This window comes from Alicycliphilus sp. T452 (assembly GCF_054512775.1).
Window position 1 is genome coordinate 276924 of the sequence record NZ_JBTNEH010000001.1, and the last position, 45821, is coordinate 322744.

A 45821-nucleotide genomic window follows, 5' to 3' on the forward strand; every position below is an offset into this window, starting at 1 on the left:
GCGTGGCGCCGTCGAGCGCAGGGGCTGTGCCTTCGTCGGGCAAGCCCGGTTCCGCGCCGCTGCCGCCCGCGGCCATCATGGCGGGGCCGGCGCTGCCGGAGGCCTGCATCATCATCGCGGGATTGCCCTGCATGGCCATGGCGGGCGCGCTGCTGCGCTGCCCGCCCAGGCGCTCGACGAGCTTTTGTTCCAGGCCGCCCGTGGAGGCCGTGGACAACTGGGCCAGCACGCCCGTGTCCAGACCCAGCGCGATGGCGCCCACACCCGCCAGCATGGCCGCGCCCAGGCCGCGCCGCACCCATTCGCCAGCACCCAGCGAGCGCTTGAGGGCGGCGAACACCTTGCCGCCCAGCAGCAGGGCTGCTGCGATGGAGGTGGCGGCGCCAGCGGCATAGGCCAGCAGCAGCAGGCTGGAGGTGGTGTTGGCGCCCTGCAGCGCCGCCCCCGTGAGGATCAGGCCCAGGATCGGGCCCGCGCAAGGCGCCCACAGCAGGCCCGTGGCCACGCCCAGCAGCAGCGAGGCGCCGGTGCGCGGGCCGCCGCCTGCCTCGCCGTTGCCCTGGGCATGTTCGGAGAGGCGCGAGCCGGCAGCCACCAGGGGCCTGCTCAGGCGTTCGGACAGGCCCGGCCACAGCAGCGTCAGCGCGAACAGCGCCATCAGGGCCAGTGCCAGCCAGCGGCCGTATTCGTTGGCGGCCACCACCCAGCCGCCGCCCACGGCTGCCAGCGAGGCGACCAGCGCAAAGGTCAGCGCCATGCCGGCCAGCAACGGCAACCCGCTTCTGGCAAAGGGCTGGTCGGCGCGGGCCAGGACAAAGGGCAGCACGGGCAGGATGCAGGGGCTGACGATGGTCAGGGCGCCGCCCAGGTAGGCAAGGACGATCAGCAGCATGGCAAGGCTCCCTCCGCGTTCAGGCGGGCTGCGCGGCGAAGGCCAGCGACAGGCCGTTCATGCAATAGCGCAGGCCCGTGGGCGGGGGGCCATCGTTGAAGACATGGCCCAGGTGGCCGCCGCAGCGGCGGCAGTGCACCTCGGTGCGCAGCATGCCGAGGGCCCGGTCCTGGCGCGTGGCGACGGCGTTGTCCAGCGGCTTCCAGAAACTGGGCCAGCCGGTGCCGCTGTCGAACTTGGTCTTGGAGGAAAACAGCGGCAGGGAACACCCTGCGCAGGCGAAGATGCCCGCGCGCTTTTCCTTGTCGAGCGGGCTGCTGTAGGGGCGCTCGGTGCCTTCCTGGCGCAGCACGGCGTATTGCTGGGGCGTGAGCCGGGCGCGCCATTCGGCGTCGCTATAGCGCACTTCGAAGACCTCGCTGGCCGCGGCGGCCGGCGCGCGGCGTGGAAACAGGCTGGCCGCCAGCGCGGCGGCGGTGCCGGCGCCCGTGGTCCACAGGAGATGGCGTCTGGTGGTCATGGTGCGTTCCTCTTTGGGTTGGAGTGGATGTTAGGGACCGGGCCTCCCGAAGTCCTCACGCAAACCTCAAAAAATCGTGATATCTCCCGTCCCGGCAAAGGCCGGGAAGATCAACCAGGGTTAGCGAACCTCGCCTTGCGGTGCTTCGGTCGTCCAGCCCCAGCGCGAGAAGATCGCCGCACCGTCGGACGACTTCAGGAAATCGACGAACTGCTGCGATGCCGGGTTTTCGGTGCCTCGTTTGGTCACGGCCACGCCCGTGTCCCGATAAATCGCGTAGCGCGGCTCAATCGGCACTACCTGGGCCAGCGATGGATTCGATACCTGCCAGATGTTCCAGATGAGCCATACGTCTATGTCCTGCCGCTCGATCCAGGTCTGGCGCGCGGCCGCGCTGTTGCCTGCGTAGCCCACGATGTTCTTGCGCATCGCGGCCACCGTGCGGATGTCGCCAAGCCGTCCCGCGACATCTTCCCAGGCACCGTTCTGTCCCGCCCCATTCACCACGAGCACCTTCACGCCGGGCTTGAGCACGTCGGCGATCCCTTGGATATGCTTGGGGTTGCCGGGGCGCACGAGGATCGACATCGGACGCAGATAGAGCGGCTCTGGCGCCTCGGGTGTCAGCTGGCCGCCCATCGCGGCGACGAAATCCGACATCATCGTCTCCGAGCCGCTGTAGACGAGGTCGGCGTCGGCGCGCGCGCGCTCGAGCCAGGAGGGCGTCGGACCAGCGGTCACGTCGACATGGACCCCTGTCTTCTTCTCGAACGCAACGGCGGCCTCCTTCATGGCCGGTGCCGGGCCGCCCGGCCCGTAGACATGCAGGACAGTCGCTTGCGCTGCGGCATAACCGCACGCGAGCGACAGGCAAAGCGCGTTGACTGTGCGCAGGACGGATTTCATGGTGACTCTTCCTCGAAGTTGAAATTGATCGGCGGCCGCAGTGGATGGATGTGCCTCGTTGGGCACGGATCTCATCGGCCTGTGAAATAGCGCCCGTCCCCTGCAGTCGCCGCTGACAAAGATTCAGCCGGATCGGCAAGGTGCATGGCATCGCGTGTCCTTGCGAGAGGGCCTGCAATGGCCGCCAGAAGCACGATCGCGACATCCGTGCCTGCGATCCGGAGGCAATCGAAGCCCGCCGTCATGGCTTATCCGTCAAGGGGTTGGTGGCGCATGAGCCTCAGCTTAGGACGTCGATTTCCCGGAGTCCTCACGCAAATTTAAATAATTCGTGATAACTCCTCCTCGGAGGATTCCGGACAATCGGCAGTCCGGGTGCCATGGGCGCCTTCCAGCTGCATCACAGGCTTTCAAGATGACCGCAACACGCCGCGTGCTTCTCGTCGAGGACGACGCCCATATCGCCGACCTGCTCGCGCTGCACCTGCGCGACGAGGGGCTGGAGGTCGTGCACTGCGCGCGCGGCGACGACGGGCTGCGGCAACTGGAGCAGGGTGGCTGGGATGCGCTGGTGCTCGACATCATGCTGCCCGGCGTGGACGGGCTGGAGATTTGCCGCCGCGCGCGCGCCATGGCACGCTACACACCCATCATCATCGTCAGCGCGCGCTCCAGCGAGGTGCACCGCATCCTGGGGCTGGAGATCGGCGCGGATGACTACCTGGCCAAGCCGTTCTCGGTACTGGAGCTGATCGCGCGCGTCAAGGCGCTGCTGCGGCGCGTCGAGGCGCTGGCGCAGAACGCGCGCCTGGAGGCAGGCAGCGTGTCCATCGCGGGCCTGTCCATGGATCCGGTGGCGCGCGATGCGCGGCTCGACGGCGCGAGGCTGGACCTGACGCCGCGCGAGTTCGATCTGCTGTACTTCTTCGCGCGCCAGCCCGGCAAGGTGTTCTCGCGCATGGACCTGCTCAATGCCGTCTGGGGCTACCAGCATGAAGGCTATGAGCACACGGTCAACACCCACATCAACCGCCTGCGCGCCAAGATCGAGGCCGATCCGGCCCAACCCATGCGCATCCTCACCGTCTGGGGGCGCGGCTACAAGTTCGCCGAGCCGGGAGGCGCCGCATGAGACTGCGCCTGACGCTGACCCAGCGCCTGTCGCTGGTGTTCGCCGTGCTGCTGCTGGTGTGCAGCGGCACTTCGGCCTGGCTGCAGCTGCGCGCCAACCGCATGCACGAGCTGGAGGTCGTGCAGGGCCTGTCGCGCGACGTGGCCGAGAGCATCGCCCGCAATGCCCAGCTCACCGATGCCAACGGGCTCATGCCCGGCGCCGTGCGCAACCTCTTCAACCAGATGATGATGGTCAACCCCAGCGTGGAGGTCTATCTGCTGGAGCCCGATGGCCGCATTGCCGGCCATGCCGCGCCCGAGGGGCGCCTGCGCCGCGACCGCGTGGACCTGGCGCCCGTGCACCGGCTGCTCGGTGGCGGCGCGCTGCCCATCCTGGGGGACGACCCGCGCAGCATGGATGGGCGCAAGGTCTTCAGCGCGGCGCCGCTGCGCGTCGATGGCCGCGACGTCGGCTACATCTACGTGGTGCTGCTGGGCGAGGCGCATGACCGGCTCGTGGCCCAGGGCTCGGCCAGCAGTGTGCTGCGTACGGCGCTGTGGTCCATCGGCCTGGTAGCCCTGTTGTGCCTGGCGGCGGGCCTGGTGGCCTTCGCGCTGATCACGCGGCCGCTGCGCCGGTTGACCGACGAAGTAGGGCGCTTCGACATTCATGGCGTGCCGCCGGAGCTGCCCGAGCCTCCGGCCCACGCCGCGCAGGACAGCCGTGACGAGATCGCCGTGCTCGACGGCGCCTACCGGCAGATGGTGGCCCGCATAGGCCAGCAGTGGAAGGCCTTGACGCGCCAGGACCAAGAGCGCCGCGAGCTGATCGCCAATGTTTCGCACGACCTGCGCACGCCGCTTTCCTCGCTGCACGGCTACCTCGAGACGCTGCTGCTCAAGGATGCCGTGCTCGAAGCGCCCGAGCGCCGTCGCTACCTGGGCATCGCCCTCGACCAGAGCCGCAAGGTGGGCGAACTGGTGCAGAGCCTGTTCGAGCTGGCCCGGCTTGAATATGGGTTCGTGCAGCCCGAGCGCGAGTCGTTTTCCCTGATCGACCTGGTGCAGGACGTGTTCCAGAAATTCGAGCTGCGGGCAGAGGCCCGGCGCGTTGCGCTCCAAGCGGTCTTTCCGCCCCAGTTGCCCCCGGTCCATGCGGACCTGGGCATGATCGAGCGCGTGCTGGGCAATCTGCTGGACAACGCCCTGCGCCATGTGCCCGAGGGCGGTTCCGTGCGGATTGCGCTCGCGCCATCGGTATCCGGCGCAGAGGTGGAGGTCACGGTCAGCGACACCGGGCCCGGCATTGCGGCCGAACTGCGCGAAGGGCTGTTCCAGCGCCCCTTCACCGTGGGCGGCGCGCGCCGCGATGGCGGCCTGGGCCTGCGCATCGTGCACCGCATCCTGGAACTGCACGGCCGCTCGATTGCGCTGGTCGATGTGCAGGGCCAGGGAGCAAGTTTCCGGTTCGGGCTGGCGGTTGCGGAACAGCGCGAAAACGCGCGGCAGCAATAGCTCCAGGCATGTCGCTTGGAATAAACGCCATGCCCGCTCAGGCGCACGGAATACCGGGCTCCACACCTGGGCGCATGGCCACCCCTACGGCGCACGCGGGACGGCGATGCCAGGCCGCGCTGAAGGCCCGCGAAATCGCCAAGGCTGCGAAGGCAAGGGCGTGCGCCCGCAGGCCGCTCGCGGATCGAGCGCCTAGCAGGACCCACGCCGGCCTGGGTCACTTCGGTGCGAGCCGGATGGCGCCGTCCAGGCGGATCACCTCGCCGTTGAGCATGTCGTTCTCGAAGATGTGGCGCACGAGCCTGGCGTAGTCCTGCGGGGTACCCAGGCGGCTGGGGAAGGGCACGCCGGCGGCGAGCGCGTCCTGCACCTCCTGGGGCATGCCGAACAGCATGGGCGTGCCGAAGATGCCGGGGGCGATGGTCATGTTGCGGATGCCGCTGCGGGCCAGGTCGCGGGCGATGGGCAGCGTCATGCCGACCACGCCGCCCTTGGAGGCAGAGTAGGCGGCCTGGCCGATCTGGCCGTCGTAGGCCGCCACGCTGGCCGTGGAGACCAGCACGCCGCGCTCGCCCGTGGATTCGGGCTCGTTCTTGCTCATGGCCTCGGCGGCGAGCCGGATCATGTTGAAGGTGCCGATCAGGTTCACCGTGATGGTCTTGCTGAACGTGGCCAGCGCATGCGCGCCGTTCTTGCCCACCGTTTTCTCCGCGGGGGCGATGCCCGCGCAGTTCACCAGGCCCATGAGCTTGCCCAGGGACACGGCCTTGGCCACCGCGGCCTGGCCGTCGGCCTCGCTGCTCACGTCGCAGCGCACGAAGGCGCCGCCGATCTCGCGCGCCACGGCCTCGCCCTTGTCGGCCTGCATGTCGGCGATCACCACCCGCCCGCCGGCGTCCGCCAGCATGCGCGCCGTGCCTTCGCCCAGGCCCGAGGCGCCGCCCGTGACGATGAATACCTTGCCCTTGATGTCCATGGTGTCTCCAAGAATGACGTTGACGTAAACGTCAATTATGAACGAGCGCGGGCCGGTGGCCGCAAAAGAAAAAAGCCCGGCGGGGGGCCGGGCTCGTTGCAGGTGGCCGCGCTGGATCAGCGGAAGCCGACGCGGTCCAGCATCTGCTGCACCTTGACCGTATTGGCGCCCACGGCGCTGATCGGGATGGTCTCGCTCTTGAACGGCTTGCCGTCGGTCATGGCCTTGAGGGCGGGGTTGCCGGGGTCCACGCCCTTGGCAGCGGGCCACTCGTTGTTGCCGTTGGCGAAATAGTTCTGTGCCTCGGGGCTCGCCAGGTATTCCAGGAACTTGATCGCATTCGCCTGGTGCTTGGTGTGGCGTGCCACGGCGCCGCCGGCGATGTTCATGTGCGTGCCCCAGGACTGCTGGTTGGGGAACACCACCGAGACCTTCTCGACGACGGCCTTGTCCTCGGGCTTTTCCGAGCGCATCAGGCGGGCCAGGTAGTAGCTGTTGGTCACGGCGATGTCGCACTCGCCTGCGGCCACGGCCTTGATCTGGTCGGTGTCGCCCCCCTTGGGCGCGCGCGCGAGGTTGTTCACCATGCCCTTGAGCCAGGCCTCGGCCTTCTGCTCGCCCATGTGCTCGGTGACCGCGCCGAAGAGGCTCAGGTTGTAGGGGTGCGAGCCCGAGCGTATGCACAGCTTGCCCTTGTTCTTGGGGTCGCCCAGTTCCTCGTAGGTGTCCACGTCGTCCTGGTTCACCTTGGCCTTGTTGTAGACGATGACGCGGGCGCGGGTGGACAGGCCGAACCAGGCAATGCCGCCATCGGCGGCGGGCGTGGCGCGCAGGTTGGCGGGAATGGCGTCCTCCAGCACCTTGGAGCGCACGGGTAGGAACAGCCCATCGACTTCCCCCCGGTACAGGCGCGCGGCATCCACCAGCAGGATCACGTCGGCGGGCGAGGCCGTGCCTTCGGCCTTCAGGCGGGCCATGATGCCGGCATCGTCGGAGTCCACGCGGTTGACCTTGATGCCCGTGGCCTTGGTGAAACCGCTGTAGAGGGCCTCGTCCGTGGTGTAGTGACGCGCCGAATACAGGTTGACGACCTGCTCCTGGGCGCAGGCGGCGCCTGCTGCCGCCAGAACACAGATGGCCAGCAGGGATTTCATGGGCTTGTACATGGGAATCGGTCTTTCTCGGGAATGGATGTGCGGATCATAAAACAAACGAGAATCGTTCTTAAATGATCCAGATCACCGCAGGGGAAATCCTTCGCCATGGAGCGGGCAAAAAAAAAGCCCAGTCAGAGACTGGGCTGGAAGGGATCCATGAAACGCGAGGCTTCGAAAGGATCCAAGGAGACAACTGGTGGACCTTGCTATCTTCGATGACAAGGCCGTTGTCGGAATTATAGGTGAAAACCCTGGACTGCACTTCTGCGAAGTGCAGCCGGGCTATCAGCGCTTGCGTGCGGCGACTTCGACCGTCTTGGCGGCGTTGGCAGCGGAGCTGGCCACGGCGTTGAAGTTGGCTTCGGCCACGTCGCTGGCCTGCTTCACGGCCTTTTGCACGGACTCGAAGGCGTTGTTGGCGGCGGAAACGGCGCTCTTGAACACGGCCACGGTGGTTTCGGAACCGGCGGGGGCGTTCTTGGCGGCGGAGTCCACCAGGCTGCTGAAGCTGCGCTGTGCTTCGGCGGTCTGGGCTTCGAAGGCCTTGCCGAACTCGGCGCCGGTGCCGGAGGCGATTTCGTACACGTGGCGGCTGTAGGCGGCAGCCTTTTCGGCCATGGGCTGGAACAGACCGGCCTGCAGGGCCAGCAGTTCCTGCGCGTCCTTGACGGACAGCACGGCTTGAGCGTGGGTGGCGGCTTCGGTCAGAGCGGCGCGCGAAGCGGCAACGTTCAGTTGAACGAGCTTTTCCACGCCTTCGAAGGCCTTGTTGGTCAGGCCGAACAGGGTTTCGACGTTGGCCTTGTGGGAAGCGAGGAATTGCTCAGGGGTCAGCGACATGTCATTTCTCCAAATGAAAAGCCCTTGGGGGGCGAGTTAAGAGGACTGCCCTGACTGACTTCCATGTCATGTTGCAGTGCAGCATGGAGCGAATTTTAGGGATCCTGGCCCGAGATGCAAGTGTTTTTGTTGCAATGCAACATTTTTAGGGTCGTTACCCCAATGTTCCGTTTGTTACGGGAGGGCGGAACGTGCGTCCGGCGCCCGATCTCCCGGGGCGGGGCGCCTGGCCTCGCTGGCACAATCAGCGTCCCATGAATGCGCCCCACGCTCCGCCATCCACCGCCGCCGCTTTCGCGCCACCGCGTCCGCGGCCGCAGCCCCGCGATGCCTATCGCGCCTTTCGCAGCATAGGCACGCGCTGGATGGACAACGACATCTACGGCCATGTGAACAACGTCGTGTACTACAGCTGGTTCGACACGGCCGTGAACGCCTACCTGATCGAGCAGGGCGCCCTGGACATCCACCAGGGCGACACCATCGGGCTGGTCATCGAGACGCAGTGCAACTACTTTGCGCCGCTGGCCTTTCCCCAGGCCATCGATGCCGGCATGCGCGTGGCCCGGCTGGGCGAGAGCAGCGTGCGCTACGAGGTGGGCCTGTTCGCGCAGGGCGAGGCGATGAGCGCGGCCTGCGGCCATTTCGTGCACGTGTACGTGGGCCGCGGCGACCGCCGGCCGCGGCCGTTGCCGCAGCGGCTGCGGCAGGTGCTGCAGCCGCTGTGCATCTGAGCGTGGGGTTGTCCGCGCAGTGGCGGCGGGCGGCGCCTGGTTGATGCCAGAATCGTGGGCCAGAGATCCCATGTCCCTCCTCCCGGGCGCCGGCCCGGGGCCCACCGCCGGCGGGGCACGGAACCGCGCGCATATCCATGATCATCACCAGCCTGCTCGACACCGACCTGTACAAGTTCACCATGATGCAGGTGGTGCTGCACCAGTTTCCGGGCGCGCAGGTCGAGTACCGCTTCAAGTGCCGCAACCCGGGCGTGGAGCTTGCTCCCTTCGCGAGCGAGATCCGCGACGAGATCCGCGCGCTGTGCACCCTGCAGTTCCAGGATGCCGAACTGGCCTACCTGCGCTCGCTGCGCTTCATCAAGAGCGATTTCGTCGATTTCCTGGGCCTGTTCAGGCTCAACGAGAAATACATCCACGTGAGTGCGCTGCCCACGGGGGAGATCGACATCACGATCACCGGCCCCTGGCTGCACACCATCCTGTTCGAGATCCCGGTGCTGGCCATCGTCAACGAGGTGTACTTCCGCAACACGCAGAAGGTGCCCGATTTCCCCGAGGGGCGCCGGCGGCTCGATGCCAAGATCGCACGGATGCAGGCCAGCGGGCTGGAGAGGCTGAAGATCGCCGACTACGGCACGCGCCGGCGCTTCTCCCGCGCCTGGCATGAGGAGGTCCTGCGCGTGCTGTGCGCGCGCCTGGGGACGGACGACCGCGGCAACGGCGACGCCGGGCAGTTCGCGGGCACCAGCAACGTGCTGTATGCGATGAAGCTGGGGGTGACGCCGCTGGGCACCATGGCCCATGAATATCTGCAGGCCTGCCAGTCGCTGGGCCCGCGGCTGCGCGACACCCAGGTGTTCGGCTTCGAGATGTGGGCCAAGGAATACCGCGGCGACTTAGGGATAGCGCTGTCGGACGTCTACGGCATGAATGCCTTCCTGCGCGACTTCGACCTGTATTTCTGCAAGCTGTTCGACGGCGCGCGCCATGACAGCGGCGACCCCTTCGCCTGGGGCGAGCGCCTGCTGCAGCACTACCGCGACAACCGCGTCGATCCGCTGACCAAGACGCTGATCTTCAGCGATGCGCTCACCGTGCCGCGCATCATCGAGCTGTTCCAGCGCTTCCACGGGCGCTGCCAGCTGGCCTTCGGCATAGGCACGAACCTGACCAACGACCTGGGCTGCGAGCCGCTGCAGATCGTCATCAAGATGACGCGCTGCAACGGCCAGCCCGTGGCCAAGCTCTCGGACGCGCCCGGCAAGAACATGTGCGAAGACGAAAAATACCTGGCCTACCTGCGCCAGGTGTTCGACATTCCCAGCCCCGCATGAGCGGGCGGGCTCCCAGAACGAAGAAGAGAGGAGACGGATTCATGAAGGCTTTCCGTATGCTGGCGCTGGCCCTGGCATGCATGGCCCCGCCGCTGGCCATGGCGGCGGACATCGACGGCAGCCGGCTGTCGGTGCTGTGGGGCGTGCCCTTTGCCGGCATCCTGCTGTCGATCGCGCTGCTGCCGCTGCTGGCGCCGTTGTTCTGGCACCACCATTTCGGCAAGGTGGCCGCCGCCTGGGCTCTGGCCTTTCTGGTGCCGTTCGCCTTCGTGCACGGGCCGGGCGCGGCGGCGGCGGGCTTCGTGCATGCGCTGGTGGCCGAGTACATCCCGTTCGTGATCCTGCTCGCGGCGCTGTTCACGGTGGCGGGCGGCATCTACATACGCGGCAACCTGCACGGCAGCCCGGCGCTCAATACGGGACTGCTGGCCGTGGGCGCGGTGCTGGCGAGCTTCATGGGCACGACGGGCGCGTCGATGCTGCTCATCCGCCCCTTGATACGCGCCAACGACGACCGCAAGCACGTGGCGCACGTCGTGGTGTTCTTCATCTTCATCGTCTCCAATGCCGGCGGCTCGCTCACGCCGCTGGGCGATCCGCCGCTGTTCCTGGGCTTTCTCAAGGGCGTGGACTTCTTCTGGACCATGCGGCACATCTTCCCGGAGACGCTGTTCCTCGTCGGCGTGCTGCTGGCGCTGTTCTATGCGCTCGACAGCTGGTACTACCGGCAGGCGGGCGAGGCCGGCCGCAGCGACCCCACGCCCGACTCTGCGCCCCAGGCGCTGGGCTTCGACGGCAAGATCAACTTCGCGCTGCTGCTGGCGGTGGTGGGGCTGGTGCTGATGAGCGGCGTGTGGAAGTCGGACGTGCAGTGGATCATCGCCGGCACGCCCGTGGGCCTGCCCGGGCTGGTGCGCGACGCAGGGCTGATCGCGGTCACGCTGGCTTCGCTCGCGCTCACGCCGCGCCAGGTGCACGAGGCCAACCAGTTCGGCTGGGGCCCGATGCAGGAGGTGGCCAAGCTGTTCGCGGGCATCTTCCTGACCATCATCCCCGTGATCGCCATGCTCAAGGCGGGCGTGCACGGCCCGTTCGGCGCGATCGTCTCGGCCGTCACGCGCGCGGATGGCTCGCCCGATCCGGCCATGTACTTCTGGGCCTCGGGGCTGCTCTCGTCCTTTCTCGACAACGCGCCCACCTACCTGGTGTTCTTCAACACGGCCGGGGGCGATCCGGCCACGCTCATGGCCGCGCATGCGGCCACGCTGGCGGCCATCTCGGCGGGCTCGGTGTTCATGGGCGCCAACACCTACATCGGCAACGCGCCCAACCTCATGGTCAAGGCCATCGCCGAGGACCGCGGCGTGAAGATGCCGAGCTTCTTCGGCTACATGCTGTGGTCCGGCGCCATCCTGGTGCCGCTGTTCGTCGCCATGACCTTCGTCTTCTTCTGAACAAAGGACAAGCCCCCATGCCCAAGCCCCGCATCCTGGTCACGCGCCGGATCTTTCCCGAGGTGATCGAACGCCTTTCGCGGCATTTCGAGGTCGAGTCCAACCCGGACGACGTGCTGTGGACGCAGGCCGATCTGGCCCGGCGCATGGCCGACAAGGACGGCGCCTTCACCACCGGCAGCCACCGCATCGACAAGGCGCTGCTTGCGGCCAGCCCGCTTCTCAAGATCGTGGCCAACATGGCCGTGGGCTACAACAACTTCGACGTGGAGGCGATGACCGCCGCCGGCGTGCAGGCCACCAACACGCCCGACGTGCTGACCGAGACCACGGCCGACTTCGGCTTCGCGCTGCTCATGGCCACCGCGCGGCGCATCACCGAGAGCGAGCATTACCTGCGCGCCGGCCAGTGGACACGCTGGAGCTACGACATGTTCGCGGGCGGCGAGGTGCACGGCAGCACGCTGGGCATCCTGGGCATGGGCCGCATCGGCCAGGGCATCGCCCGGCGCGGCGCGCACGGCTTCGGCATGGACGTGATCTACCACAACCGCTCGCGCCTCTCGCCCGGGCTGGAGGCCGAGTGCAAGGCGCGCTACGTGGGCAAGGACGAGCTGCTCGCGCAGGCCGACCATCTCGTGCTGGTGCTGCCCTACACGCCCGAGTCGCACCACGCCATCGGCGCGGCCGAGATCGCGCGCATGAAGCCCACGGCCACGCTCATCAACATCGCGCGCGGCGGCATCGTCGATGACGCGGCGCTGGCCGAGGCGCTCAAGGACAGGCGCATCGCCGCCGCGGGCCTGGACGTGTTCGAGGGCGAGCCCAGCGTGCACCCCGGCCTGCTGGAGGTGCCCAACGTGGTGCTCACGCCGCACATCGCCAGCGCCACCGTGGCCACGCGGCTGGCCATGGCCAACCTCGCGGCCGACAACCTGATCGCCTTCTTCGAGAAGGGCGCGCCGCTCACGCCCGTGAACCGCATCGCGTCCAGGTGAAATACAAACCAAAAAGGCCTGCGGCGCTTGTCTGGAAAGCGCTGGCAGCTATTGAATCAATAGTAGAACAATCTTGAGCATCGAACTCCTGGCCGTGCTGGCCGCCATTCTGTCGATCGTCCTGGCCCTGGGGCTGGGCCTGCTGTGGGGCGCGGCGCGTGCGCGGCGCGAGGCCGAGGCCGGGCGCGGGCAGGCCCTGGCGGCGGCGCGCGCCGAGGCCCAGGCCGAGGCGCTCGCGCGCATCGCGGCGGCGCAGGAGCGCGTGCGCGGGCTGGAGAGCGAGCGCGCCGGCCTGCAGGCCGAATGGCAGCAGCTCAAGGCCCAGGCATCGGCCTGGCGCGAGGCGCTGGACACGGCGCGCGACGAGCGCGCCCAGATGGCCGAGCGCGCCGCGCGCGTGCCCGCGCTGGAGGCGCAGCTGCAGGAGCAGGGCCAGCTCGCCCAGGCGCTGCGCCAGCAGCTGGCCGCGCTGCAGGCGCAGGCCGCGGCCCAGGCCGCGCAGGCCGATGCCGAGCGCCGCGCGGCGCAGGAAAAACTGGCGCTGCTCACCGAGGCGCGCGAGGCGCTCACGCACCAGTTCAAGAGCCTGGCCAACGACATCCTCGAAGAGAAGGGCAGGCGCTTCGCCGAGCAGAACCAGCAGAGCCTGGGCCAGCTGCTGGACCCGCTGCGCACGCGCCTGGCCGAGTTCCAGGGCAAGGTCGAGCAGTTCTACGACGCGGAAGGGCGGCAGCGCTCGGCCCTCACGCAGCAGGTGCACCAGCTCATGGGCCTGAACCAGACGCTGAGCGAGGACGCGAAGAACCTCACGCAGGCGCTCAAGGGATCGACGAAGGCGCAGGGCAACTGGGGCGAGCTGATCCTGGAGCGCGTGCTCGAATCGGCCGGGCTGCGCAAGGGCTTCGAGTACGACGTGCAGGAGAACCACCTGCGCGACGACGGCTCGCGCGCCCAGCCCGACGTGGTCATCCACCTGCCCGAGGACCGGCACCTCGTGGTGGACGCCAAGGTCTCGCTGCTCGCCTACGAGGAGTGGGCGACCGGCGACGACGAAACGCTGCGCGCCGCCGCGCAGCGCCGCCACCTCGACTCGGTGCGCCAGCACATCAAGGGCCTGGCCGAGCGCAACTACCAGCAGCTCTACGGCCTGCAGTCGCTCGACTTCGTGCTGATGTTCGTGCCCATCGAGCCCGCGTTCATGCTCGCCGTGAGCGGCGACGGCCAGCTCTACGGCGACGCGTGGAACAGGAACGTGCTGCTCGTGAGCCCCTCCACGCTGCTGTTCGTGGTGCGCACCGTGGCCCACCTGTGGCGCCAGGAGGCGCAGACCCGCAACGCGCAGGAGATCGCCAGGCGCGGCGCCGAGCTGTACGACCACCTCACGGCCTTCGTCGAGGAGCTGGAGAAGGTGGGCAAGGGCCTCGCGCAGGCGTCCGACGCGTACCACCGCGCCTTCAACAAGCTCAGCAAGAGCCGCGGCAACGTGATCCGCCGCGCCGAGATGCTCAAGGAGCTGGGCATCAAGCCCGCCAAGGCGCTGCCGCCCGCGCTGGTGGAGGCAGCCCGGGAAGGCGATTTAGAAGAAAATACCGCTGCAGCGCTTGTCCAGCCTGCACCGGATGCTTCTGAAGATGTAGCAAAAGAAGAGCCGGGCGGAAAGGGCGCCGCGTGAACTGGGCCCTGGCGCGCCTGATCGCCGGACAGATATGCATCCACGCCTGCATGGCCGGAATGCGCATGGCCGCGCCGCTGCTGGCGCTGCGCCAGGGCTACAGCGCCGCGGCCGTGGGCGTGCTGCTGGCGCTGTTCGCGCTCACCCAGGTGTTCCTGGCGCTGCCGGCGGGGCGCTATGCCGACCGCCACGGCCTCAAGCGCCCGGTGCGCCACGCGGTGGCGGCGGCCGTGCTGGGGGCGGGCGGCGCGTTCGCGTGGCCCGTGTTCCCCATGCTGTGCGTGGCGGCCCTGCTCACGGGCGGGGCCACGGGCGCGGCCACGATCGCGCTGCAGCGCCACGTGGGCCGCGCCGCGCACGACGCCACGCAGCTCAAGCAGGTGTTCAGCTGGCTGGCCATAGGGCCGGCGGTGTCGAACTTCCTGGGGCCGTTCTGCGCCGGCCTGCTCATCGACCATGCGGGCGCGCAGGCCGGCGGCACCGGGGGCTTTCGCGCGGCGTTCGCGCTCATGGCCGTGCTGCCGCTGGCCACCTGGTTCTGGGTGCGCACCGCGCAGGAGCTGCCCAGCGTGATCGCCGCGGCCGGCGGGCCGCGCCAGCGCGCCTGGGACCTGATGGCCGAGCCGCGCTTTCGCCTCCTGCTCATCGTCAACTGGCTGCTGTCGTCCTGCTGGGACGTGCACACCTTCGTCGTGCCGCTGCTGGGCTACGAGCGCGGGCTGTCGGCCTCGGTCATCGGCTCCATCCTGGGCGCGTTCGCCATCGCGGCGGCGCTGATCCGCGTGCTCATGCCGCTGGTGGCCGAGCGCCTGCGCGAGGCCACCGTGGTGACCTGGGCCATGGGGATGACGGCCGTGCTGTTCGCCGTCTACCCGCTGCTGCCCACGGCCCTGGCGCTGGGGGCGTGCTCGGTGCTGCTGGGGTTCGCGCTCGGCTCGGTGCAGCCCATGGTCATGAGCCTGCTGCACCAGATCACGCCGGCCCACCGCCATGGCGAGGCGCTGGGGCTGCGGCTCATGGCCATCAACGGCTCCAGCGTGCTCATGCCGCTGCTGTTCGGCTCGGCCAGCGCGCTGATCGGCGTGAGCGGCCTGTTCTGGGTGGTGGGCGCCACGGTGGGCCTGGGCTCGCGCGTGGCCTGGCGGCTGGGCAAAGGTCAAAGTTCGTAGAAGGCACGGATGATGCCCCAGGCCTCGGCCGGGTCGTCCGTGTAGTGGAACAGCTTGAGGTCGTCGGGCGAGACCGTGCCCTGCTCCACCAGGGCCTCGAAGTTGATGAGCCGCTTCCAGAACGCGGTGCCGAACAGCACGATGGGCGCGGGCTTGGCCTTGCCGGTCTGCACCAGGGTCAGCACCTCGAACAGCTCGTCGAGCGTGCCGAAGCCGCCGGGGAACAGCACCAGGGCCTTGGCGCGCATCATGAAGTGCATCTTGCGCAGCGCGAAGTAGTGGAACTTGAACGACAGCGCGGGCGTGATGTAGCGGTTGCCGCTTTGTTCGTGCGGCAGCGTGATGTTCAGGCCGATGGTGGGCGCGCCGGCCTCGTAGGCGCCGCGGTTGGCGGCCTCCATGATGCCTGGGCCGCCGCCCGTGCAGATGTACAGGCGCTCGGCGGGCGGGCGGTCCTGGCTGTAGTCGGCCACGTGGCGCGCGAACTGGCGCGCCAGGTCGTAGTACTGCGCGTTCTTCACGGCGCGCTCGGCGCGCGCGATGCGTTCGCCGTCGCCGCTGGCCTGCGCGTCGGCGAGCTGCTGGGCCGCGGCCTCGGGCGAAACGAAGCGCGCGCTGCCGTACACCACCACGGTGTGCTCTATGCCCTGCGCGGCCTGCTCCAGGTCGGGCTTGAGCAGCTCCAACTGAAAGCGTATGCCGCGTGTTTCGCGGCGCAGCATGAACTCGGGGTCGGCGAAGGCCAGGCGGTACGAGTCGGGGTTCAGCGGGTTGCCTGCCACGGCGTAGTTGTGCAGCTCGGCCCAGGCGTTGGCCAGGCGGCTGTCTTGGAGGTCGGTGTTGGCTTGCATGGTTGTCGGTGTCGGAGAAAGGGACCCGGCCATGGCCGCCATGGAAGGCGTTGGCGGCGGCGCGGGCGGATGGCGGAAATTTTAGTCGGATTGGCCCGAAGCGCTTGTGTATCAAGCGCTGGCAGCTACTCAAATGATAGTTTTCAGGTGGGGCAGAAGCAGGGGCAGGCTGCGCAGCCCGGCCCAGGTGAGGCACAGCGAGCCCGCCACGTGCACGGCGCACACGCCCAGGGCCAGCGCCAGGCGCTGCTCCAGCAGCAGGGTGACGACCTCGGCCGAGAAGGTGGAGAAGGTGGTCAGGCCCCCCAGGAAGCCGGTGATGAGCAGCATGCGCCATGCCGGATCGAGCTGTGGCAGGGCCTGGAACAGCGCCAGGCACAGGCCGATGAGATAGCCGCCGATGAGGTTGGCCGCCAGCGTGCCCCAGGGCAGCAGCGAGCCCTGGGTGTTGAGCCACAGGCCCAGCCGCCAGCGCGCCAGCGCGCCGACGCCGGCGCCTGTGAAGATGGCGAGAGCGTGCAACATCGGCGGCATTGTAGGCAGGCGGGTCAGTGCGGGGCGATGCGCTGCCACGCCTGCGCGGCCGCCAGCGCGGCGTGCATCTGCACGGTGTGCGCGAAGCGGAAGGCGTCGCCGCATACGGTCTCGTCCGGAAACTCGGTGACCAGCGTCACCGGCGCGTCGTGCGCGGTCTGCGTCTGCATGCAGGCGATTCCGTGCAGCACCTCGAAGGGCAGCGGGCCCGCGTGGCGCTCGTAGAGCGCGCGCTGGCGGGCATTGAACGCGGCCAGGCCCGGCACCTGCGCGAGCTGCGCGCACACGGCCTCGAGCAGCGCGCGGGCCGGCTGCTGCCAGCCGGCGTGGTGGCGCAGGATGAGGAAGAAGCCCTTGGGGCACATCCATTGCTCGAAGCCGCGCGGCACGTAGCCCGACAGCGGCCGCGTCCACTCATGGGCGGGGTAGCCGTGCAGGTTCACGTGCAGCTGCGCGCCGGACAGGGCCAGCGCGGCCTGGCGCGCCTCGCGTTCGAGCAGCGGCGCTGTCTCGCGGTACTCCACGTCGTCGCCCAGCGCCGTGTAGCGCGCCGCGTGGTGCATGTGGCCGGCGTGCAGGGCGCACAGCTCGGCGTGCAGGGCGTAGCCGTCGGGGTTCTCCAGCGCGATGAGCGCGAAGTGCGCGCCGTCCTGCCGGCGCAGCGCCTCGGCGGCGCGCAGCGCGCCGACCACGCCCGAGGTCTCGTTGGCGTGCTGGCCGCCGCTGATGAACACGGGGCGCTGCGTGCCGGGGTGGTAGAGCCCCCACACGGTGCGGCCCTGGCGCGTGGGGGCGCTGAAGCGCCGGCCCGGCCAGGCCTGCAGGACCTGCGCGATGCGCTCGGGCGCGGGCGCCTTGTCGAGCGATTCCAGCGGCTGGCCGGCCGCGGCGCGCAGTCCGTCCCGGGCCGTGAGCGCATCCTGGGCCGCGGCGTCGAAGGGCTGCAGGCTGACGTGCACGCGCGGCGCGGCGGCGCCCGTGCGCACGTCGGGCACGATCTGGCCGGGCTGCAGCCGCCGGTCGCCCAGGGGGCGGCCGCTGTGCTGCTGGAAGAACTCCAGCAGCGAGAAGTACAGGTCCTCGTGCAGCGCCTCGGCGGTGCTGATGGTCTCGCCGGCCCAGGCGATGGGCTGCTCGAACCCGGGCAGGTCGATGCGCAGCAGCAGGCGCTCGAAATACGGTTCGCCGGGCGGCCAGGGGTGCTCGCGCACGGCCTGCACGGCATGGTGGAAGGCGCGCTCGAAATCCGTGCACACGGCGATGTCGAGCAGGTCGGCCGCGCCCGCCTGCGTGCCCGCGCGCAGCCAGCCGCAGGGCGAGAGCGCGGCCGCGCCCGTGGTGTCGGCGTGGGCGCGGTTGGGCGCCCGGACGCGCTGCTCCAGGCACTGGCCATCGCGCAGGTGCAACTGCACGTCGTACCAGGGATCGGCGTCGTCGCGGGGTTCCAGGCGCAGCGCGCCTTCGCCCAGCAGGGCCGCCAGCGGGTAGGCCTCCAGGCGGAAGCGCTGCTGCGGGCCCGTCGCGGGAACGGGGTAGCGCACATGGGCCGCCACCAGCCGCTCAAGGTCCACGTGGTCGATGAAATGCTGCACCAGGGGCTTGTAGGCGCTGTGAAAGCGCGCATGCACGCCCACGGCCGCCAGCTGCTGCTCGGCCGCGAGGCGCTCGGCCCGGCCCTCGAACAGCCAGCCCTCGACGTGGCGGCCGTGCCAGCGCGGCTGCGAGAAACGCCGCACCCAGGCGTGCAGCGTGCGCTCCAGCGGCAGGTCGAGCAGCGTGGAGGCGGTCATGATTTTAGAAGTCGCGCACGTGGTCGTCGGTCGTGCGGCTCAGGTTGGGCGGAACCTTCTCGCCCGTGCGCCGCGCGCGGAACAGCGCCGCGCGCATCAGGAAGATGTTGGTGACGGGCACGGTCACGGCCACGAACAGGGCGATGAGCAGCGCGTGCAGCGCCAGCCCGTCGCCCACCGCCGAGAAATACACCAGCGTGGCGTGCATGATGCACCAGCAGCCCAGGGTGGCGATGATGGCGGGAGCGTGCACGCGCTCGAAGTAGGTCTTCAGGCGCAGCAGCCCGAGCGAGCCGAGGAAGGCGATGGCCGCGCCGGCGAGCACCAGCACCGAGACGGCGATGTCGAGCCACAGGGGCAGGGCCTGCGGGGTCATTCGATCACCTCGCCGCGCAGCAGGAACTTGGCCATGGCCGTGGAGCTGGCGAAGCCCAGCAGCGCGATGAGCATGGCGGCCTCGAAGTAGTTGGCGCTGCCGTAGTAGATGCCCAGCGCCAGCATGAGCAGCATGCCGTTGAGGTACATGCAGTCCAGCGCCAGCACCCGGTCCTGCGCGGCCGGGCCCCTGAGCAGGCGCGCCAGGCACAGCACCATGGCCGCCACCAGCAGGAACAGGGCGATGGGCAGGGCCCAGGACAGTAGGGGACTGGTCATTCGAAGATCTCCATCAAGGGGCGCTCGTAGCATGTCTTGACGTGGTGGACGATGGCCTGGGCGTCGCCCACCTCCAGCACGTGCAGCATCAGCATGGAGCGGTCCAGCGACAGCTCGGCCCAGGCCGTGCCGGGGGTGATGCACACGATCATGGCCAGCACGGCCAGGCCGTTGGGGTCGCGCAGCTCCAGCGGAATCTTCACGAAGTTGGGCGGGTGGCGGCGCGCGCCCGGCAGCAGCAGGAAGCGCAGCACGGCGATGTTGGAGCGCGTCGTGTCCACCATCACCGTCAGGCACAGCCGCAGCACCGCGCCGAAGTGGCGCACGCGCACCTTCTGCGGGCGCAGCTCGCGGAACATCAGGGGCAGGCCCAGCCCCAGGACCAGCGCCAGCAGCACGTGGCCGGCGCTCATCGACCGGTTGAGCAGCAGCCACATAACGAACAGGCCGAGCGAGACCAGCGGCGCGGGCAGGAGCCTTTTCATCATCGCACCGGCCCTCCTGCCTGCGCCGCCGCTGCGGGGGCGGGGCGGGGCGCCGCCGACATCACGGCGCGCACGTAGGTGCCCGGCGCGTGCAGGGCGTTGGCCGTGGCCGTGGCGAAGCGCATCACGCCCTCGGCCTGCAGCGTCAGGGCCACGCAGGCGCCCAGCAGCACGGCGATGGGCAGGCCCTCAAGCACGCGCAGCTGCGGCGTGGAGCGCTCGGGGCTGGCCCAGAAGTGGCGTATGCCCGAGCGCGTGAGCGCCATGAGCGCGACCAGGCCGGTGCCTATCATCAGCGCCAGCAGGGCCCAGCCCGCAGGGCCGGGCCGCGTGCCGGCCGAGGAGCCCAGACCCAGCGGGTTGAGCAGGGCCGTGAGCATGGCGAACTTGCCGATGAAGCCCGACAGCGGCGGCAGCCCGGCGATCACCAGGGTGCACATCAGATAGGCCAGGCCCAGGAAGGCGGCGGCGGCCGGGATGACGCGGCCGACCAGCACCTGCTCGTCGTCGTCCAGGTTCAGTCCCGCAGTGGGCACCAGTTCGGGCGACAGGAACGGGGCGTCGTCGTCGCTTTCGTAGGGGGCCAGCGTGGTGCCGTCGTTGCGCCAGCGGTCTATCAAGTCGGCCAGCAGGAACAGCGCGCCCACCGCCAGCGTGGAGCTGGGCAGGTAGTACAGCAGGCCGGCCGTGAGGGCGTTCTGCCCGAAGCCCGCGGCCGCCAGCAGCGTGCCCGAGGACAGCACGGCCGCATGGCCCGCCAGGTGGGTCAGGCGCTGCGAGCCCATCATGCCGATGGCGCCGAAGGCCATGGTGGCCATGCCGCCGGCGATCAGCCACAGGCTGCCGAACAGGGCCGAGGCGCCGGCCTCCGTGCCGAACATCAGCGTCCACAGGCGCAGCAGCGTGTAGACCCCCACCTTGGTCATGAGCGCGAACAGCGCCCCCACCGGCGCCGTGGCGGCGCTGTAGGCGGGCACCAGCCAGAAGTTCAGGGGCCACATGGCGGCTTTGATCAGGAAGGCCGTCGCCAGGATGGCCGCGGCCGCGTGCAGCAGTCCCCGGTCCGCGGCCGAGACATGCGCCATGCCCTGCGCCAGGTCCGCCATGTTCAGCGTGCCCGTGATGCCGTAGAACATCGAGGCGCCGATGAGGAACAGCGACGAGGCCGCCAGGTTGATGGCGATGTAGTGCAGGCCCGACTGCACCCGGGCGCGCCCCGAGCCATGCAGCAGCAGGCCGTAGGATGCGGCCAGCAGGATCTCGAAGAACACGAACAGGTTGAACAGGTCGGCCGTGAGGAAGGCGCCGGCGAGGCCCATGAGCTGGAACTGGAACAGCGTGTGGTAGTGCACGCCGGCCCGCTGCCAGCGCGCGCCGGCGAACAGCACCGAGCACAGCGCGATGATGTTGGTGAGCAGCAGCATCAGCGCCGACAGGCGGTCGAGCACCAGCACGATGCCGAAGGGCGCCGGCCAGTTGCCGGGCAGGTACACGCCCATGCTGGCCGGCGCGCCGGCCTGGTGCGTCCACTGCAGCAGGGCGATGGCGACCAGCAGGCCCGCGAGCGTGGAGAGGACGCTCAGCCCGAACTTCAGGCGCTGCTGCTCCTCGCGCAGCAGCAGCAAGAAGGCCGCCGTGAACATGGGCAGCGCTATGGGCGCCAGCATCAGGTGCGGCATGGCCGCAGCGGTGAGCTCGGAGAGATGGCTCATTGGACAACCTCCGTGCTGCGCACTGCGGTGCGAGCCCCCTTCGGAACGGCCGGGCGTGGGCTCATGGCATCTCCTGCTGTTCGCGCGCGTGGGTGCCGTCCACGTGGTCGGTGCCCGAGATGCCGCGCGAGGCCAGCAGCACCACGAGGAACAGCGCCGTCATGGCGAAGCCGATCACGATGGCCGTGAGCACCAGGGCCTGGGGCAGGGGGTCGGCGTAGTGCTGCAGGTCCGGCGGCACGCCGGGCACGAGCACGGGCTCCTTGTCCACGGCCAGGCCCAGGCGCCCCATGCTGAAGATGAACAGGTTGACCGCATAGGACAGCAGCGACAGGCCCATGATCACCTGGAAGGTGCGCGGGCGCAGCAGCAGCCAGACGCCCGAGCCGGTGAGCACGCCGATGGAGATGGCCAGCACGATTTCCATTCAGCGTTGCTCCTGCGTGTCGTTGTCATAGGACACCACGGCCGCCATGGCGAGCTGCTGCTCCTCCAGCAGGCGGGCGTGATAGCGGTGGCTGCGCACCGACTGGTGCGCGATGGCCGTGAGGATGAGCAGCGTCGCGCCCACGACCAGCGAGAACACGCCCATGTCGAAGAACATGGCGCTGGCGATGTGGATCTCGCCGATCAGCGGCAGGCTCGCATGGGCCGTATGGCTGGTGAGGAACGGATAGCCCAGGACCAGCGCGCCCAGGCCCGTGCCCAGCGCCAGCAGCAGGCCCCAGGCGATCCAGCGCCGCGGCAGCAGGGGCAGGTGCGCCTCCACCCAGGTGGTGCCCGAGATCATGTACTGCAGCACCAGCCCGACCGAGAACACCAGCCCGGCGACGAAGCCCCCGCCCGGCTGGTTGTGGCCGCGCATGAACAGGTAGAACGCCACCAGCGCCGTGAACGGCAGCAGCAGGCGCACCAGCACGGCGGGCACCATCAGGTAGCCGATGGCGGTGTCGCTGGCGTGGCGCGGGTTCAGCAGGTCGATCTGCAGGTCGGCGGGCAGGGACCGCTGCTGCTCCGGCAGGTCCATGGCTTCGCCCGCAGGGCGGAAGCGCCTGAGCAGCGCATACACGGTGATGGCGACGACGCCCAGCACCACGATCTCGCCGAAGGTGTCGAAGCCCCGGAAATCCACCAGCATGACGTTGACCACGTTGGTGCCGCCGCCCTCGCTGAGCGCGCGCTCCAGGAAGAAGGTGGAGGTGCTCTGCGCGAAGGGCCGGCTCATCATGGCCAGCGCCAGCCAGCCCATGCCGGCGCCTGCGACGACGGCCAAGGCCAGGTCGCGCAGGCGGCGTGCGCGCGTCAGCGCGGCGCTGGCCTGCAGCGCGGCCAGGCTTTCGTCGCGTTTGGGCAGCCAGCGCAGCCCCAGCAGGATGAGGATGGTGGTCACCACCTCCACCGACAGCTGCGTGAGCGCCAGGTCGGGCGCCGAGAACCACAGGAAGGTGATGGCGGTGCACAGGCCCGCGCCGCCCATGAGCGTGAGCGCCGCCAGCCGGTGGTACTTGGCCTGCCATGCCGCGCTCACGGCGCACACCATGCCCAGGGCCCACAGCAGCACGAAGGTGGGCGACAGCGGCAGGGTGCCGCGCTCGCCCAGGTGCATGCCCCGCGTCCACAGCGGCATGGCGGCGCCCGCGAGCGCGACCAGCACCAGCCACAGCATCTGCCACTGCAGGCGCCGGGTGGACAGCAGGCGCCTGCCGCCCCGCCCCAGCAGCGTGAGCCGGGTGAGCGTGGCCTCGAAGATGTGGCGCCCGCTGATGCGGTGCATCAGGGGCGGGGCACTGATGCGGCCGCGGTCGCGCTCCCGGCGCAGCAGCAGATACAGGGCCGCGCCGCCCGCCAGGGCCACGAAGCTCATGACCAGCGGCGCGTTGATGCCGTGCCACACGGCCAGGCTGAATGCCGGCAGGCTGCCGCCCACCACCGGCAGCGCGGCGGCGTCGAGATAGCGGCCCACCGACCAGGCCGGAAGAATGCCGACCACCAGGCACGCGCAGGCCAGCAGCTCGACCGGAACGCGCATCCAGTGCGGCGGCTCGTGCGGCTGGTGCGGCAGGTCGGTGGCCGGCGGGCCCCAGAACACGTCGACGATGAAGCGCAGCGAATACGCCACGCTGAACATGCCGGCCACGGTGGCCGTGGCCGGCAGCAGCATGGCGACGAGGGGCGCGGCGTCGATGAACACGGTCTCGGCGAAGAACATCTCCTTGGACAGGAAGCCGTTGAGCAGCGGCACGCCCGCCATGGCCGCGCTGGCCACGGTGGCCAGCGTGGCCGTGATCGGCATCATGCGGCGCAGGCCCGACAGGCGCCGTATGTCGCGCGTGCCGCTCTCGTGGTCGATGATGCCCGCGGCCATGAACAGCGACGCCTTGAAGGTGGCGTGGTTCATGATGTGGAACACGGCCGCCACGGCGGCCAGCGGGCTGTTGAGGCCCAGCAGCAGCGTGATCAGGCCCAGGTGCGAGATCGTGGAGTAGGCCAGCAGGCCCTTCAGGTCGTCCTGGAACATCGCGGCGTAGCCGCCGATCAGCAGCGTGGCCAGGCCCGCGCCGCCCACCAGCCAGAACCAGGGCTCGGTGCCGCCCATCACCGGCCACAGGCGGGCCAGCAGGAACACGCCGGCCTTGACCATGGTGGCCGAGTGCAGGTAGCTGGACACCGGCGTGGGCGCCGCCATGGCGTTGGGCAGCCAGAACTGGAAGGGGAACTGCGCGCTCTTGGTGAAGGCGCCCAGCAGCACCAGCACCAGCGCCGTGAGGTACAGCGGGTGGTCGCGCACCAGTTCGGCCGCGCCGAGCACGCGGTCCATGTCGTAGCTGCCGACGATGTGGCCCACGACCAGCATGCCGGCCAGCAGGCACAGGCCGCCCGTGCCGGTCACCGTGAGCGCCATGCGCGCGCCGCGGCGCGCGTCCTCGCGGTGGTGCCAGTAGCCGATGAGCAGGAAGGAGAACAGGCTGGTCAGCTCCCAGAAGAACACCAGCTGGATGATGTTGCCCGACAGCACCACGCCGGCCATGGCGCCCATGAAGGCCAGGAAGAACGAGAAGAAGCGCGGCACGGGATCGGCCGGCGACATGTAGTAGCGCGCGTAGAGCACCACCAGCGAGCCGATGCCGAACACCAGCATGGAGAACATCCAGGCGAACCCGTCCATGCGGACGACCAGGTTCATGCCCAGCGAGGGCAGCCAGGCGACTTCCTGGCGCAGCACCCCCCCGTTGGCGACGTCGGGAAAGCACAGCGCCACCTGCACGGTGCAGGCCAGCGCCACAATGCCCGCCAGCGTGGACTCGGTGTTGCGCGCGTTGGCGGGCAGCACGGCCGCCAGCAGGCTTGCGATGAAGGGGAGGGCGATGAGCAGAATCAGGGGCATCTGCGCCTGATTCTAGGGGTAAGCCGCTTGGAGTCCGCTATGAAAACCAGAGTGCATGCCGGGCATTGGGCCGGCATCTGGTGCGAAATCAGTGGCCACGAGCTTTGGCCGGTGCTTCTTGCGGCGCGTAGCTTGCGCCATCCACGGTCAGTCCCTCGTCCGACAGCCGGGCCGCCGCCGCCGGGCCTATGCCCTTGACGCGGGAGATCAGGTCGCGCCAGTCCTGGAAGCGCCCCTTGGCGCGCTCGGCGAGGATGCGCGAGGACAGCGCCGGGCCTATGCCCTTGATGCCGTCCAGATCCGCCTCCCGGGCGCGGTTGACGTCCACCGCGGCCAGCGCCGCGCCCGCGTGCAGCAGGGCCGCCAGGCAGAGGGCCGGCAGGAACATCTTCACCCTAGAGCTCCTCGACGCGGCGCGCCGGATAGCTGTCCCAGGTCTGGCAGCCGGGGCATTGCCAGAAATGCTGGCGCGCCTCGAAGCCGCAGGCCGCGCAGCGGTAGCGCGTGAGCGGCTTGGCCGCCTGCTCCAGCGCGCGCTGGATCTGGGGGTGGAACTGCTCGTGGCCCAGGGTCTCGCCGGCCAGCCACTTGGTGGCGGCCACCAGGGACGGCTCCTTGTCGAGGTGGCGCACGTACCACTCGCGCCCCGCCCCGGGGGCGCCGTCCGTCGCCGCCTGCAGCGACACGATGGCCTCCAGCAGGTCCAGCGACGGCATGTCCTGGTAATGCTGCTGCAGCAGGGCGCCGGCCTGCTGCGCGTGCCCGCTGGCGAGCGCGGTCTCCACCAGCAGCGGCGCGGCCAGCGCCAGGGCCGTGGGTGTGCTGTCGGCCAGGGCCTGCAGCGTTGCCAGAGCGGCATCCGCCTGGCCCATGCGCTGCTGCAGGCGCGCCAGTTCGATGCGCGCGCGCGGGGCCTGCGGCGCGGTGGCCACGGCCTGCTCCAGCAGGGCCTGGGCCGCCGGCAGTTCGCCGCGCGCGGCCAACGCCAACGCCTGCTCGCACAGATAGTGGGCCAGGCGCGTGCTGAAGTCGCCCTGCTGGGCGGCCTGCATGCGCTGGGCGATGTCCGATGCCTGTGCCCAGTCGCGCGAGCGCTCGTAGATCGCCAGCAGGGCCATGCGGGCCTGGGCCTCGAAGGGCGTGCCCTCCAGGCGGCGCAGCGCGTCCTCGGCGCGGTCGAGCAGGCCGGCCTTGAGGAAGTCGAGCGCCAGCGCGTGCTGGGCGCGCTCGCGGTCGGTGCGCGAGAGGTCGCCGCGCGAGAGCAGGTGCTCGTGCACGCGCACGGCGCGGTTGTATTCGCCGCGGCGGCGGAACAGGTTGCCCAGGGCGAAGTGCAGTTCCGTGGTGTCGGGGTCGTTCTGCACGGCCTCGATGAAGGCGTCGATCGCCTGGTCCTGCTGTTCGTTGAGCAGGTAGTTCAGCCCCTTGAAGTAGGCCTTGGGCGCGCGCCGGTTCTCCTCGCGCATCTGGCGCAGGTCCAGGCGCGAGGCCAGCCAGCCCAGCCCGAAGGCCAGGGGCAGGCCGAGCAGCAGCCAGGTGGGATCAAATTCCATCGATGGGCGTCTGGGGCATGGTGGGCTCGGCCGGTGCCTGCGCCGGCGCCGCGGGGGCGGGCTCTTGCGCGGCGGCCTGGGCGCGGCGCGCGGCGCTGCGGTGGCGCCACCAGCGCGGCACCATGCCCAGCACGCCGACGGCCACGCCCAGCGTGAAGGCCGAGAGCACGATCAGCACGGCCGGCGCCGTCCACCGGGTGCCGAAGAAGAAGTGCACCGTGGCGTCCTGCTGGTTGTTCAGCGCGAAGGCGAACAGAGTGAAAAAAATGGCTGCCTTGAGCAGCCACAGGAGGTATTTCATGTGTCTCCCCGGTGATGGGCGAGATTCTACGGGCTGCGCCCCCCTGCGAGCGCCCGGTGCCGAATATCAGGGAAAAATGGCTGCAGCGCCCGCCCGGCAAGCGCTGGCAGCTATGGTTTTGATGGGTGCCGCGGGCCGCCGCGGCCCGGAATGAAAAAACGCGGCCGGGGGCCGCGTTCTGCCGTGCGGGGCGCGTGGCCCGGCGGTCACTCCACCTTGGCCTTGGCGCGCAGCTCTTCCTGGAACTTGGCGAGCTTCTGCTGCTGCAGCTGCTGGGCGATCTGGGGCTTGACCTCGTCGAGCTTGGGCAACTGGGCGTCGCGCACGTCGTCCAGGCGGATGACGTGCCAGCCGAACTGGCTCTTCACGGGGGCCTGCGTCATCTTGCCCTTTTCGAGCTTGACCAGGGCCTCGGTGAACTCGGGCACGTAGCTGCCGGGGTTGGCCCAGTCCAGGTCGCCGCCGCGGGCGCCGGACCCGGGGTCCTTGGACTGCTTCTTGGCGATGTCCTCGAACTTCGCGCCCTTCTTGATCGAGGCGATGACGGCCTTGGCCTCGTCCTCCTTGGCGACCAGGATGTGGCTGGCCTTGTATTCCTTGCCGGCGTTGGTGGCCACGAACTTGTCGTATTCGGCCTGGATCTCGGCGTCGGTCACGGGGTTGTTCTTCTGGAAGTCGACGAACAGCTCGCGGATCAGGATGGTCTGGCGCGCCAGTTCCATCTGGGTCTTGTAGTCAGCCGTGCCTTCCAGGCCGCGCTTTTGCGCCTCCTGCATGAAGATCTCGCGGGCGACCACTTCTTCCTTGATCTGGTTTTCCATCTCGGGGGTGATGGGCCGGCCGGCGCGCTCCACCTGCTGCTTCAGGGCCTCGGCGCGCTCCTTGGGGACGGCCTTGCCATTGACGATGGCGATGTTTTGCGCGGCAACGGGCAAGGTCATCGTGCCCAGCATGGCAGCGGCCACGAGGCCGGACAAGAGCTGTTTCTTCATTGGGAATCCACGGGTAGGAAATGAGTTTGCGGGCAACTGAACCGCAAGCCCTTGGAGTAGGGCAGTGTCAGAGAGTTTCAATGGCGATGGCGTGCGCGCCATGGTCGATGAAAATCTGCAGCGCATCATACACAAGCCTGTGCTGCGCCACCTTGCGCTTGCCGGTAAACATCGGTGACGCGATGCGCACGCGAAAGTGCGTGCCGAAGCCCGTGCCATTGGCGCCCGCATGCCCTTCGTGCTGCCAGCTTTCGTCCAGCACTTCGAGTTGGGAGGGGGCCAGCGCTGCGCGCAGGCGCTCGGCCATGGCTTCGGCGGTGACGGCGACAGGGGGGGTGTTCATGGTTGTGCGTCCTCGGGTGCGGCGTCGCCTTCCTTGATGTGGCGACTCAGGTACAGGGCCTGGGCGATGACGAAGGCCAGCATCAGGCCCATGCCGCCAAACAGCTTGAAGTTGACCCAGGTGTCGGTATCGAAGTTGTAGGCCACCCACAGGTTGAGCACGCCCATGGCGGCGAAAAAGCCCGCCCAGGCCCAGTTCAGGTTGCGCCACACGGGCGCGGGCAGCTCGACCTGCGTGCCCATGAGCGACTGGATGAAGTTCTTGCGGAACACCAGCTGGCCGACGAGCAGCGTGCCGCCCATGAGCCAGTACAGCACCGTGGGTTTCCACTTGATGAAGGTCTCGCTGTGCGCCAGCAGCGTGGCACCGCCGAACACCACGATCACGCCCAGGCTGAGCCACTGCATGGGCTCGACCTTGCCGTGCTTGGCGTGGATGTAGCCGATCTGCGCCACGGTGGCGGCAATGGCCACGCCCGTGGCCACGTAGATGCCCCAGGCCTTGAAGGCGGCGAAGAACAGGATGATGGGGAAGAAGTCGATGAGCAGTTTCATGGCGCCGGTGGTTCGAAGGCGAGCGAGGCGGAGTTCATGCAGTAGCGCAGGCCCGTGGGGGCCGGGCCGTCGGGAAAGACATGGCCCAGGTGGGCACCGCATTGTGCACATACGGTCTCGGTGCGCCGCATGCCGTGGCTGCGGTCCTCGATTTCCCGGATCGCGCCGGGCACGGCGCGCCAGAAGCTGGGCCAGCCGCAGCCCGCGTCGAACTTGGTGCCCGAGTCGAAGAGCTTGGCGCCGCAGCACATGCAGTGGTAGCTGCCGTCGGCCCAATGGCCTTCGTATTTGCCGGTGAACGGGCGCTCGGTGGCGGCGTGGCGTGTGACCTGGAAGGCCGCGGGCTCGGCGCCTTTTTCGCGCAGCAGCAGCTGCCATTCGGTGTCGGTCTTCTGGATGGGGTAGGTCATGAGGAGCAGCTGATGGAGATGGAGGATGCCCAGTCGGGCGGAAACCCGGCGTATGCCTCATGGCCCGGGTGCTCGTCCCATGGCCGCGCCAGCAGGGCCTGCAGGGTTTGGAGTTCGGAAAAGTCGCCGAGTTTCGCGGCGCGTATGGCTTGTTCGGCCAGGTGGTTGCGCAGCACGAAGCGGGGGTTGGTTTTCAGCATCAAATCGGCCGCCAGCGCTTTGTCATCAAGCGCCAGCAGCTCTTGATAGAGTAGCAGCCAGGCGTCGAAGGCGGCGCGGTCGGCGAACAGGTCGCGCACGGGCTCGAAGCCGCCGCCGGCCACGGCGTGGGACAGGCGGCGCCAGAAGATGGCGTAGTCCACGCGGTCCGCGGCCAGCAGCTGCTCCAGGCCCTGCACCAGTGCCTCGTCGCCCGCGCGCGCCTGGCGCAGGCCCAGCTTGGCGCGCATGCGCGCCATGAACTGCTCGACGAACACGGGCTCGTAGCTGTCCAGGGCCTCCTGGGCCTGCTCCACGTCGCGGATCAGCGGCAGCAGCGCCTTGGCCAGGCACAGCAGGTTCCAGTAGGCCACGCCCGGCTGGCGGTTGAAGGCGTAGCGGCCCAGGTGGTCGCTGTGGTTGCAGATGTGGTTGGGGTCGAAGGCATCGAGGAACTGGAACGGCCCGTAGTCGATGGTCAGGCCCAGGATGCTCATGTTGTCGGTGTTCATCACGCCGTGGCAGAAGCCCACCGCCTGCCACTGCGCCAGCAGCGCCGCCGTGCGCTCGCTCACCGCCTGCAGCAGCCGCGCATGGGGGTTGCCGGCGCTGCGGCACTGCGGGTAGTAGCGGTCGATCACGTAGTCGGCCAGGCGGCGCAGCTCGGCCTCCTGCCCGCGCGCGGCGAAGTGCTCGAAGTGGCCAAAGCGTATGAAGCTGGGAGCGACGCGCGTGACCACGGCGGCGCTCTCCAGCTCCTCGCGCTGCACGGGCTGGGGCGAGCCGGTGACGCACAGGGCGCGCGTGGTGGGCAGCCCCAGGGCGGCCATGGCCTCGCTGCACAGGAATTCGCGGATCGACGAGCGCAGCACGGCGCGCCCGTCGCCCATGCGCGAATACGGCGTGCGCCCGCAGCCCTTGAGCTGCACCTCCTGGCCGCTGGCCGTCTCGCCCAGCAGGATGGCGCGCCCGTCGCCCAGCTGGCCGGCCCAGACGCCGAACTGGTGGCCGCCGTACACGCTGGCCAGCGGCCGGCCGCCCGGGGGCAGGGCATTGCCGGTGAAGATCTGCAGGGCGTCGTCCCGCTGCTGCCAGCCGGCGGGCAGGCCCAGCAAGGCGCCCACTTCGGCGCTCACGCCGACCCAGTGCGGGGCGGGCAGGGGCGTCGGGCGCAGTTCGGTGAAAAAGGCCGGGCCCAGCGCGGCGAAGCCGTTGCGCCAGCCGCCCAGCAGCGGCGGTGCAGGTGTGGGGGCGGCGCAGGCCGTGGCGGTGGTCATGCCGGGATTGTCCCGTGAGGGCGATGTCCCGCAGTGGACAAAGGCCATGTGCCCTGGTGCGGGTGCTGGGTTTTTCCTGATGGTTCAGGCGAGGACAGGCACCGGTTCGCGGCTAGGATGTTGCGGTTTTACCGAGCACTCATTCATCACAAAGGAGCACCCATGCTGGGCCTGATGCAGAACCAACCCCTGTTGATTTCTTCGCTGATCACGTTTGCCGAGCGCAACCATGGCGACGGGCAGATCGTTTCGCGCCGGGTGGAAGGTGACATCCACCGCTACACCTACCGCGACCTGGCGCGGCGCGCGCGCCAGCTGGCGAACACGCTCGACGCCATGGGCCTGCAGCTCGGCGACCGCGTGGCCTCCCTGGCCTGGAACGGCTACCGCCACATGGAGATGTACTTCGGCGTCTCCGGCTCGGGCCGCGTGCTGCATACCGTGAACCCGCGCCTGCACCCGGACCAGATCGCCTGGATCATGAACCATGCCGAGGACCAGGTGCTGTGCTTCGACATGACCTTCCTGCCCATCGTGCAGGCCGTGCATGCCAAGTGCCCCACGGTGCGGCAATGGGTGGCCTTGTGCGACGCCGACAAGCTGCCCGCGGACTCGGGCATCCCGGGCCTGGTCAGCTATGAGGACTGGATCGGCGGCGCCTCCACCGAATACCACTGGCCCACGTTCGATGAGAACTCCGCGTCCAGCATGTGCTACACCAGCGGCACCACGGGCAACCCCAAGGGGGTGCTGTACAGCCACCGCTCCACCACGCTGCACGCCTACGCGGCGGCGCTGCCCGACGTGATGTGCCTGTCGGCGCGCGACAGCGTGCTGCCGGTGGTGCCCATGTTCCACGTCAATGCCTGGGGCCTGCCGTATTCCGCCGCGCTCACGGGCTGCAAGGTGGTGTTCCCCGGCCCTCTGCTTGACGGCAAGTCGGTGTACGAACTCGTCGAGGCCGAGGGCGTGACCTTTGCCGCGGGCGTTCCCACGGTGTGGCAGATGCTGCTGAACCACGTGAAGTCCAACGGGCTGAAGTTCAGCACCCTCAATCGCACGGTGATTGGCGGATCGGCCTGCCCGCCGGCCATGATCACCGCCTTCCAGGACGGCTACGGCGTGTCGGTGCTGCACGCCTGGGGCATGACCGAGACGAGCCCGCTGGGCACGCTGTGCACGCTCAAGAGCAAGCACCTGCAGCTGGGCCGCGACGAGCAGATGCACATCCTGCAGAAGCAGGGGCGCGCCATATGCGGCGTGGAGATGAAGATCGTGGGCGGCGACGGCAAGGAGCAGCCCTGGGACGGCAAGGCCTATGGCGACCTGCTGGTGCGCGGCCACTGGATCCTGGGCACCTACTACAAGGGCGAATGCCCGCTGGTGCCGGACGAAAACGGCGTCGGCTGGTTCCCCACCGGCGACGTGGCGACCATCGACGCCGACGGCTACATGCAGATCACCGACCGCAGCAAGGACGTGATCAAGTCCGGCGGCGAGTGGATCAGCTCCATCGACATCGAGAACATCGCCATGGCCCACCCGGCCGTGGCCATGGCCGCGTGCATCGGCATGCCGCATCCGAAGTGGGACGAGCGCCCCATCGTCGCCGTGGCCAGGAAGCCCGGCGCCGAGGTCACGCGCGAGGAACTGCTCGCCTTCTACGAAGGCAAGACGGCCAAGTGGCAGATCCCGGACGACGTGGTGTTCGTGGACGCGATCCCGCTCGGCGCTACGGGCAAGATGCTCAAGACCCGGCTGCGCGAGCAGCTCGCCGGCTACAAGCTGCCGGGCCTGTAAGCACGTGCCACCGGTGCGCGGCCTGCAGCGGCCGCGTACCGGTCGCATCGGCGATAGCTGCTACGGGCTATCCCTGAAGAGGCATCTTGCTGTCCGCCTGTACGCTGTCGGTCATTCGCATGAAGGAAGGAGACAAGCATGGGGTTTACTTTCAGAACGATAGCTGCATGCGCAATGCTGGCAAGTGCTGGCGCTGCATTTGCCCAAAAGGGCGAGACCGTGAAGATCGCCTGGCTGGACCCGCTGTCGGGCCTCATGGCGGCGCTGGGCACCAACCAGATGAAGAGCTGGCAGTACCTGGCCGAGGAGTTCAGCAAGAACAACGCCGCGGGCGTGAAGTTCGAGATCGTCCCCATCGACAACAAGCTCAGCCCGCAGGAGACCACCAGCGCCCTGCGCTCGGCCATGGACCAGGGCGTGCGCTACGTGGTGCAGGGCAATGGCTCGGGCCCGGCGCTGGCCATCATGGATGCGCTGGAAAAGCACAACGCGCGCAACAAGGGCAAGGAGGTGCTGTACCTGAACTACGCCGCCGTCGATCCCGACCTGACCAACAGCAAGTGCAGCTACTGGCACTTCCGCCTGGATGCCGACACCTCCATGAAGATGGAGGCGCTGACCGCCTACATGAAGGACCTGCCCGACATCAAGAAGGTCTACCTGATCAACCAGAACTACTCGCACGGCCAGCAGGTCAGCAAGTACGCCAAGGAAATGCTCAAGCGCAAGCGCCCCGACGTGGAGATCGTGGGCGACGACCTGGCGCCCCTGGCCCAGGTGCGCGACTTCGCGCCCTACATCGCCAAGATCAAGCAGTCGGGCGCCGACAGCGTGATCACCGGCAACTGGGGCTCCGATCTCGCGCTGCTCATCAAGGCGGCGAATGACGCTGGCCTGGCCAACGTCAAGTTCTACACCTACTACGCCGTGGCCACGGGCGCGCCCACGGCGCTGGGCGCGGCGGCGGCCGGCAAGGTGTACATGGTGGGCTACAGCCACCCCAACCTGGAAGGGCCGATCAACCCCATCGTCAGGGGCTTCAAGGCCAAGTTCAACGACGACATGTACACCGGCTCCGTCTACCACGGCTTTGCCATGCTGACCGAGGCCTTCCAGCGCGCCAGGAGCACCGACCCGGTGAAGGTGGCGGCCGTCATGGAAGGCATGAAGTTCAAGAGCTTCAATGGCGAGGTGGAAATGCGCAAGGCCGACCACCAGCTGCAGCAGGGCCTGTACATCACGCGCTGGGAAAAGGCCGGCGGCAAGTACCCGCTGGACTCCGAGAACACGGGCCACACCTTCGTTCCCGTGAAGTACTACGAGCCCTACGTTGCCAGCACGCCCACCTCGTGCCAGATGAAGCGGCCTTCCTGATGTAGTTCCTGGCGGGAAGCCCCTCGGGGCCCGAGTCTGCTCGGGCCCTTTTTTCAGCCACCAACGGTCATGGCATGAGTCTTGAATTTTTCGTGATTTCCCTGCTCAACGGCGTCAGCTACGGGCTGCTGCTGTTCATGCTGAGCTCGGGCCTCACGCTGATCTTCAGCATGATGGGCGTGCTGAACTTTGCGCACACCAGCTTCTACATGCTGGGCGCCTACTTCGCCTACACGCTGTCGGGCATCGTCGGCTTCTGGCCCGCGCTCATCGTGGCGCCCGTGGCCGTGGGGGTGCTGGGCGCCGCGTTCGAGCGCTATTGCCTGCGCCGCGTGCACCAGTTCGGCCATGTGCCCGAGCTGCTGGTGACCTTCGGCCTGTCGTACCTGGTGCTGGAGCTGGTGCAGCTGGTGTGGGGCCGCTCCACCGTGCCCTATGGGCTGCCCGCGCAGCTGCAGGGGCCGCTGTTCACGCTGTACGGCACGCAGTTCCCCAAGTCGCGCTCCTTCATCATGCTGGTGGCGGTGCTGATGCTGCTGGCCGTGTGGCTGCTGCTCACGCGCACGCGCATAGGGCTGGTGATACAGGCGGCGCTCAAGCACCCGCAGATGGTGCAGGCCCTGGGCCACAACGTGCCGCGCGTGTTCATGCTGGTGTTCGGCGGCGGCTGCGCGCTGGCGGGGCTGGCCGGGGTGATCGGCGGCAACACCTATGTGACCGAGCCGGCCATGGCCGCGTCCGTGGGCTCGATCATCTTCGTGGTGGTGGTGGTGGGCGGCATGGGGTCGCTGGCCGGGGCGTTCCTGGCGTCGCTGCTCATCGGCATCGTGCAGACCTTTGCCGTGGCGCTGGACTACTCGCTGGCCGGGGCGCTGGCGCACCTGGGCGTCACCGTGGGCGAGGGCACCACGGGCTGGCCGGTCCTGAAGCTCACCATCTCCCAGGTGGCGCCCATACTGCCTTACCTGCTGCTGGTCCTGATACTCATCTTCCGCCCCAAAGGGCTTTTGGGCACGCGCGAGGATTGATCCATGGCCGCCACGCATTACCGCTTCAAGCCCTGGAACGTGGGGCGCTTCATCGTCTGGACGCTGTTCGCGCTGCTGCTCGTCGCCGCGCCCCATGTGTTCAGCAGCAGCCTGGCGCTGACCATGCTCTCGCAGATGGGCTACCTCGTCATCATCTGCCTGTCCTACAACATGCTGTTGGGCCAGGGCGGCATGCTCAGCTTCGGCCATGCGGTGTATACGGGGCTGGGCTCGTTCCTCGCCATCCATGCCATCAACATGGCCGGGCGCGGCGAGCTGCCGATCCCGCTGGTCTTCATGCCTGTGGTGGGCGGGCTGGCGGGCCTGTTCTTTGCCGTGCTGCTGGGCTACGTGACGACGAAAAAGTCCGGCACCACCTTCGCCATGATCACGCTGGGCATAGGCGAGCTGATCGCCGCCATGGCGCTGATGTTCCCCGAGTTCTTCGGCGGCGAGGGCGGCGTGACCACCGACCGCGTCTACGGCCAGGGGCTGTGGGGCATTACCTTCGGCCCGGCCATCGAGGTGTACTACCTGATCGCGGTGTACTGCTTCGCCTGCACCGCGGCCATGTTCGCCTTCACCGGCACGCCCCTGGGCCGCATCCTGAACGCCGTGCGCGACAACCCCGAGCGCGTGGAGTTCATCGGCTACGACACGCAGCGCGTGCGCTACCTGGCCTTTTGCATCGCGGGCTTCTTCGCCGGCGTGGGCGGGGCGCTGGCCGCCATCAATTTCGAGATCGTCACGGGGGCCGACAGCGTCAGCATGGTGCGCTCGGGCGGCTACCTGCTGTTCACCTTCCTGGGCGGGGCGACGTTCTTCTTCGGCCCCATCATCGGCGCGGTGCTGCTGGTGTTCGCATCGGTGCTGCTGTCCGAGCTGTCCAAGGCCTGGCTGCTGTACCTGGGCCTGGTGTTCCTGTTCATGGTCATGTACGCGCCTGGCGGCGTGGCCAGCCTGATCATGATGAACCTGCGCCTGGCCAAGTACGGCAAGCTGGGCCGGCTGTGGGTGTCGTACCTGGCGCTGGCGGGCACGGGCCTCACCGCCGTGCTGGGCGCGGCCTGCATGGTGGAGATGACCTACCACCTGCAGCTGAACGCGGCGCTCGGGCCCGAGCTGCACTTTTTGGGCGTCACCCTGGACGCCAGGGGGCTGGCCAGCTGGTTTGGCGCGGGCCTCGTGCTGCTGACCGGCGCGGGCCTGTTCGAGCTGTGCCGGCGCCAGTTCGTGCGGCAGTGGGGCGAGATCCAGGAAGAGATAGAGCGCGAGATCAAGCGCGGGGAGGCGCTGTGATGGTGCAGCAGCAGGCAGGGCATGCGCTGGAGCTGCGCGACCTGCGCAAGAGCTTCGGCAAGACCGAGATCATCCGCGGCGCCAACCTGGCCGTGCGCTGCGGCGAGCGCGTGGCCATCATCGGCCCCAACGGCGCGGGCAAGAGCACGCTGTTCAACCTGATCAGCGGGCGCTTTGCGCCCACCAGCGGCCAGGTGCTGCTGCACGGCGCGCGCATCGACGGCAAGAAGCCGTTCCAGATCAACCGCATGGGGCTCTCGCGCAGCTTCCAGATCACCAACATCTTCCCCAAGCTCAGCGTGTTCGAGAACCTGCGCTGCGGCGTGCTGTGGAGCCTGGGCTACCGCTACGCGTTCTGGCGCTTCCTGTCGAAGCTGCAGGACGCCAACGAGCGCGCCGAGCAGCTCATGGAGATGATCGGCCTGCACAGGAAGCGCGACACCCTGGCCATCAACCTGACCTATGCCGAGCAGCGGGCGCTGGAGATCGGCATCACCATCGCCGGCGGCGCCAGCGTGATCCTGCTGGACGAACCCACGGCCGGCATGAGCAGGAGCGAGACCGCGCGCTTCATCCACCTCATCCGGCAGGTGACGCAGGGGCGCACCCTGCTCACCGTGGAGCACGACATGGGCGTGGTGTTCGGCCTGGCCGACAGGATCGCCGTGGTGGTCTACGGCGAGGTGATCGCCTTCGACACGCCGGAAAACGTGCGCGCCAACCCGCGCGTGCAAGAGGCCTACCTGGGCTCGGTGATTGCGGCGCAGCAGGCGCAGGGGCATTGATGCTGACCATAGACAACCTCCATGCCTACTACGGCAAGAGCCATGTGCTGCATGGCGTGAGCCTCGACGTGCGGCCCGGCGAGATCGTGGCGCTGCTGGGGCGCAACGGCTCGGGCCGCTCCACCACCGCCAAGGCCATCATGGGGCTGGTGGACTGGCAGGGCCGCATCGAGTGGAAGGGCGCCAGCCTGGACGGCAGGAAGGCCTACGAGATCGCGCACCTGGGGATAGGCTACGTGCCCGAAAGCCGCGACGTGTTTCCCAATCTCACCGTGCACCAGAACCTGCTGCTGGGGCAAAAGGGCACGGGCAAGGGCAGCCGCTGGGGCTTCGACGACATGTATGCCATGTTTCCGCGCCTGAAGGAGCGCAGCAACGTCGAGGCTGGTGTCATGTCCGGCGGCGAGCAGCAGATGCTGACCCTGTGCCGCACGCTGATGGGCGACCCCGACCTCATCATCATCGACGAGCCCACCGAGGGCCTGGCACCCAAGATCGTCGAGCTGGTGGGCCAGTACCTGCAGAAGATCAAGGAGCGCGGCGTATCGGTGCTGCTCATCGAGCAAAAGCTCACCATCGCCATGACGATCTCCGACCGCACCCTGGTCATGGGCCATGGCAGCATCGTGTTCTCCGGCACGCCCGACGAACTGCGCGCCAACAGCTATGTGCGCAAGGAATGGCTGGAGGTCTGAGATTTTGGAATGAATCGGCCTGCAGCCCTTGCCTGACAAGCGCAGGCAGCTATTGATCAAGTAGCTTTCCAGGCGGGCCGCGCGCGCCGCTTGTCTCAGTCGAGACAAAAAAAACGGGCAAGCGCCCGTAGACTCGCGAAAAATCGCACGAGCGTACTTTTTTCCATCCGAACCAAGCAGGAGCAACAGCATGACGGCGCACTACCAGGCCCACGGCGACGTGGCGGTGATCACACTCGACAACCCGCCCGTGAACGGGCTGGGGCTGGCCACGCGCCAGGCCCTGGTGGCGGGCCTGCAGCAGGCCCAGCAGGACGCGGCCATCAAGGCCATCGTCGTCACCGGCGCCGGCGCGGCGTTCTCGGGCGGCGCGGACATCAAGGAATTCGGCACCGACAAGTCGCTGCAGGAGCCCAACCTGCACTCGGTCATCGGCGCCCTGGAAAACAGCAGCAAGCCCGTGGTGGCCGCCATCCACAGCGTGTGCATGGGCGGCGGGCTGGAACTGGCGCTGGGCTGCCATTACCGCATTGCCGCGCCCGGCTGCAGCGTGGCGCTGCCCGAGGTCAAGCTGGGCCTGCTGCCCGGCGCGGGCGGCACGCAGCGCCTGCCGCGCGTGCTGGGCGTGGAGGCGGCGCTGAACATGATCGTCAGCGGCGAGCCGGTGAAGAGCGAGTTCATCGCCGCCGTGCCCGGCCAGAAGCTGTTCGACAGGATGGCCGCGTCCGCCGACTCCCTGGCGGCGGACGCCCTGGCCTTTGCGCGCGGCATTGCCGATGCGCGCCCGCTGCCCCTGGTGCGCAACCTGCCGTGCAAGCACCCGCAGGGCGAGGCCTACTTCCAGTTCGCGCGCAACATGGTCAAGGGCATGGCGAAGAACTTTCCCGCTCCGCTCAAGTGCGTGGATGCCGTGGAGGCCGCCACCAAGGGCCGGTTTGCCGACGGCCTGGCCACCGAGCGCGAGCTGTTCCTGAGCCTGATGTGGACGCCCGAGTCGCGCGCGCTGCGCCACCTGTTCTTTGCCGAGCGCGCCGCGAGCAAGATCCCCGACGTGCCCGCCGACACTCCCAGGCGCGACATCAAGAGCGTGGCCGTGATCGGCGCCGGCACCATGGGCGGCGGCATCGCCATGAACTTCCTGAACGCCGGCATCCCGGTGAAGATCCTGGAGATGAAGCAGGAGGCGCTGGACCGCGGCATCGCCACCATCCGCAAGAACTACGAGGCCCAGGTCAAGAAGGGCAAGCTGAAGGCCGACAAGTACGAGCAGCGCATGGCCCTGCTGGGCACCACGCTCGACTACGCCGACCTGAAAGATGCCGACCTCGTGATCGAGGCCGTGTTCGAGGAGCTGGGCGTGAAGGAGGCCGTGTTCAAGCAGCTCGACCAGGTTGCGAAACCCGGCGCCATCCTCGCCAGCAACACCTCCACGCTGGACGTGAACAAGATCGCCCACTTCACCAAGCGCCCGCAGGACGTGGTGGGCCTGCACTTCTTCAGCCCCGCCAACGTGATGAAGCTGCTCGAAGTGGTGCGCGGCGACGCCACCGCCAAGGACGTGCTCGCCACCGTGATGGCGATGGCCAAGAAGATCCGGAAGACCGCCGTGGTCTCGGGCGTGTGCGACGGCTTCATCGGCAACCGCATGATCGAGCAGTACGGCCGCCAGGGCGGCTTTCTGCTCGACGAAGGCTGCACGCCGCAGCAGGTGGACAAGGCCATCGAGAAGTTCGGCTTCGCCATGGGCCCGTTCCGCATGGGCGACCTGGCGGGCAACGACATCGGCTGGGCCATCCGCAAGCGCCGCTACGTGGAGCAGCCCGACATGAAGTACAGCAAGACCGCCGACCTGCTGTGCGAGAAGGGCCGCTTCGGCCAGAAGACCGGCGCCGGCTGGTACGACTACCTGCCCGGCAAGCGCGACGCCATCCCCAACGCCGAGGTGGTCGCGATGATCGAGGCGCACCGCAAGGCGCTGGGCATCACGCCGCGCAAGATCAGCGACGAGGAAATCGTGCAGCGCCTGGTGTTCAGCCTGGTCAACGAGGCCGCGCACATCCTGGAGGAGGGCATTGCCAACAAGGCCAGCGACATCGACGTGGTCTACATCTTCGGCTACGGCTTCCCGGTGCACCGTGGCGGCCCGCTGAACTACGCGAACGAGGTCGGCCTGTTCAACGTGGCGGCCGCCATGCAGCGCTTTGCGCAAAACCCGCTCGACGATGGCAAGTTCTGGCAACCCGCGCCGCTGCTGCAGCGCCTGGTGGCCGAGGGCAAGCAGTTCTGATTTGGTACCGGATTCAAGGGAATAAGCACATGACCTCCGCAGTGATCGTTTCCACCGCCCGCACGCCGCTCGCCAAGAGCTGGAAGGGCTCCTTCAACATGACCCACGGCGCCACCCTGGGCGGCCATGCCGTGCAGCACGCCGTGCAGCGCGCCGGCGTGGACCCGGCCGACATCGAAGACGTGCTCATGGGCTGCGCCAACCCTGAAGGAGCGACCGGCATGAACATCGCGCGCCAGATCGCGCTGCAGGCCGGCCTGCCCGTCAGCGTCTCGGGCGTGACCATCAACCGCTTCTGCTCCTCGGGCCTGCAGACCATCGCCATGGCCAGCCAGCGCATCATCGCCGGCGAAGGTGAGGTGTTCGTGGCCGGCGGCGTGGAAAGCATCTCCTGCGTGCAGCAGGAGATGAACCAGCACATGCTCATGGATCACTCGATCACCAAGCCCGAGCTGTACTGGTCCATGCTGCAGACCGCCGAGCAGGTGGCCAAGCGCTACGGCATCGGCCGCGACGCCATGGACGAATACGGCGCCGCCAGCCAGCAAAAGGCCTGCGCCGCCCAGGCCGCCGGCCTGTTCGACGCCGAGATCGCCCCCATCACCGTCACCGCCGGCATCGTCGACAAGCAGCTCGGCCTGATCACCAGGCAGGTCACCGTCAGCAAGGACGAGGGCACGCGCGAGGGCACCACCAAGGAAGGCATCGGCGCAATCCGCCCAGCGCTGCCCGGTGGCGTGGTGGCGGCGGGCAACGCCAGCCAGTTCAGCGATGGCGCGGGCGCCTGCGTGGTGGTGAGCGAGGAATACGCCGGCCGCAAGGGCCTGAAACCCCTGGGCCGCTTCCTCGGCTTCGCCGTCGCGGGCTGCGAGCCCGACGAAATGGGCATCGGCCCCGTGTTCGCCGTGCCCAAGGTGCTCAAGAAACTGGGCCTGAAGGTAGAGGACATCGACCTGTGGGAGCTCAACGAAGCCTTCGCCGTGCAGGTGCTCTACTGCCGCGACAAGCTCGGCATCCCCGCCGACCGCCTGAACGTGAACGGCGGCGCCATCGCCCTGGGCCACCCCTACGGCGTGAGCGGCCAGCGCCTCACGGGCCATGCGCTCATCGAAGGCAAGCGCCGTGGTGCCAAGCGCGTGTGCGTGACCATGTGCATCGGCGGCGGCATGGGGGCGGCCGGCATTTTTGAAGTGCTGTAAGCGCTGACCACGGGTTGAAACAGAGCGCCCCGCGCAGGCCGGAAGGCTTGCGCGGGGCGTTTGCTTTTGTTTTGTGCAGGCGATTTCCAGGCGGTCGCTGGAGGCCAAAGAACTGCGAATCCATGCAGCGGCAGCAGGCGGCACAACTCGCTTGCCGCGTCGCGCAGCGGACATGCCATTGCGGGGGCGGGCTTCCATAATTTCCCGCATGACCACCCCCCTGCGCTCCACCCTCGACTTCCTGCTCCACGACTGGCTCCGCACCGAGTCGCTCACCGCCCGGCCGCGCTTTGCCGACCACTCGCGCGAGACCTTCGATGCCGTGCTCGACACCTGCGAGCGCATCGCGCGCGAGAAGTACGCGCCGTTCAACCGTACCGTCGATACGCAGGAGCCCCGGTTCGACGGCGAGAAGGTCATCCTGCCGAGTTGCACCCACGACGCGCGCCAAGCCTATGCCGACAGCGGCATGCTCGGCGCCGCGCAGGACTACGAACTGGGCGGCATGCAGCTGCCCTACGTGGTGGAGTCGGCGGCCAACAGTTTCTTTGCCTGCGCGTCGATCAGCATCGGCTCCAACCTGCTGACCACAGGCAACGCCAACGCCATCCTCGTGCACGGCACGCCGCTGCAGCAGCAGGTGTTCGCCGCCAACGAGTTCAACGGCCGCTGGGCGGGCACCATGTGCCTGTCGGAGCCGCAGGCGGGCTCGTCCCTGAGCGACATCGCCACGCGCGCCGAGCCGGACGGCGCGGGCTTCGAGGCCGATCCGCTCGGCCCGCGCTACCGCCTGCGCGGCAACAAGATGTGGATCAGCGCGGGCGACCACGAGCTGACCGAGAACATCGTGCACCTCGTGCTCGCCAAGATCCCGGGGCCGGATGGCAGGCTGGTGCCGGGCGTGAAGGGCATCTCGCTGTTCATCGTGCCCAAGAAGCTCGTGGACACCGAAGGCCAGCTCACCGGCGAGCGCAACGACGTGGCCCTGGCCGGGCTGAACCACAAGCTGGGCTGGCGCGGCACGACCAACACGCTGCTCAACTTCGGCGAGGGCAAATACCCCGTGCGGGGCGGGGCGGGGGCCATCGGCTACCTGGTCGGCACGCCGGGCGAGGGCCTGAAGTGCATGTTCCACATGATGAACGAGGCGCGCATCTCCATCGGCATGGCCGCCACCATGCTGGGCCTGGCAGGCTACTACGCGAGCCTGGACTACGCCAGGACGCGCCTGCAGGGCCGCCCCATCGGCAGCGGCGGCAAGGACGCCAGCAGCCCCCAGGTGCGCCTGATCGAGCACGCTGACGTCAAGCGCATGCTGCTGGCGCAAAAGAGCTACAGCGAGGGCGCGCTGGCGCTCAACCTGTACTGCGCGCGGCTGGTCGACGAGGGCCGCACGGGCGACGCCGGGGCCGCCGCCGATGCCAGGCTGCTGCTGGAGGTGCTCACGCCCATCGCCAAGAGCTGGCCCAGCGAGTTCTGCCTGGAGGCCAATTCGCTGGCCATCCAGATCCACGGTGGCTACGGCTACACGCGCGACTTCCCCGTGGAACAGTACTGGCGCGACAACCGCCTGAACATGATCCACGAGGGCACGCACGGCATCCAGGCCACCGACCTGCTGGGCCGCAAGGTGGTCATGCAGGGCGGGGCGGGGCTGCAGCTGCTCGCGCGCACCGTCGCCGCCACCATCGCCAAGGCGCGCCAGCGGCCCGCGCTGGCTGCCTGGGCCGGCCAGCTCGAACAGGCCCTGCAGGACGTGATCGACGCCACCCGGGCCGCCTGGGCCACGGGCGACGCGGGCGAGGCCCTGGCCAACGCCGTGCCTTACATGCAGGCCTTCGGCCACGTGGTGCTGGCCTGGATGTGGCTGGACGTGGCGGACAGCGTGCTCGCCGAGGATGCTTCGCTTTCCATAGCTGCCAGCGCAGGGCGGATGGGCGCTGCGCGCTATTTCTTTCATTACGAGCTGCCGAAGACCAGCGCCTGGCTGGCCGTGGTGCGCACGCGCGACGCCACCTGCGCGGACATGGCCGAAGACGCTTTCTGACCGTTTCGCCCGGGCAGCGGGACAATGCAGGCATGTCCACCGCGCCCAAGACCCTGCTGATCGTCTACCACTCGCTGACCGGCGGCACGCGCCAGATGGCCGAGGCCGCGCAGGCCGGCGCCGCCGCCGAGCCCGCCGTGGTGGTGCGCCTGTTGCACGCGGGGCAGGCCGGCCCCGACGACGTGCTGGCCGCGCAGGGCTACCTGTTCGCCACGCCCGAGAACCTGGCGGCCATGAGCGGGCAGCTCAAGGACTTCTTCGACCGCTGCTACTACCCGGTGCTCGACCGCATCAACGGCCGGCCCTACGCCAGCCTGATCTGCGCCGGCAGCGACGGCCAGAACGCCGCGCGGCAGATCGCGCGCATCGCCACGGGCTGGCGCCTCAAGGAGGTGGCCGAGCCGCTGATCGTCTGCACCCACGCGCAGACGCCCGAGGCCATCCTGGCGCCCAAGCAGATCGGCGCCGACGAGCTCGAACGCTGCCGCGCGCTGGGCGAGGCGCTGGCCGCGGGGCTGGCGCTGGGCGTCTTCTGACTGCTGGTGCGCTGGGCCGGCCGTTAAAACAACTCCATCAGACGGGGCGAGGCCAAGAATTCTCAGGCTATAATGCAGAGCTACGGTGGCTGTAGCTCAGTTGGTAGAGTCCAGGATTGTGATTCCTGTCGTCGTGGGTTCGAGTCCCATCAGCCACCCCAAAATTTGCTAGTAAAAACAAGGACCTTCGGGTCCTTGTTTCGTTTCAGGGGCACGCCAGGGGCGAAGAAAAGGCACTGCCTGCCTCTTCTGTGCGTGACTGCAGACTGATCAGGCACGCAGCGGTTGGCGAATCTTGGTGACCGCGTTCAATGGGCTTGTCCAGCCAAACGCGGCTACCTAAGCCCTACCTTCACACAGCACACTGACCACGCCCTTCGCTAGCAGGATGACTGGCGTCGACAATTGCTTCGTCGGCGGCCGGGACCCCCCGTGCTTTGTTCGTCCGAGCGGCTGTCGCTGTGGTACGAACGTACTTTCTTGGCTGACCGCAGTTGTTCAAGCTGGGCCGCCAACTGTTGGTGACCCCGAGACAGCTAGCTAGCTGTCAAGAATTCACAACCGATTTTTCCGTGGTTTGAACTTGACCGGCAGTTGGTAACAAGCGTGTTGATTCATCAGCACAACTGAGCCAGTGATCACGTCGAATACTGAGCCACTGGGTTGATGGATGTTCTGGCTACTCGGTTGTGGATAAGTCTATCGGGTCTGCTGCTTTTCGATCTCCTTTCTGAGCTTTGTTGCGTTGCTTTGGCGGTGCCGCACCAGCGGCACTGGAATGCTTGAATCGCCAGCTCTCATTGCCTGTCTCCACGATGTGGCAGTGGTGCGTGAGTCGGTCGAGCAAGGCGGTGGTCATTTTGGCGTCGCCAAAGACGCTGCTCCATTCTGAGAAGGTGAGGTTGGTGGTGATCACCACGCTCGTTCGCTCGTACAGCTTGGAGAGCAGGTGGAACAGCATGGCGCCGCCCGACTGCGTGAACGGCAGATAGCCCAGTTCATCCAGGATCACCAGATCGACGTACATCAGCCGGTGTGCCAACTGCCCGGCCTTGCTCTGCGCCTTCTCCAGCTCCAGGGCGTTGACCAGTTCCACCGTGGAGAAGAAGCGCACCCGCTTGCCATGCATGCGGATCGCCTCGATCCCCAGGCTGGTGGCCAGGTGGGTCTTGCCTGTGCCGGGGCCACCAACCAGCACCACGTTGTGCGCCGACTCCACGAAGCGAAGGGTGTGCAATTGGCGCACCAGCGCCTCATCGAGCTGCGCGTGGGCGAAGTCAAAGCCGGCGAGATCGCGGTGCGATGGGAAGCGCGCCACGCGCATCTGGTAAGCCATGGAGCGCACCTCGCGCTGCGCGGTCTCTGCCTTGATGAGCTGGTGCAGCACGGCCTCGTGATCCAGCGACTTCATGCGTGCAGTGCCCAGCACCTCCGGCCAGGCACTGGCCATGCCGTGCAAGCCCAGAGCCTTGAAGGCATCCATGAGGTCATGCATGCTCGGACTCCGGTGAGGCCTCTTGAGGCTGGGCGTTGCGCAGCGCGTCGTAGCGCTGCAGGTTGGCCAGTGGCGGCGTGTTGAGCGTGAGCATGGTGGCCACCGGTGGCTCAGGCATGCGCTGCTCCTGCAAGCGCGAGAGCACGTTGAGCACGTGCTCGGCACTCACCCGCCCCGACTGCAGTGCCAGCTCCACCGCCACAAGCACGGCTTCGAGCCCATGCAGGCTCACGCCCATGAGCACCTGCGCCATCACCCTGTCGCCACCGCTGTGGCGCAGCAACTGGCGCTGCAACTCCTGCAGGGGTTCGGGCATGGTCTTGAAGGGCGCGCCGTTGCGCAGCGCGCCGGGCTTGCGCTCGATCAGCGCGATGTAGTGCATCCAGTCGTAGAGCGTCTGGTCCCGCTCGAAGCTGCGCTGCAGGCGCACCTGTCGCCCATCGGGACCGACCACCAGCAGGCCATCTGCGTAGGCCCGCAGACTGACCACCGCGTGGATCCACTCGCATGGCACGCTGTAGCGGTTGCGCTGGAAGTGGATCAACGAAGTGGCAGAGACCCGCACCGGCTGCTCCACATAGCCATCAAACGCCCGGGGGTTGGGCATGAGGCGTGCACGTTCGTCCTGCCAGACGTCGGCCACCGTGAGGTGCCCCCACTCTGGGTGACTCATCTCGCCCCAGGCCTTCACACAGGCTTGCTCCAGCCAGTCGTTGATCTCGTCAAGCGATCCCCAGCGCCGCTCACTGGCCTCACGCCAGATGTCCTTGCGCCGGTCCTGGACGTTCTTCTCGACGACGCCCTTCTCCCAGCCGGCGGCCCGGTTACAGAACTCCGGCTCGAACAGGTAGTGCCCGGTCATGGCCTCGAAACGCGCATTGACGCTGCGCTGCTTGCCCTGGCCGACCTTGTCGACCGCGGTCTTCATGTTGTCGTAGATGCCCCGGCGGGGCA

At 68.3% G+C, this 45821-nt stretch carries 43 protein-coding genes and 1 tRNA gene (1 of these 44 only partly in view); 19 read left to right on the top strand and 25 right to left on the bottom strand.

Translation table 11 applies throughout. The features are described from left to right. The 3 genes from ACX12L_RS01335 to ACX12L_RS01345 form a co-directional block, all read right to left on the bottom strand. Positions 1–892, bottom strand: partial view of a cytochrome c biogenesis protein DipZ gene (locus ACX12L_RS01335; protein WP_459260942.1) — the 5' end (the start) only. It extends 926 nt beyond the left edge of the window; the window shows 892 of its 1818 coding nt (coding positions 1–892); the start codon lies at positions 890–892; the stop codon falls past the left edge of the window. A gap of 19 nt (positions 893–911) precedes the next feature. Further along, positions 912–1412, bottom strand: coding sequence for a peptide-methionine (R)-S-oxide reductase MsrB (gene msrB, locus ACX12L_RS01340; protein ID WP_459260943.1), 501 nt, complete (start codon positions 1410–1412; stop codon positions 912–914). A 120-nt stretch (positions 1413–1532) separates the two neighbouring features. Continuing rightward, a complete protein-coding gene (locus tag ACX12L_RS01345; RefSeq protein WP_459260944.1) occupies positions 1533–2318 on the bottom strand; it encodes a substrate-binding domain-containing protein in 786 nt (261 codons plus the stop codon). Positions 2319–2733: 415 nt separating this feature from the next. On the opposite strand from ACX12L_RS01345, the gene ACX12L_RS01350 reads away from it, so the two are divergent. After that, the gene (locus ACX12L_RS01350) at positions 2734–3450 is read left to right on the top strand and encodes a response regulator transcription factor (protein ID WP_459260945.1); all 717 of its coding nucleotides are present in this window, start codon (positions 2734–2736) and stop codon (positions 3448–3450) included. Next, positions 3447–4946, top strand: a complete 1500-nt coding sequence (locus tag ACX12L_RS01355) for a sensor histidine kinase (RefSeq protein WP_459260947.1) — start codon at positions 3447–3449, stop codon at positions 4944–4946. The genes ACX12L_RS01350 and ACX12L_RS01355 overlap by 4 nt, the downstream gene beginning before the upstream one ends. A 217-nt stretch (positions 4947–5163) precedes the next feature. Here ACX12L_RS01355 and ACX12L_RS01360 read toward each other — a convergent pair whose 3' ends face one another. From ACX12L_RS01360 to ACX12L_RS01370, 3 genes are all read right to left on the bottom strand, one after another. After that, positions 5164–5922, bottom strand: coding sequence for a 3-hydroxyacyl-CoA dehydrogenase (locus tag ACX12L_RS01360; protein WP_459260948.1), 759 nt, complete (start codon positions 5920–5922; stop codon positions 5164–5166). Between the two features lie 116 nt (positions 5923–6038). Continuing rightward, complete coding sequence (locus ACX12L_RS01365; protein WP_459260949.1) at positions 6039–7088, bottom strand: extracellular solute-binding protein; 1050 nt, start codon at positions 7086–7088, stop codon at positions 6039–6041. 276 nt (positions 7089–7364) lie between these two features. After that, positions 7365–7919, bottom strand: a complete 555-nt coding sequence (locus tag ACX12L_RS01370) for a phasin family protein (RefSeq protein WP_459260950.1) — start codon at positions 7917–7919, stop codon at positions 7365–7367. Positions 7920–8173: 254 nt separating this feature from the next. Here ACX12L_RS01370 and ACX12L_RS01375 point away from each other — a divergent pair, with 254 nt between their 5' ends. The 6 genes from ACX12L_RS01375 to ACX12L_RS01400 all read left to right on the top strand — a co-directional run bounded on the left by ACX12L_RS01375 (position 8174) and on the right by ACX12L_RS01400 (position 15283). After that, the gene (locus ACX12L_RS01375) at positions 8174–8653 is read left to right on the top strand and encodes an acyl-CoA thioesterase (protein WP_459260951.1); all 480 of its coding nucleotides are present in this window, start codon (positions 8174–8176) and stop codon (positions 8651–8653) included. Positions 8654–8790: 137 nt separating this feature from the next. After that, positions 8791–9990 carry a nicotinate phosphoribosyltransferase gene (pncB, locus tag ACX12L_RS01380; RefSeq protein WP_459260952.1) on the top strand — a complete coding sequence of 400 codons (1200 nt, stop codon included), beginning with the start codon at positions 8791–8793 and terminating at the stop codon, positions 9988–9990. A gap of 41 nt (positions 9991–10031) precedes the next feature. Continuing rightward, positions 10032–11444, top strand: a complete 1413-nt coding sequence (locus ACX12L_RS01385; protein ID WP_459260953.1) for a sodium:proton antiporter — start codon at positions 10032–10034, stop codon at positions 11442–11444. 17 nt (positions 11445–11461) lie between these two features. Next, on the top strand, positions 11462–12442 hold the full coding sequence (locus ACX12L_RS01390; RefSeq protein ID WP_459260954.1) for a 2-hydroxyacid dehydrogenase: 981 nt from the start codon (positions 11462–11464) through the stop codon (positions 12440–12442). 73 nt (positions 12443–12515) lie between these two features. Beyond that, positions 12516–14114: a DNA recombination protein RmuC gene (locus ACX12L_RS01395; RefSeq protein WP_459260955.1), complete on the top strand. Its 1599-nt coding sequence runs from the start codon at positions 12516–12518 to the stop codon at positions 14112–14114. Continuing rightward, positions 14111–15283, top strand: coding sequence for an MFS transporter (locus ACX12L_RS01400; protein WP_459260956.1), 1173 nt, complete (start codon positions 14111–14113; stop codon positions 15281–15283). Before ACX12L_RS01395 ends, ACX12L_RS01400 begins: the two co-directional genes overlap by 4 nt. On the opposite strand, the gene ACX12L_RS01405 is transcribed toward ACX12L_RS01400, so the two are convergent. The 17 genes from ACX12L_RS01405 to ACX12L_RS01485 form a co-directional block, all read right to left on the bottom strand. After that, positions 15271–16134, bottom strand: a complete 864-nt coding sequence (locus ACX12L_RS01405; RefSeq protein WP_459260957.1) for an LOG family protein — start codon at positions 16132–16134, stop codon at positions 15271–15273. The genes ACX12L_RS01400 and ACX12L_RS01405 overlap by 13 nt on opposite strands. A 129-nt stretch (positions 16135–16263) precedes the next feature. Beyond that, the gene (gene crcB / locus ACX12L_RS01410; RefSeq protein ID WP_094437235.1) at positions 16264–16659 is read right to left on the bottom strand and encodes a fluoride efflux transporter CrcB; all 396 of its coding nucleotides are present in this window, start codon (positions 16657–16659) and stop codon (positions 16264–16266) included. A 23-nt stretch (positions 16660–16682) separates the two neighbouring features. Further along, positions 16683–18458 carry a peptidase M14 gene (locus tag ACX12L_RS01415; RefSeq protein WP_459260959.1) on the bottom strand — a complete coding sequence of 592 codons (1776 nt, stop codon included), beginning with the start codon at positions 18456–18458 and terminating at the stop codon, positions 16683–16685. A 4-nt stretch (positions 18459–18462) separates the two neighbouring features. After that, positions 18463–18834, bottom strand: coding sequence for a monovalent cation/H(+) antiporter subunit G (locus ACX12L_RS01420; protein WP_459260960.1), 372 nt, complete (start codon positions 18832–18834; stop codon positions 18463–18465). Beyond that, the gene (locus ACX12L_RS01425) at positions 18831–19112 is read right to left on the bottom strand and encodes a K+/H+ antiporter subunit F (RefSeq protein WP_459260961.1); all 282 of its coding nucleotides are present in this window, start codon (positions 19110–19112) and stop codon (positions 18831–18833) included. The genes ACX12L_RS01420 and ACX12L_RS01425 overlap by 4 nt, the downstream gene beginning before the upstream one ends. Continuing rightward, the gene (locus tag ACX12L_RS01430; RefSeq protein WP_459260962.1) at positions 19109–19600 is read right to left on the bottom strand and encodes a Na+/H+ antiporter subunit E; all 492 of its coding nucleotides are present in this window, start codon (positions 19598–19600) and stop codon (positions 19109–19111) included. Before ACX12L_RS01430 ends, ACX12L_RS01425 begins: the two co-directional genes overlap by 4 nt. After that, entirely contained in the window at positions 19597–21309 is a 1713-nt protein-coding gene (locus ACX12L_RS01435; protein ID WP_459260963.1) for a monovalent cation/H+ antiporter subunit D, read from the bottom strand. Before ACX12L_RS01435 ends, ACX12L_RS01430 begins: the two co-directional genes overlap by 4 nt. A gap of 61 nt (positions 21310–21370) precedes the next feature. Continuing rightward, the gene (locus ACX12L_RS01440; RefSeq protein WP_013518414.1) at positions 21371–21736 is read right to left on the bottom strand and encodes a Na+/H+ antiporter subunit C; all 366 of its coding nucleotides are present in this window, start codon (positions 21734–21736) and stop codon (positions 21371–21373) included. After that, positions 21737–24694, bottom strand: coding sequence for a monovalent cation/H+ antiporter subunit A (locus ACX12L_RS01445; RefSeq protein ID WP_459260964.1), 2958 nt, complete (start codon positions 24692–24694; stop codon positions 21737–21739). 88 nt (positions 24695–24782) lie between these two features. Next, the gene (locus ACX12L_RS01450) at positions 24783–25082 is read right to left on the bottom strand and encodes a ComEA family DNA-binding protein (RefSeq protein ID WP_459260991.1); all 300 of its coding nucleotides are present in this window, start codon (positions 25080–25082) and stop codon (positions 24783–24785) included. Positions 25083–25089: 7 nt separating this feature from the next. Beyond that, positions 25090–26247, bottom strand: a complete 1158-nt coding sequence (gene lapB, locus ACX12L_RS01455) for a lipopolysaccharide assembly protein LapB (protein ID WP_459260965.1) — start codon at positions 26245–26247, stop codon at positions 25090–25092. Beyond that, the gene (locus ACX12L_RS01460) at positions 26237–26548 is read right to left on the bottom strand and encodes a LapA family protein (RefSeq protein WP_459260966.1); all 312 of its coding nucleotides are present in this window, start codon (positions 26546–26548) and stop codon (positions 26237–26239) included. Before ACX12L_RS01460 ends, lapB begins: the two co-directional genes overlap by 11 nt. A gap of 206 nt (positions 26549–26754) precedes the next feature. Further along, positions 26755–27540, bottom strand: coding sequence for a peptidylprolyl isomerase (locus ACX12L_RS01465; protein WP_459260967.1), 786 nt, complete (start codon positions 27538–27540; stop codon positions 26755–26757). 67 nt (positions 27541–27607) lie between these two features. Further along, positions 27608–27883, bottom strand: a complete 276-nt coding sequence (locus tag ACX12L_RS01470; protein WP_459260968.1) for a BolA family protein — start codon at positions 27881–27883, stop codon at positions 27608–27610. Next, a complete protein-coding gene (locus tag ACX12L_RS01475) occupies positions 27880–28437 on the bottom strand; it encodes a septation protein A (protein WP_459260969.1) in 558 nt (185 codons plus the stop codon). The genes ACX12L_RS01470 and ACX12L_RS01475 overlap by 4 nt, the downstream gene beginning before the upstream one ends. Then, on the bottom strand, positions 28434–28847 hold the full coding sequence (gene msrB, locus ACX12L_RS01480; RefSeq protein ID WP_459260970.1) for a peptide-methionine (R)-S-oxide reductase MsrB: 414 nt from the start codon (positions 28845–28847) through the stop codon (positions 28434–28436). Before msrB (ACX12L_RS01480) ends, ACX12L_RS01475 begins: the two co-directional genes overlap by 4 nt. Next, positions 28844–30322, bottom strand: coding sequence for a protein adenylyltransferase SelO (locus tag ACX12L_RS01485; RefSeq protein WP_459260971.1), 1479 nt, complete (start codon positions 30320–30322; stop codon positions 28844–28846). Before ACX12L_RS01485 ends, msrB (ACX12L_RS01480) begins: the two co-directional genes overlap by 4 nt. A 162-nt stretch (positions 30323–30484) precedes the next feature. Here ACX12L_RS01485 and ACX12L_RS01490 point away from each other — a divergent pair, with 162 nt between their 5' ends. The 11 genes from ACX12L_RS01490 to ACX12L_RS01540 all read left to right on the top strand — a co-directional run bounded on the left by ACX12L_RS01490 (position 30485) and on the right by ACX12L_RS01540 (position 43533). Beyond that, on the top strand, positions 30485–32122 hold the full coding sequence (locus tag ACX12L_RS01490; RefSeq protein ID WP_459260972.1) for a 3-(methylthio)propionyl-CoA ligase: 1638 nt from the start codon (positions 30485–30487) through the stop codon (positions 32120–32122). A 138-nt stretch (positions 32123–32260) separates the two neighbouring features. Beyond that, complete coding sequence (locus tag ACX12L_RS01495) at positions 32261–33496, top strand: branched-chain amino acid ABC transporter substrate-binding protein (RefSeq protein WP_459260973.1); 1236 nt, start codon at positions 32261–32263, stop codon at positions 33494–33496. Positions 33497–33570: 74 nt separating this feature from the next. Then, on the top strand, positions 33571–34524 hold the full coding sequence (locus tag ACX12L_RS01500) for a branched-chain amino acid ABC transporter permease (protein ID WP_459260974.1): 954 nt from the start codon (positions 33571–33573) through the stop codon (positions 34522–34524). Between the two features lie 3 nt (positions 34525–34527). Beyond that, the gene (locus tag ACX12L_RS01505) at positions 34528–35823 is read left to right on the top strand and encodes a branched-chain amino acid ABC transporter permease (RefSeq protein WP_459260975.1); all 1296 of its coding nucleotides are present in this window, start codon (positions 34528–34530) and stop codon (positions 35821–35823) included. Next, a complete protein-coding gene (locus tag ACX12L_RS01510; RefSeq protein ID WP_459260976.1) occupies positions 35823–36608 on the top strand; it encodes an ABC transporter ATP-binding protein in 786 nt (261 codons plus the stop codon). Before ACX12L_RS01505 ends, ACX12L_RS01510 begins: the two co-directional genes overlap by 1 nt. After that, positions 36608–37303, top strand: a complete 696-nt coding sequence (locus tag ACX12L_RS01515; RefSeq protein ID WP_459260977.1) for an ABC transporter ATP-binding protein — start codon at positions 36608–36610, stop codon at positions 37301–37303. Before ACX12L_RS01510 ends, ACX12L_RS01515 begins: the two co-directional genes overlap by 1 nt. A 190-nt stretch (positions 37304–37493) precedes the next feature. After that, positions 37494–39590, top strand: a complete 2097-nt coding sequence (locus tag ACX12L_RS01520) for a 3-hydroxyacyl-CoA dehydrogenase NAD-binding domain-containing protein (protein ID WP_459260978.1) — start codon at positions 37494–37496, stop codon at positions 39588–39590. 29 nt (positions 39591–39619) lie between these two features. Then, positions 39620–40789 carry an acetyl-CoA C-acyltransferase gene (locus ACX12L_RS01525; RefSeq protein ID WP_459260979.1) on the top strand — a complete coding sequence of 390 codons (1170 nt, stop codon included), beginning with the start codon at positions 39620–39622 and terminating at the stop codon, positions 40787–40789. Between the two features lie 208 nt (positions 40790–40997). Next, positions 40998–42836 carry an acyl-CoA dehydrogenase gene (locus ACX12L_RS01530; RefSeq protein WP_459260980.1) on the top strand — a complete coding sequence of 613 codons (1839 nt, stop codon included), beginning with the start codon at positions 40998–41000 and terminating at the stop codon, positions 42834–42836. A 32-nt stretch (positions 42837–42868) separates the two neighbouring features. Beyond that, the gene (locus ACX12L_RS01535) at positions 42869–43372 is read left to right on the top strand and encodes a flavodoxin family protein (RefSeq protein WP_459260981.1); all 504 of its coding nucleotides are present in this window, start codon (positions 42869–42871) and stop codon (positions 43370–43372) included. Positions 43373–43457: 85 nt separating this feature from the next. Continuing rightward, positions 43458–43533 (top strand) — tRNA-His (locus tag ACX12L_RS01540). A 518-nt stretch (positions 43534–44051) separates the two neighbouring features. Here the strand turns inward: ACX12L_RS01540 and istB are convergent. Next, positions 44052–44867 carry an IS21-like element helper ATPase IstB gene (istB, locus tag ACX12L_RS01545; RefSeq protein WP_013721199.1) on the bottom strand — a complete coding sequence of 272 codons (816 nt, stop codon included), beginning with the start codon at positions 44865–44867 and terminating at the stop codon, positions 44052–44054. Continuing rightward, positions 44860–45821: Mu transposase domain-containing protein (locus ACX12L_RS01550; protein WP_459260982.1), on the bottom strand; the 962-nt coding region annotated here is incomplete at its 5' end. The genes ACX12L_RS01550 and istB, both read right to left, overlap by 8 nt.

Bases quoted from the DNA above. Each gene is read 5' to 3' on its own strand.
- msrB (WP_459260943.1), bottom strand. From the start codon at position 1,412: ATGACCACCAGACGCCATCTCCTGTGGACCACGGGCGCCGGCACCGCC.
- ACX12L_RS01345 (WP_459260944.1), bottom strand. From the start codon at position 2,318: ATGAAATCCGTCCTGCGCACAGTCAACGCGCTTTGCCTGTCGCTCGCG.
- ACX12L_RS01350 (WP_459260945.1), top strand. From the start codon at position 2,734: ATGACCGCAACACGCCGCGTGCTTCTCGTCGAGGACGACGCCCATATC.
- ACX12L_RS01355 (WP_459260947.1), top strand. From the start codon at position 3,447: ATGAGACTGCGCCTGACGCTGACCCAGCGCCTGTCGCTGGTGTTCGCC.
- ACX12L_RS01360 (WP_459260948.1), bottom strand. From the start codon at position 5,922: ATGGACATCAAGGGCAAGGTATTCATCGTCACGGGCGGCGCCTCGGGC.
- ACX12L_RS01365 (WP_459260949.1), bottom strand. From the start codon at position 7,088: ATGTACAAGCCCATGAAATCCCTGCTGGCCATCTGTGTTCTGGCGGCA.
- ACX12L_RS01370 (WP_459260950.1), bottom strand. From the start codon at position 7,919: ATGTCGCTGACCCCTGAGCAATTCCTCGCTTCCCACAAGGCCAACGTC.
- ACX12L_RS01375 (WP_459260951.1), top strand. From the start codon at position 8,174: ATGAATGCGCCCCACGCTCCGCCATCCACCGCCGCCGCTTTCGCGCCA.
- pncB (WP_459260952.1), top strand. From the start codon at position 8,791: ATGATCATCACCAGCCTGCTCGACACCGACCTGTACAAGTTCACCATG.
- ACX12L_RS01385 (WP_459260953.1), top strand. From the start codon at position 10,032: ATGAAGGCTTTCCGTATGCTGGCGCTGGCCCTGGCATGCATGGCCCCG.
- ACX12L_RS01390 (WP_459260954.1), top strand. From the start codon at position 11,462: ATGCCCAAGCCCCGCATCCTGGTCACGCGCCGGATCTTTCCCGAGGTG.
- ACX12L_RS01405 (WP_459260957.1), bottom strand. From the start codon at position 16,134: ATGCAAGCCAACACCGACCTCCAAGACAGCCGCCTGGCCAACGCCTGG.
- crcB (WP_094437235.1), bottom strand. From the start codon at position 16,659: ATGTTGCACGCTCTCGCCATCTTCACAGGCGCCGGCGTCGGCGCGCTG.
- ACX12L_RS01415 (WP_459260959.1), bottom strand. From the start codon at position 18,458: ATGACCGCCTCCACGCTGCTCGACCTGCCGCTGGAGCGCACGCTGCAC.
- ACX12L_RS01420 (WP_459260960.1), bottom strand. From the start codon at position 18,834: ATGACCCCGCAGGCCCTGCCCCTGTGGCTCGACATCGCCGTCTCGGTG.
- ACX12L_RS01425 (WP_459260961.1), bottom strand. From the start codon at position 19,112: ATGACCAGTCCCCTACTGTCCTGGGCCCTGCCCATCGCCCTGTTCCTG.
- ACX12L_RS01430 (WP_459260962.1), bottom strand. From the start codon at position 19,600: ATGATGAAAAGGCTCCTGCCCGCGCCGCTGGTCTCGCTCGGCCTGTTC.
- ACX12L_RS01435 (WP_459260963.1), bottom strand. From the start codon at position 21,309: ATGAGCCATCTCTCCGAGCTCACCGCTGCGGCCATGCCGCACCTGATG.
- ACX12L_RS01440 (WP_013518414.1), bottom strand. From the start codon at position 21,736: ATGGAAATCGTGCTGGCCATCTCCATCGGCGTGCTCACCGGCTCGGGC.
- ACX12L_RS01445 (WP_459260964.1), bottom strand. From the start codon at position 24,694: ATGCCCCTGATTCTGCTCATCGCCCTCCCCTTCATCGCAAGCCTGCTG.
- ACX12L_RS01450 (WP_459260991.1), bottom strand. From the start codon at position 25,082: ATGTTCCTGCCGGCCCTCTGCCTGGCGGCCCTGCTGCACGCGGGCGCG.
- lapB (WP_459260965.1), bottom strand. From the start codon at position 26,247: ATGGAATTTGATCCCACCTGGCTGCTGCTCGGCCTGCCCCTGGCCTTC.
- ACX12L_RS01460 (WP_459260966.1), bottom strand. From the start codon at position 26,548: ATGAAATACCTCCTGTGGCTGCTCAAGGCAGCCATTTTTTTCACTCTG.
- ACX12L_RS01465 (WP_459260967.1), bottom strand. From the start codon at position 27,540: ATGAAGAAACAGCTCTTGTCCGGCCTCGTGGCCGCTGCCATGCTGGGC.
- ACX12L_RS01470 (WP_459260968.1), bottom strand. From the start codon at position 27,883: ATGAACACCCCCCCTGTCGCCGTCACCGCCGAAGCCATGGCCGAGCGC.
- ACX12L_RS01475 (WP_459260969.1), bottom strand. From the start codon at position 28,437: ATGAAACTGCTCATCGACTTCTTCCCCATCATCCTGTTCTTCGCCGCC.
- msrB (WP_459260970.1), bottom strand. From the start codon at position 28,847: ATGACCTACCCCATCCAGAAGACCGACACCGAATGGCAGCTGCTGCTG.
- ACX12L_RS01485 (WP_459260971.1), bottom strand. From the start codon at position 30,322: ATGACCACCGCCACGGCCTGCGCCGCCCCCACACCTGCACCGCCGCTG.
- ACX12L_RS01490 (WP_459260972.1), top strand. From the start codon at position 30,485: ATGCTGGGCCTGATGCAGAACCAACCCCTGTTGATTTCTTCGCTGATC.
- ACX12L_RS01495 (WP_459260973.1), top strand. From the start codon at position 32,261: ATGGGGTTTACTTTCAGAACGATAGCTGCATGCGCAATGCTGGCAAGT.
- ACX12L_RS01500 (WP_459260974.1), top strand. From the start codon at position 33,571: ATGAGTCTTGAATTTTTCGTGATTTCCCTGCTCAACGGCGTCAGCTAC.
- ACX12L_RS01505 (WP_459260975.1), top strand. From the start codon at position 34,528: ATGGCCGCCACGCATTACCGCTTCAAGCCCTGGAACGTGGGGCGCTTC.
- ACX12L_RS01510 (WP_459260976.1), top strand. From the start codon at position 35,823: ATGGTGCAGCAGCAGGCAGGGCATGCGCTGGAGCTGCGCGACCTGCGC.
- ACX12L_RS01515 (WP_459260977.1), top strand. From the start codon at position 36,608: ATGCTGACCATAGACAACCTCCATGCCTACTACGGCAAGAGCCATGTG.
- ACX12L_RS01520 (WP_459260978.1), top strand. From the start codon at position 37,494: ATGACGGCGCACTACCAGGCCCACGGCGACGTGGCGGTGATCACACTC.
- ACX12L_RS01525 (WP_459260979.1), top strand. From the start codon at position 39,620: ATGACCTCCGCAGTGATCGTTTCCACCGCCCGCACGCCGCTCGCCAAG.
- ACX12L_RS01530 (WP_459260980.1), top strand. From the start codon at position 40,998: ATGACCACCCCCCTGCGCTCCACCCTCGACTTCCTGCTCCACGACTGG.
- ACX12L_RS01535 (WP_459260981.1), top strand. From the start codon at position 42,869: ATGTCCACCGCGCCCAAGACCCTGCTGATCGTCTACCACTCGCTGACC.
- istB (WP_013721199.1), bottom strand. From the start codon at position 44,867: ATGCATGACCTCATGGATGCCTTCAAGGCTCTGGGCTTGCACGGCATG.